We start from the raw sequence: 55291 nt of genomic DNA on the forward strand, positions 1-55291 counted from the left end.
CTCAAGCCGCACGATTGAGCCCTGAAGCTCTCCGTCTCTCCAGAGCGAAAAGCTCATGCCATCCGTGTAAAGCAGGTTGGGCAGGGATTTCAGCCGGTTCCACTGATCCTTGTCATGGCCCTGAAAGCGGCGCGGGTCCGCACCCTTGCCGGGTGCCTTGACCTCGATGAAGCCGGTGAGCGCCTTGCCGAAAGTGACGGCATAGTCAGGCCGCGTCATGATATCGGAAAGACTTGTCTCGCCGATCAGGGAAACAGCATTGTCAGGATAGCCCAGAAGTTCGACCAACCCGCCAATCATCACCTCCAATGGTCCCCGAAGCTGATCCTCCGGCGCACCGCTGACCACCGGGCTCGACAGCTTTTTCGAGACCGTGTGGCCAAAGGTCGAGACAACACTATCCAATGAGTTTGACGGCATCTGATTCCCCTTCGGACATCACCATAGGTAGCAAATTGATGAAAACAATTGCTATTTTTCGTTATGAGGGTGAACTCTCCACCCACTCCCCCATGACGAAAATCAATGTGTGGCGGTGGAAATAGGATAGCGTGCTTCTCAACACAGCCGAGGAGACGCAAGCCCGATGGAACGCACGACGGAAGACCGGGTGAAGGTGCTGCTGCTGTTTCTGGCGGTCGGCGGGCTCATTGTCGGCCTTGCGCTTCAGTTCGTGCTGGGGCGGGCGGATCTGGCGCAGCTCTGTTGGAGCGCCGCCACGCTTCCGGTGCTGGCGGCGCTTGCTCTCGAAATCATCCGCAGCCTTGCCCGCGGCGAGGTGGGGCTGGATGTGGTGGCCGCACTTTCCATGTCGGCGGCGCTTCTGTTCGGCGAGGCGCTGGCGGCCAATATCGTCGCCATCATGTATACGGGCGGCACGTTTCTGGAGGCTTTCGCGGAGGGGCGTGCAAGGCGAGAGATGCGCGATCTTCTGGCGCGGGCTCCCCGCAGCGCCACGCGTTATCATGACGGGAGCTTGCAGGAGATTTCCGTCGATGAAGTCATTCCCGGAGACCGGCTGCTGATCCGTCAGGGCGATGTGGTGCCTGTCGATGGGCATCTGGCAGAGGGAACGGCTTATCTCAACATGGCGGCGCTGACGGGGGAATCCCTGCCAATCTCACTTGAACCCGGAGCCGAGATTTTGAGCGGTTCCACCAATGCGGGCCACGCCTTCGATATGGTGGCAACGGAGGCCGCGAAAGACAGCACCTATGCCGGCATTGTGCGGCTGGTGGAACAGGCCCAGCGCTCCAAGGCACCCATGTCGCGGCTTGCCGATCGCTTCTCCATCGGCTTTCTGGCCGTCACGGTTCTGATAGCCTTCGCCGCCTGGTGGGCAACGGGAGACCCCATTCGCGCCGTCGCCGTACTGGTGGTTGCTACCCCCTGCCCGCTCATTCTCGCGGTTCCGGTGGCGCTGGTGGCAGGCCTTTCGCGCGCGGCGCAGTTCGGCGTTCTCATCAAGGGCGCGAAACCCTTGGAAAGCATGGCGCGTATTCACACGCTGGTGCTGGACAAGACCGGCACGCTGACGGACGGGCGGCCGCAGATTACGCGCATTCACGCAGAGGCCGGCTATAGCGAAGACGATGTTCTGCGGCTGGCCGCTTCGCTGGACCAGCTTTCCAAGCACCCGATGGCGCAGGCGCTGGTGGCAGCCGCTGAGGCACGTGGACTGGTGCTTCACCTGCCCGCGCAGACGGAAGAAGTGCCGGGCGAAGGCGTGGTGGGCATGCTGGAGGGCAAACCGGTTTTCGTGGGCGGCCATGGTTTCGTGACGGCGCGAACGGGGGATGCGACCCTTGCCATTCCGGCCACGGAAGCGGGTTCCGTGCTGGTGGCCGTGGGTGTTGGGCAAAGGCTTGCCGGAACAATTCTGATGGCTGATCCGGTGCGGGCCGATGCAAGGGCGATGCTGCGGGGGCTTCGAGATGAAGGCGTGAAGCGGCTGGTTCTTGCCACCGGCGACCGCGCCGCCGTGGCAGAGCGCATTGCCGGGGACCTCGGGCTCGATGCCATCCATGCGGAGCTTTCGCCCGACCGGAAGGTTCAGATTGTGCTGGAAGAGCGCAAGCGTGGACCCGTGATGATGGTGGGCGATGGTGTGAATGATGCGCCCGCCCTTGCGGTGGCAGATGTGGGCGTGGCCATGGGCGCACGCGGGGCGGCAGCCTCTGCCGAAGCCGCCGATGTGGTGCTGCTCGTGGACCGCATAGACCGGCTGCGCCTGGGCATTGTGATTGCCAAACGCGCCCGCGCCATTGCTCTGCAAAGCGTGATGGTAGGCATAGGCCTTTCCGTTGTCGCCATGCTGGCCGCCGCGTTTGGCTATCTCCAGCCGGTTCAGGGCGCACTATTACAGGAGGCAATTGACGTTGCGACCATTCTCAACGCCTTGCGGGCGTTGAGGATTCCGGTGCCCGTCGAGGGGGCGGTCACTCACCGAGCGACTTGATCAGCGCGTAGGTCGCGCGGATTCTGGCCTCATTCGGATAGTTGCGGTTGGCCAGCACCACGATGCCGAGCTTCTTTTCGGGAAGTATCGCCACATAGCCACCAAAGCCATTGGTGGAGCCCGTCTTGTTGAGGATCACGCCCTCACCCTGCTTTGCAGGCGTGGTCAGCTTCTCAACCGGTTGCGGCTTCAAAATGAAATCCGGGCTGTTGCCTGCCACCATCTGGTCGAGCTTCACCGGCCAGGGATACTCCTCCCAGACCATGGCCTGAGAGAAATAGGCCGTCTGGAGCTGACCGGTTTTCGTGCGGGCAATCGCCTTTTGCAACTCGCCGGAAATGGAGCCTGTGCCGAGTTCCGCATCGAGGAAGGTCAGCATATCACTGGCGGAGGATTTTACGCCGTAGGCTTCGGCATCAGCCAAGCCCTTGCCGACGCGGATGGGCTGATTGGCCTTGTTGTAACCGTAGGCATAGAGCTTCATCTGGCTCTGCGGAACAGTGATGAAGGTGTTCTTCAGCCCCAGTGCCGGGAAAAGCGTACCTTCGGCGGCTTTCGCATAGGGCATGCCCATGGCTTTCGCGCTGATATGGCCCAGCATGCCGATGCTGACATTGGAATAGCTGCGCGCGCCGGGGTTGGCGGGCTTCCAGTCCTTCATCCAGTCCACAAGGCCGTTCACATCGGAAACAGAATCCGGCACCTGCAAGGGCATGCCGCCCGTGTGGTGGGTGGCAAGATCCATCAGTGTCAGATCATCGCCGATCCGGCACGTATCGGCGCAAAGGTGATGCGCAACCTTATCTTCCAGCTTCAGCTTGCCGCGCTGTTCGGCCAAGGCGGCTAACGTGACATTGAACAGCTTGCTGATCGAGCCGAGCTCGAACAGTGTTTCCGACGTTACCTCGCGGCGGTCGGCGCGGGAGGCCAGACCAGTCGCGTAGAATTCGTGGGTGCCGTTGCGGGTAATCCCGACGATAAGGCCGGGAATATCATACTGCTTCACCACCGGCTGGAACGCGGCTGCCGCCTTTGCCTGAAAGTCATCGGCTTGTGCGAAGGAGGCCGAGGCAAAGGCCACGGCAAGGGTTACAGACGCCAGCGGCAGATTTCGCATATGCACATACTCCAATTTACGACAGGAGCAGTGATCAGGTTTATAGGCGAAGTTGTGGCGTATGGGCAAAGAACGGGCCGATTCATCTGCTTTGCCCTACCGTACCTCTAGACCAGAAGAGGTACTATGTTACCGCACGCCGCCTGCTATCGACGGCCTATTACACGGCCCGGATCATCAATATAGCAAATGACCGTCGATGCAACCATAAGGGCAAGGTAAGAGAAGGTCAGTCTCCAGAACGTATCCCAGGACACAACCTCTATACCCCAAAAGCACAGAGTGAGGATAATGCCGAACACAACGGTGGAAAGAACACAAAGGGGGCGAAGGACTTTTATGATACGCGAAATCATTAGCATCTCCATGCGCACTAATATAGCGCAGCGCAGCGTGTTTTTTATACCATAGGATGCAGAGGGAGTGAATAGGTGGCAATGCGAGATCCCATTCAAAAAGGCGGCCCGCAAGCCCCTTGCCCTCAATTCGTCCTGGCGTTTTCGCCAACCGTCAGCGGCCATTCCACGAGGTAATCCTCGAAATCGTCCACATCCACCTCTTCTTCCGAAATGGTGCGGCCTTGCGCGGAGATGCCAGCCTGATGCACCGTTTCGGGATCGCCGGAGACGAGCGGATGCCACCAATAGAGATCCAGCCCGTCGCGCACCAGCCGGTAGCCGCAGGTGGGCGGCAGCCAGTGGATTTCCCGCACGCTCTGGGGGGTCAGCTGAATGCAATCCGGCACCGTGGCCTGACGGTTTTCATAGTCCGAGCAACGACAGCTTTCCCCATCCAGAAGACGGCAGGCGATGTTGGTAAAGGCCACCTCGCCCGTGTCCCAATCCTCCAGCTTGTTGAGGCAACAGAGGCCACAGCCATCGCACAGGCTTTCCCACTGCTCTTGCGTTAACTGATCCAGCGATTTCACTTTCCAGAAAGGATTTTCCATCTTGTCTTTTCTTGGCCACGGCAGGCATAATTTAGCCGATAAGGATCGGTTTGACAGTCGAGTTAAGGGTGCATTCACCATTTGTCGGCCATTGCTGGCGAAAGGCGTTGCCCTTGGCTTTTGGTCCTTCATGAGGAAGGCGTCAAGCAAAACGGTTGCTCAACAGGAATTCCGACGTGCAGGACGATCCCGATCCGAGACAGCCAGATGCGCGAGAAGACAAGCGTCGCCGCAGGCGCCACCTTCTGCTGCGGATCGACAGCTGGATCGATTCCACCGTCTGGAACCTTGGTTTCAAGCTTTCCGAGATCTGGGAAGAGATTACCATCTTCTCCCGCAAATTTCGCGTTCGCGGCTGGAAGCGTGTGATTGTGGAAGTGGCCGATGAGGGCCTGACCTTCGGCACGGCGGGCTTTGTGCTGCTTCTGGCGCTGGCCATGCCCGCCTTCGAGGAAACCAAGGAAGACTGGCGCTCCCGCGGCGATTTTGCCGTGACCTTCCTCGACCGCTACGGCAATGTGGTGGGCCATCGCGGCATCATTCACGAGGATTCCGTTCCGATCGACAAGTTGCCGGACCATCTGGTGAAGGCGGTTTTGGCCACCGAAGACCGGCGTTTCTTCGACCATTTCGGCATCGATTTCTTCGGTCTGGCGCGCGCCATGAGCGAAAACGCCCGCGCAGGCGGGGTGGTTCAGGGCGGTTCTACACTCACGCAGCAGCTGGCCAAGAACCTGTTCCTGACCAATGAACGCTCGCTGGAGCGCAAGATCAAGGAAGCCTTCCTGGCGCTTTGGCTGGAGGCGAACCTTTCCAAGAAGGAGATCCTGCGGCTATATCTGGACCGCGCCTATATGGGTGCCGGTACGTTTGGTGCTGCCGCTGCGGCGCAGTTCTATTTCGGCAAGAGCATTACCGATGTGAATCTTGCGGAAGCGGCCATGCTGGCGGGTCTCTTCAAGGCACCGGCCAAATATGCCCCGCATGTGAACCTGCCTGCCGCCCGCGCCCGTGCAAACGAGGTTCTAACCAATCTGGTGCAGAGCGGCATGATGACCGAAGGTCAGGTGGTCGCTGCTCGCCGCAACCCGGCAAGCGTGATTGACCGCGCCGAGCTTGCTGCCCCCGATTACTTCCTCGACTGGGCGTTTGACGAAGTGCAGCGGCTGGCGGATGAAGGCAAGATCAAGAAGCACTCGCTCATTGTGCGCACCACCATCGACATAGGCCTGCAACAGGCGGCGCAGGAAGCGGTGGAAAGTTCGCTTCGTGAATATGGCGAAAGCTACAAGGTGAAGCAGGGCGCGCTGGTGATGATCGAGAATAGTGGCGATGTGCGCGCCATGGTGGGTGGGCGTGACTATGGCGAAAGCCAGTTCAACCGCGCCACCAAAGCACTGCGCCAGCCGGGTTCATCGTTCAAGCTCTACACTTACGCGTTGGCCATGGAGAATGGCTTCACGCCCGATACCATGATTTCGGATGCGCCGATTACCTGGAACAACTGGTCGCCGCAGAACTATGCCCGCTCCTACAAGGGCCGCGTGACCATGCTTTCCGCTATGGCGCAATCGCTCAACACGGTGCCCGTTCGCCTTGCCAAGGAGAAGCTGGGCGTGAAACCCATCGTCGAACTGGCCAAGGCCATGGGTGTTTCGACACCCTTGCGCAGCGACAAGACCGTGCCGCTTGGCACATCGGAAGTTACGGTGCTGGATCAGGCCACCGGCTATGCGGTGATGCCCGCCGGAGGGTTGGAAGCCCGCCGCCATGCCATTGCGCAGGTCAGCGATTACGAGGGCGAGATCCTTTACGATTTCAACCGCGACGAGCCGGCGGCAAAGCGGATTGTTTCGGAACAGGCGGTTTCCTCCATGAACCGCATCCTGACGCAGATCCCGGTGATTGGTACCGCCAAGCGCGCCGCTCTCGAAGGCGGCATCGTGACCGGCGGCAAGACAGGGACATCCCAGAGCTACCGCGATGCCTGGTTCATCGGGTTTACCGGCAATTACACAACCGCCGTCTGGTTCGGCAATGACGACTTTACCTCGATGAACGACATGACCGGTGGCTCACTTCCGGCCATGACCTTCAAGAAGCTGATGGATTACGCCCATCAGGGCATCGAGCTGAAGCCTATTCCCGGTATCGACAACCCGCTTCCGCGTGGCAACCACGCGCCCGGACTGCCGGTTGCCAGTGCCAAGGAAGCGGCAAACGCCAAGCCGAACGGCATGGCGCAACTCGTGCGGCCCCGTTCGCTTTCTGCCGACAGCACCCGGATCCTGCGACGGATTTCGAAGGATTTGAGCGACGCCGCACCCCTGCCCTCTGCGCAGAAAGTGGTAGAAGCGAGTGTTCGCGGCAGTATCGAGGACAAGCCAAACCAGACGGTGAAGAGACTGCCTTGAGGCTTAAAGCTCCCAAAGTCTTTCCGGCGCATACCGGACAGACTCCGAGTTTCGCATTGGAAGCTTTTTGCCGCGCGTTTGCTGAACGTCGCTTTCTTTCCGCCTCAGAAATTCGGAGAACGCTTTTCGCGGAAAGCGGCCATGCCTTGGCGCTGGGCGGCGCTGCCATAGAGCGCGTGACCAGATGAGGCGGTTCGGTACTTCGCCTGCGCGGCTAATGACCAGACGATAGCCGCTCTCGCCCGGTTCCGGCGCATTGGCGAAGGCGTGATATTCCCCGAAGGGCGTGTGGCTGATGGCATTCGAGGAGCCCGGAAAAGGCGTATCGCCATCATCGAACCGGGCCGTAACAGCGTGGTTCGAGGGCTTGATCACGTCGATCTTCACGCCTTTCAGTGTGAGCCAGGGCGAAACGACCGAAAGCGTGATGACACAAAGTGCCCAGACAGACGGCTGCTGAAGAACCGGCTGCCCCTGATCGTGGATGAGCGAGAGGGTCTGCGCCCAGAAGAGGGCCAGAAGCGTCCAGCCGGCAAAGCGATGTGTCTTCTCAAACAGGTTATGATAGCGGGCGCGCATGGATGTGACGTGTTTCCACCGCAATGCAGACCGCCGAAGTGGAATACCTTGGCGGCACGCCAGCGAATCCACAGCGGTGAGCTGGTGGGAATGCGGGTGGCGAGCCAGAACAGGAAGTTCACCAGGCGCTGCTGGCGGATGAGAATGCCGAGACTGAAGTTGATCAGCGCCATATTCGCCAGGAATTCGAGGTTGGCCACCCCGTTCTGCATCAGGCTTCCATCCCGCCACCATATAACAGCAAGGACGAAGTTGACGATGGCGACCAGCGCATAGAGGCGGTGGTACTCCATGGCCAGCGGATGGCGGGTGATGCGGCGCAGGTTGAAACTGGCCTGCGGTGTTTCAGTAATTTCGAGAGTCATCCGTGCAGCTCCGAAGCCTGTGCTTCGATATGGTCTTTTGCCATGGAGAGAAGCAGGCGCTTGTCGAGCTTGCCGCGGGGGGGGGGTGAGCGGAAGCGAGGGAAGTGGAAGAATGCAGGAACCGCGAATGACCAGCGTGGCCCCGTGCCCAGCGCGCCCAGTGTTTCCCAGGCCGCCATGTCGAAAGCGATCGAGAGGATCTGCCCGACCTTCCGTCCCGGACAGATGCCGAGATCGCCCGGAGCCGTGAACAGGACATTGGCCAGATTGCCATGGGTGACCTGCACGCCGTTCGGTTGTCCCGTCGTGCCAGAGGTGAACAGCAGAATGCAGCGATCCTCTGGCTTCGGGCGAAGGGCCGCATCCGGAACAGCTGTGAGAGCTTCAGCCTCGAGAACATCCTCGATCACCAGAACGTTTACCGTCTCGAAGGATGGGAGCGCTCCGAAGCAATCGCGCATGGTCAGGACGACCGGCGCGCCGGAAACAGCGGCGACACGGGTGAGGATTTCATCCGGTGCTACGCCGACATGCTGCGGCGCATAGGCCGCTCCCAGCTTCATTGCAGCCACGATGCCGACCACCATGGGAAGAGAGCGCTTGAGATAGAGACCGACAACACTGCCGGGACCAACACCTTTCGCCTGCAGTGCCGCCGCCAGCTTGTTCGAGGCGTGATCCAGCTCGCCATATCACAGCAGGTTCATGCGGCTGGTGGGTGAACCGGAATGCGATGGCTTCCAGCACTGTATGGAAACGCGGGGTAACGGGTTCGCCCCAGCCAAAGGACAGGAAGCGCTACCGATCTTGCCGGTTGAGGGAGGCCAGAAGCGACGAGCCAACGAAATCGTTTCTATCAAGAGCGGGCTGCATGCGATCAAACACAACTTTTGCGGATGATGACCGCGACGTAAGATCTGCCATTACCATCTCCTGAGGTCTATTCTTAAAATATACCTTGCTATTTATATTATTATAGATCCCACGATAACCGGATTTTAGAATATTATTCTATCGAGTTAAATATAGATATATTTCTGATATAAGAATTTATACAAAAATTATATCTAAGAGCATATTTTTACATTTGATGTAAGATGTTTTATACAAGCCCTTCAAACCAGGCGATTGCGAAAAAAGTCAGTGAAGATGTGCAAAGGAAATATACCTGAGAACACAAGACACACACCCTATGCGCGCATAAAAATGTATGACTTTTCCTAGTTTGCCGCCCCTCGACTTCGCGAATGGCGGCATCGTGTAGTATTCAACATTCCGTGATCTCTTCGGTATCTCTTCCTGGGCAGCGACCAAAAAGGCGTTTTTTTCACCGGCGATGGGTGGTAGGGTGAAGACCTGACATTCAAAGGTTGACTTCTGCTTGTTCCGCCTCCCTCTCCTTATCGCACTCAGTCTTTTGATCGCCTTCGGCGGCGGCATATGGTCGACGCTTGTCGCGCTGGACGCGACCGTCGGCTTCGGTGCGATCAGGCTTGGCGCGTGGGAAGCCTTTCCGCAGGCGCAGACCATCAATGCCGACCCCTATGCGAAGGCGCACCGGGCCAATGGCGGCAAGCTGCTTCTGGGCAGTGCCGAGGGCCTGAGCTTTACGGCAAGCGTGGATGATGCAGGCGCGCGCCTGGACGGCAACTGCACCTATGTGATTTCCGGCCAGACGCCGCCTACCCGCGCCTGGACGCTTTTCGTGACAGGCGAGGACCGCCTGCCGCCCTCCCCGGATGCCGAGCGGCCGCAGGCGCTGAATTCACGCATCGTGCTGAGACGGGCCGATGGCAGTTTCGAGGTCACCGTTTCGTCCGGCGCTTTTCCCGGCAACTGGCTTTCCACCACGCCCAACCAGCCGTTTCGCCTTGTGCTGACGCTTCTGGATACACCGACGGCGGGAAGCTCAGGCTTGATCGACCTGACCATGCCGAAGCTGTCAAAGACCGGTTGCAGCCATGCTTAGAGTACTCCTGGCGATCCTGACCGGACTGGTGGGCGCTGCCCTGCTACACCTCGTGATCATCTTCTCGCTGCCCAGTTTCAGCGAGCGGGATGCCCATAGCCAGGTGATGAACGAGGGGCCGGAATTTCGCTTTCACATCGTGGGTGCAAAGCCTGATCGGGCAGGCCTTGCCAAGCAGGATCCGTTCCTGGAAATCGCCGTCTGCGCTTTTGACATCACGGATCAACCGGTGCGCCTGACCTCTGCCAATGGCGTGCCCTTCTGGTCCATGGCGACCTTCGACAGTGCCTCCAACGAGACCTTCAGCATCAATGACCGCACGGCCGCAGACCGGACGCTGGATGTGATCGTGGCAACGCCCGTACAGGCAACGGCGTTGCGCAAGGCGCTCGCGTCAACGCAGGTTCAGCCGATCATCGTGGAGACGGCGCAGGTGGAGGGATATGCCGTGCTGCGCGCACTGGTGCCTCAGCAGAGTTTTCGCGAGGCGGCCCTTCAATTCTTGACCAAGGCTGATTGCAGCCCGATGGAATGGGAATAGATCGTTTCTCTTTTTAACGCGCATGACATGACCGGCCTCAGGCGGGAGGTGGCGCATGCTCGCATGTAAAACACAGCTTCAATGTTTGTCGAAGGCCAGCGCCATCTCGTCCATTTTGCGGTGTGTCAGGTCTTCGATGCGCTCGTAACGCACGCCCATGAAGAAGACCAGTTGCGCCGGGCTTTGAGCCAGACCCGAGGGCTGCATGCGCAACGGGGCCTTGCCCTTGTGGGTTTCACGCCATTTCTTCAGTACGACTATCTCTGCCATGCTCGTCTCCATTGAGGGGATGAGACGGATGAAGGACCAGACAGTTTCACCCTGCCCCTAATCGGGGCTGACGCAACCTCTTGCAAGGCATTTGCGCCGTTCTCTGTTCTGCCGGAAAGAGCCATTTGGCCGGTCCGTCCGGCAAAGCTGTTCAGTGTCGGCCTGACATATCCATTGGGCGCCGACACACGTCTTACGCAGGAAATCCGCAGGTGGTTTCCTTCCCCCTTTCGAAATGCCAAGGCCGGGTTCAAACCGGAATTGCATTTTCGATCCCCTCCAACCGAGAGGCGGCTCATGCGGTCTAGTCTCATTTCAGACATAAGATTGTTGACTTTCCGTTAATACACAAGCAGGCGGAAGCATTTGGCCGTCACCTTGTGTGAAACTTTCTCTCCGTAGGTTGCAAAACGCTACATCTGCTCGCACACACGGCATGAGAGACAGATGTGCAACAGTTCGGCACAGTTCTCTAATCTTCACCAGCCATTAACCCCATTGGCCCTACGCTACCTTAACCATGAAGCGGGTGGCGAATGCAGCTTGCGCGCGGCCTTTCCCAGGAACCCGGCGCATGAAGCGCTGCGGCATAAGCTTGAAATGTCTGTTGTTAGTCATGCGTCGGTGGATATGAGCGTGGACCGCTATCGGGAACTTGAGAAGCCGCAGGCTTTGCGTAAAAAGGATGTGGTGCTGATGGCGACGGTCACCAGTTTCGAGGACCTGAAACATCCGACGAAATCGGAGCTGCGCCAGTTCGCCGAGCTTTTCTCGCCGCTCTACACCGCCTCCAGTGAAGAGGCACGGCGGCAGGCGGTTTCGGCCCTTTCGCAGTGCGAGCAAGTGCCTTCCAGCGTCGCCTTCTTCATCGCCAGCCAGCCGATTGCGATTGCAGCGCCGTTTCTGATGGCATCACCCTGCCTCAATGACGACCAGTTGATTGCGATTGCACGCTGCCAGGGTGCGGAACACGCGCGCGCCATTGTGCGCCGCCCTGCCCTTTCGCCAGCCGTGATCGATGCGTTGGTCAGCATGCGCCATGCGCGACTTCCCACGTCCGCGAAACCGGACAAGACACCAGTGGACAAGGCACCGATCGCCGAAAAGCCCGCGACGCCTGCGCCTTCAATGCAGCAACCGCCTTCTACCGAGGCGGCACAAGCGGCACAGCGCGATGAGGCGCTTCGCCAGAAGATCAAGCAGTTGGCGGCCATGCAGGCGCGGCCAACGACGGACAGGCTGGGACTTCGCACGGCAACCGATGTGCAGGAGGCACTTATGGTTCGCTTTGCCCGCAGCCGCGATGCGGATGCCTTCGCCACCTGCCTTGCCGATACACTGAGCGCCAGCCGCTGGTTGGCGGAACGCATCATGATGGATATTTCCGGCCTGCAACTGGCGACAACGCTGAAGGCGCTGGGCATGGATGCGCAGGAAGCCTTCTTCATTCTGGAGCGTCTTTACAACCACCTGAAGGAAGCCGTCGGCGGCGTTTCCCGCGGCGAAATTCTATGGGACAGCCTGCAGGACGACGAATGCATTCGCCGTTTGGAAGCCTGGTGCCGCGCCGACCGCTACACCTATGCGGACAAGGACGATATGGCCGAAACCGAACAGACCACGGCAGCCGCCAACGATGCGGGCGCCCAGCAGGTGATCAAGCTGAAGCGGGCATAACTAATCGGCTGTCAAGGGAATGAGATCGCCGATCTCGTCCACTTCCAGTTCCACCAGCCATAAATCGCTATCGAAGCGGCGCTCGCGGGCAAGTGCATCCTCGATGACAGCGGGCTCCACCCTGTCCAGACGCTTTTCGAACCGGCGCTCGCCAGCCTCTTCCACCATCATTTGCGGTGCGGGAGCATAAAGCGTTTCCCGCCCATCGCGGTGGCGCTGGCGAATGAAAATGGCACCCGCCTCGTCCGCGCCCCGGTGCTCGATGGCCGCAAAACCGCCCTGCCCGAAGACGCGCCGGGTCAAGGCCGCGATGAATATTTCCGATTTCAGTCTCATGGATGCTTTCTATACCACCGACGCGGAATGAGACAATGCGTGGCGCTTTTCGCTTCAGTAAGCGTAAATTCGCACCAATCCGGGGCAATTGAGCGGATGATTTTGAAAAGGCTTAAGAAATACGCGCCTAAGCTTTTGTCACCGGCGAGCGCAATCCATGACGGAGACCCAATGGCGAAGTACAAATATGCCCACCACATGTGCCAGAGCGATGTCGGGGCGTTTGACCAGACCTACAAGCCCGGACAAATCGTGTTCAACAGCGGCATTTATCGCTGCAAGGCCTGCGGCAATGAGATTGCCCTTGCCAAGGGACAAGCTATTCCGACCCATCACCACGAACACATCGTGCTGGGGCCTGTGACCTGGAATCTGCTGGTGTTTGCACAGGAGCATCCGAAGTAGGATCTGAACTATCCACTTGATCACCGGATAGTTTGGACGAAATACTTCAAAGCGCGCCGATGGACTTCAGCTTGCGCAGGACAAGCTCGGAAGGCTCGCCGTTTTCCGGCAGGCGGTAGTGCTTCTGGAAATGTCGGATGGCGGCTTTCGTCTGCGCCCCGGCCACGCCATCCACCGTAACATCCGTATAGGCGATGTTCAGCAACCCGCGCTGGATCTGCATGATAAGATTGGCGTTTTCCCCCGTAGGCAAGGTAGCGGGGGCATGATTGGCAAGACTTTGGGCGCTCGCCGCCTGTTTGGCGGGAGATTGAACCGTGGCCGGAGGCAGGCCGTTGGCTGTCGGAACACGCGGCGTGACCGAGGCCGGTTGCGGCTGCAGCGGTGCCTGATCCGGCTTCGCGGCCTTTGATGCGGCCGGAATATCCGCTGGTGGTCGTGGCATGGCCTGCGCTGCCGGGGTGCCACGTTCTGCGGTGCGAATGGCGGCGGCTACGGGATCCTCACCCTTCAGGCTGCCGGAGGGCCGCTGCACCGGCACCGCAATGGGGCCCTTGATGGAGCCGACCGGCTGTTCCGGAACGGGATGCCCAAGATTGGTGCTCGTATTTGCCTGTGTATTCGCAACGGAAGCCTGCGGCTCGGCGGCATGGATGGCTGCAGCAATCGACATAGGTTGCGCGGCAGGCTGTGTGGCGGGAGGTTGGCTCGCCGGGATTTGAGCGGCCTGAACGGTGGCGGGCTGCTTTGCAGGAGCCGGCGCTTCTGCGCGGATGATCTGGCGCAGATCTTCATCCGTCGCGCGCTGAATGCGGATGGTTGTCACATCGCTATCGTGCGGACGGGCAAGCGGACGATAACCGGCAATGCCGTTCGGGTCCATTGCATCGCGCGTTCTGAAGAAGGGCGCGGGGTGGCCTTCCGGCTGATACCACAGCGCATTGGCCGCCACGAAGCTGGACGCCACGCCGACACTGAGAAGACCCGCCACGCGACGCGGATGCCGGGTGAGCGCACGGCTGAGTGCCGTGAGAGCCTGCACCAGCAGGCCCGGCTGTTTTACCGGCGCCTTTCTGCGATCAGGCGCTTTTCGCTTCCGCGCGGTCATGCGCAATTCCCTGTCTACTCGTTACAGTCGCATTTGCCTTTGCATGCAAACGGGGAGGAAATTCGACGGTTTCTTCTACCGCAGTCCAGGCGGCAGTTTGATCAGATGGCATGTTTTCGGCTATCGACGGACCATTTGCCGGAAGGGTCACCGTTACCACGGTTCCTTCGCCCAGGCGACTTTCAATGGTGAATTGTCCACCGTGCAGGCCAACCAGCCCCTTGACCAGCGAAAGCCCGAGACCCGTGCCTTCGAAGTTGCGGGTATAACCATCCTGCACCTGGACGAAGGGCTGACCCAGCAGCGAAATCTTTTCCGCCGGAATGCCGATGCCCGTATCGCTGACGACGAGCTTGATCTCGTGCCCCTCACGCAGGGCATCAATGGTGACGACGCCGCCCGCTTCGGTGAACTTGATCGCATTACCGGCCAGATTGATGAGGATCTGCTGCACAGCGCGTGGATCGGCCACCAGTTCACCGAGATTGCGGGGCACGCGGGTTGCCAATGTCACGCCGCGATTGCGGGCCTGAAGATCCAGCATGGCGCGGCAGTTTTCCACGACCTCCGCCAGTTCGAAGCTTTCTGTCAGCAGTTCATAGCGCCCCGCCTCGATGCGGCTCATATCCAGCATGGCGTTGACGACGCCGAGCAGATGGTGGCCGGACTGACGGATGAGGCCGACATATTCCCGCTGGCGATCGTTTTCAAGCTTGCCGAAATACTCGCCGATCAGCACATCGGAGAACCCGAGGATGGCGTTGAGCGGCGTGCGCAGTTCATGGCTGACGGCGGCGAGGAAGCGCGACTTCGCCTCATTGGCCGAGTGCGCCTCTGCCGAATGCAGGGCGACCTGTTCGCGAAGCGTCGCGGCATCGCTCTGGTCGCGCATCTGGACATAGACTTGGCTTAGCTCACCATCGCCATTGAAGATGGCCGTCATATCGAGGATGGCGGACAGGAACTGGCGACCGCCCTGCTGATCCAGGCCATGTTCCAGGCGCGCTTCCACGGCAGCACTCTCGGCACCCTGGCGCAGACGATCCAGTGCTTGGGCAACGCCGATGCGATCCGAAACATATACGAGCTCGGCAAGGGTCAAACCGTTGGGTTGAGAACGCGAGGCAGGCAGAAGGTGGCGGTCGCGGCCACCGGTGCGGCTGATCCTGCCCTGCATATCGCAGAGAAAGGAAATGCCCGGTCCACATTCGAAAGCAGAGAATTCCGGCAGGGCTTCTTCGGCAGTGTCATTATAATGCGTGCGATCGCGCATGAGCACGAGGCCCGCCGCCGTGACGCAGACGAGGCAGGCGAGCATTAGCGCCGCCGCCACCGGCAAAGCGAGAGCCGGGGTGAACAGCAGCACGGAAAGCACGGGCAGAACGAAGAGACTGACCAGGCACACCAGCGCCAGAAGCCTGAGCGCGACCACATCGGCTGCGCGCACGTCTTCGCGATCGGCCACCAGATGCAGCCAATGCCGGACCGCACGGTCTACCGCCTGGAGAGCCCTGCCGCCGATGTTTCTGAATACGCGCACACCAATACCTAATCGCGAATCTCGGATAGGCGACCATAGGCTCCGGGGGTTTAAGGAAACTATAAAAGCAGACCCCGAAAACCCCCTTTGAAGCGCCGGAAAAGCAGTTTTGAATGTTTCGGAACGGGGCAATTCCGGTCGTGGTTAACCGAGGGTAAGCATCGGATTTCCCTCAATTTTCGCGGTTTCGTTAACCAGTGGGGCGCTAATGACCTGTGGAAGGCCCGGAAACTGCGAGGCTTTGCCACATTTATGCTTAACACAAACGCCTAAAATGCGCTTCAAATTGGCTGAAATGGTGCCTTCCGACGTGATCACTAAAATTCGAGACAATATTGATCAAAATGCTGGCTTTTACCGCAACGGGACGTTTTTGCCTGCGTTCTAGTGTGTGTGTCAGAACAGATCCGGCGAGAACAAGCCGGTGACAAAGCAAGCGAGCGGATGAACAGCAATGTGGTTCCTCTTCAAGACGAGTGTGGTTTTCGGCATGGGGCTGGTGGTGCTATCCTACTTCAGCACCCACACGCCCGATGCCAAGGAAGCCGGAGCGAACCAGCTCCAGCTGGCCGAGGCCATATCGGCGGCAAGCGGCGCCTATAGCTACATCAGTTCGCTCTGCACCGAAAAACCCGAGGTATGCGAAAAAGGCGGAGAGGCTTTCGTTGCCCTGACCGCCCGCGCCAAGGAAGGCGCCCGCGTTGCCTTCGAATTCCTCGATAAACAGTTGGCGGAAGAGAAAGCAGCGCAGCCAAAACTGGCCGCCAATGCCCCGGCCACCATGGTAACGAACACGGTTGCCAGGCCCGAACTGCAGCCGATGCCGCCAAAACCCGGCAGCGACAGAACTAGCGCTTCCTCCGATGCCGTCGTGACCGGAACCGTGGTTCCCCTGCCGATGAAGCGGCCAGACCGGTAGCCTGACGACCAATCGCAACGAAATTTGACTGATCCCGGCACCGGGCATCCCCGGTGAAGGTTGTTACTGCCCCTGACTTTCAGCATTGCTGACGCCGCAAGAAACCTGTTCCTGCGGCGTTTTTTTCCGTTTCCGTTGCCGGGTGAAGTTCCTATATGGAAAGATCACACGCTTGGCGGAGACAGCATGACCAGCATCGACCAGATCATTGAAGATTTTGCCTTTCTGGACGATTGGGAAGATCGCTATCGCTATGTGATCGAACTCGGCAAGGCGCTGCCGGACTTGCCCGAAGACAAGCGGACCGCAGAAAACAAGGTGAATGGCTGCGCGAGCCAGGTGTGGCTCGTCTCCCATACGCAAGAAGGTACGGATCCTCTCATGACGTTCGAGGGCGATTCCGACGCGCATATCGTGCGCGGCCTGGTGGCAATCGTTCTTGCCGCCTATTCGGGCAAGCGCGCCTCCGAGATCGCCGCGACCGATGTCATCGAAATCTTCAACCGCATCGGCCTCGTAGAAAACCTGTCCACCCAGCGGGCAAACGGACTGCGCTCCATGGTGAAGCGCATTCGCAACGAGGCAGCCCACGCGGCGGCATGACTTTTCAGCGGCTGATAGCGGGGCGGTAATCCTCGGCTCCCCACTGATGACGGCGGGGCTTGGCCGGTGGCGGAGCATAGTGGCGGGCAAGCGCCAGAAGTGCTGTCCGCAGCATCAGCTTTGCCGAACGGGTGGGCCAACCGCGTTCGCGTTCCACCTGCTCCAACCCCTTGTAGAAGCAGCAGACATCCAGCGTGACACCGGCAAGTTCCGGCCCGATGGCGTCGACGGCGCGCCAGAGGCGATCGCGCGCCATCATTGCGCTATCGGATAGATCCTGCTTGCCGCCGCCCTGCCCTGAGCCACGCGTTGCCAGCCGGGGTTCCCAGGTGGATGTGATGCTTGGCTGCAATTGGCCGCGCTCGAAATCCGCAGCCAACCGGTCGCCCGCTTCCACCGCCTCCTGCGGCAGGAACGGTGCGCCGGTACGATCCTTCAACCGACGAAGATGGCCGAGCGGCGATTCCAGCAGATTGCGGGTCACGGTCTGCTTCTCGCCGGCAATCTCCACCTCGATGCGCACCTCCTGCCGGTGCTGGGCGGCAAAGCCTTCCTCTTCCCGTTCAGCCATCGCGCGGCGCAGATAGGCGCGCGCCTCCGGCTGCGCGCGCAGCATGGTTCCAGACCACACGACGAGGCCGCGCGATTGCGCCGCTTCATAGGCCATCGCGGGAAAGCTATGGCTTGCGCCCTGCCCTTGCCTCAGTATCAGCTCATCGGCATTCAGAACCGCGGCAAGCCCATCCGGTGCGGCAAGCAGAGTACGTAGCAACCTGGGCAACTGAACCATTTCAGCCATTGATATCGACCTTCTGCTGATAGGCGAAACGCGCGCCAAGACGGCCGACGATTTCGAGCACGACATCCAGATGGAGATCATCGCGGCTGTTCTCGACCGCCTGGCAGGTTTCTCGCACGGAGGTGCGCGATAGGCCGAAGATTCGGGCGAGCTTGACCTGCGATATTCCGAGCACGACATGGCAGAGATAGAGCGTAATCAGGCGGCTGTTTCGCTCGCGGATCCGATCACGAGACCGGCTGACAATCGGCAGGAGATCCTCGATGCCGAGCACCATATGTTCCATCTGTAGGCAATGTTGTGTCAGACGGGAGCGCGATGGCGATGGTAAACGTGAACGCCCCCCCTTACCCGTATGAAACGTTTGCAACGGATCGTGGCTGAAAAATGCGGAGGTAGAGGCCGAAATTGAATCTTCGAATAACATGAACAACTCCTCGATGTAGGAATTAATTCATAATTTATAACGCCATCCAGCCTCCGCTGAAAAGAGGCTACGGTCATTTTTCTGGGAATTATAGCCTAACCGTCCACAATAGACTTGATTTTCTTCCTATTGCGGATCTCAATCCCCAACCGCAAAGCAGTCACGACGAAGGGGGAAGATTCGACCACTGCACGCAAGCAGACTAGTCGCATTTTCACCCTTTAGAACTGGTAACGGTCATTGCGCAGGTCGCGCAGGCCGAGACATATCACCCGGCGCCCGATGGATCGGGTCCGGGGATAGGACGCTTATACCAAATGTCGATGATAGGAACCTATTGCGTCGGACCGGAGGCCTTCATCTGACGTGGGACGCATACCGGAGAGCGATGCTCCTGCATCGGTCGAGGATTGCGACAAAGTCGGGGAAGGAAATCCGGCCACCCGGAGGACCGGGCGCTTTTGGTCCCTATCGGCGACATTTGGTATTACTTGGCGCGCTTGCGGCGCTGGCCGAGGCCCATTTCCTTGGCAAGGCGCGAACGGGCTTCCGCATAGGCCGGAGCAACCATCGGATAGTCGGCGGGCAGGCCCCACTTCTCGCGATATTCTTCCGGTGTCATGTTGTAATGCGTCATCAGGTGGCGCTTCAGCGACTTGAACTTCTGGCCGTCTTCCAGGCAGATCAGATAGTCATCTTCGATCGACTTGCGGATCGGAACAGGCGGCTTCGGCTTTTCGACAGCAGCCGGCTGCGGAACAGGCGACGTGGTGTTGCTGAGGGCGGAATGCACGTCGGCGATCAGGTTGGAAAGATCACCTACCGGCACGACATGATTGCTGACATAGGCGGCCACGATATCGGCGGTCAATTCCACCAAAAAATCGGGCGCCTTGCCTGCTGCAAGTTCAGTCATCGTAGATCTCCTGTTTTTGTTAGCTCGGCAAGCGGCAAGCCGCCCGCCATTTTCACAGCGATCTCGCCCATGTTTTGCACCTGCTTCAAGATGATCCGAACCCACCCCTAGGCTCGACAGGGACAACCACAGAACGAGATCGGATTACTTGGCATTCCGCAAGACTCAACAAACACTAGAGCGGCCACAACCATGAAACCAGATCTTGGAAGTGGCATATAGCCGGATGAGCGAAGCGGACGTCAATATTCGTACTCTGCATCAATGCGAATAACACCGTTCCGAACAAAGTCCAAATACAATTTGCATGTGTTTATTCTGATCTGGCCCAATAAAGAGGTTATAGTATTTCCTGACCAAAGCGATGCAGCGCAAGCGGCCCCTCTATTTGGAACGGTAACCACGTTATTCAAGAGGTCTGTCGCGCCGCAATTCGTCCATCACTGTTTTTTCATGCAACCTGTAGCCAACCTCATGCGCTGCACGTGCCAGAAGATGTGCCGAAATGGGCGCCGTCAGAATGAAAAACAGGAACCCGGCCAAAGCCCGAAAAAAGATGGACAGCTCGCCTGCGTGAAGGCCTGCCGCCAGCAGCAGAAGACCGGACCCCACCGTGCCCGCCTTGGAAGCGGCATGCATGCGCGTGAACACGTCCGGCAATCGATTGAGACCGATTGCCGCAACCAGAGAAAACAGACTTCCCGCAACAATGATGATTGCAACAGCCAGCAAAAACAAGGAATTGAAGAAGTCTGCCATCAGCGCACCCTTCTCGTGTTAGTATGCGAGGCCGTTTCTGCCCGCGCCCCGTCTGCCTTATCGCCCTCTTCGTCCGCTGTCTGACGCGACAGGATGAAGCGCGCAAAGGCAACGGTTGCCAGAAAGCCGACAAGGCCGAGCGCAATGGCAATGTCGATGTAGAGCGTAAAGCCCGTTTTGACCGCGATGATGGCGATGAAGCCGATGACGATGCCAACCAGCATATCCAGCGCGACAACGCGGTCGGCAAGCGTCGGCCCCTTCACCACCCGATAGACCGTCAGAAGGAAGGCGACACTTAAGATCGCCAGCCCCAGCCATACTGCAAAATTGAACAGGGTTTCTGCCATCATCAGCGGAACGCCTCCATGATCTTGCGCTCGAACCCTTCGGCGATATCCCGCTTGGTGCCTTCGGGATCGGAGCAATCGATCGCGTGCACATACAGCGTGCGGCGATCCTCCGAGACATCCACCGACAGTGTTCCGGGCGTCAAAGTGATGAGGTTGGCGAGCAGCGTGATCTCGAAATCGCGGTCCACCGTCAAAGGAAAGGCGAAGATGCCGGGCTTCAGGTCCATATCCCGCCGCAGGACGAGTGTTGCGACCTTCCAGGCCGACAGCGCCAGTTCCTTGAAGAAGAGGATCGTCAAAGACAGGATGAAGCGTACCCGCCGCAGATAACTGACGCCTTCCGCCTGTTCGCGGATCAACCCGATGGCAAGCGCAGACACCAGAAAGCCGAACAGGAAGTTGACGAAGGTGGCGCTGCCACTGACCGCGATCCACAATATGGCGAGAAGCAGGTTGAGGCCAAGCGCCGTCATTGCGCACCTCCTTGCGGGAAGACCGAACGGACATAGGACTGTGGGTCAAGAAGACCGGTCGCTGCCTGTTGCGACAAGGATAATGGCGCTTCGGGAAACAGGCCGAACAGCACGATGAGGGCTGCCAGCCCCAGGATCGCGACAGCCGCCAGCCGGTCCTGCTGTTGCGGTCTGGTGACGTTAGAGGTAGCGCGTTTGGAAGCGGGGCTTTCAGCAGCAGGACGCCAGTAGGCCAGAAGAAAGGTACGGCCAAGCGCGATGGTGGCCAGAAAGCCGGAAATGAGAATGCCCGCCGCCAGCCACCAGGCGCCGATATCCACCGATGCCTTGACCAGCATGATCTTCGGCCAGAGACCGGAGAAGGGCGGCAAGCCCGCCACCGCCAGGAACAGCGCCAGCGATACGAAGGCAAAGCCGGGCGCTACACTGTAAATGCCGCCGCCTGCCGAGAGCGTCCAGGAACCGGTCAGCGCCTTCACCCGGCCGATTACGAGATAGAGCGCAGTCATGGCCAGAATGGAATGTAGCGCATAGAGCACGGCACCGGACAGGCCGACCATGGTGCCGGTTGCGATGCCCGCCAGCATGTTGCCAATGCCGAGGATGACGGCAAAGCCCGCCATGCGGCGCAAATCGTTCTGGGCCAGCATGCCAAAGCCGGACAGGACCATGGTGAGAACAGCGACAACCGCCAGCACGAAGCTCAACTCTTCCCGCTGCACCGGAAACAGCATGACCATGACGCGCAGCAGCGCGTAGATGCCGATCTTCGTCAGCAGGCCGCCGAAGAGTGCCGACACGGTGATGCGCGGCGTATGATAGGAGGCCGGCAGCCAGAAATTGACCGGGAAGGCCGCCGCCTTCATACCGAAGGCGAGAATGAACAGCGCCGAGAGCGTCATCAGCGGCGCACCGGAAATCTCCCGCGCTTTCAGCGCAATATCCGCCATATTGAGCGTGCCGAAGATGGCATAGAGATAGCCGACCGAGATGAGGAAGAGCGTGGTGCCGATCAGGTTGAGAACGGCGTATTTCAGCGCACCATCGATCTGCTGCTTTTCGGACCCGAGGATCAAAAGGCCGAAGGACGAGATGAGCAGCACTTCAAACCAGACATACAGGTTGAAGACATCGCCTGTCAGGAAGGCGCCGGAAACGCCGGCCATCAGCAGCATCAGGAACGGGAAGAAACCGTAGCGGCGACCGCTATCACTGATATCCGTCAGTGCCGCTATAGCCGCCGCGAGGCCCGCGAGGGCCGAGACGAGTGCCATCAGCGCGCCCAGCACATCCACCGTAAAGGCGATGCCAAAGGGTGGCAGCCAGCGCCCCATCATCATGGTCACCGGCCCGCCGGTGGAAACCTTCAACAACAGCGCTGCATCGATGAGCACCAGAGCCACGAGCGCCGGGATGGCAATGAAGCCGTGACGATCAACGCGGTGGCGCATCATCATCAGAAGAGCGCCTGCGGTGATCATCAGCGCGGGCGGCAGGATAACGAGCCACTCACCAAGGCCCGGAGGGGCCATGACGAAGGCTTGTGACAGATCGACGGGGGTGGAGGATGGAGAAGCCATGGTCCGTCCTCAATAACCGGTGGGTGGCAGGGGTTCGTTCTTCGGTTCGGCCAGACGCATTTCGTCGGTGTTGTCCGTGCCGAGTTCCTGAAAGGCGCGATAGGTCAACACCAGCAGGAAAGCGAAGAAGGAAAAGGAAATCACGATGGCCGTGAGGATGAGGGCCTGCGGCAACGGATTGGCCGTATTGCCCGGCAGCACATCCAGCCTCGCCGCGATGATGGGCGGCACTTCCCGCGTCAGCCTGCCCGAGGTGAACAGCAGCAGATTGACCGCATTGCCGAGCAGCGCAATGCCCAGCAGCACGCGCACCGACTGCTTTGACAGCATGAGATAGATGGCAGCGGAAAACAGGATGCCGACAAGAACCGCGAAGAGTGTTTCCATCACGCATCATCCTTTTCTTCCAGAGCCAGCGCAATGGAGGTGATGGAACCGACGACCACCAGGTAGACGCCGATATCGAAGGACATGACGGTGGCAAGCGGCACTTCCACACCGAAGAGATGCGGATAGATCCACAATCCCGTCATGAAGGGCACGCCAGCGAAAGCCGAAATCAGGCCGGAGACGACGGCCAGCATCAGCCCTGCCCCGGCGATCGACAGCGGATGAAACCACAGCGCCCGGCGCACCGCCGCCACGCCATAGGCGATGCCGTAGATTGCAAAGGCCGATGCCGCGATGAGCCCGCCGATGAAGCCGCCGCCCGGTTCGTTATGGCCGCGCAGCAAAACGAAGATCGAAAACACGATCATCAGCGCCGTCAGGAACGGCGCGACGGTGCGAAAGATCAGCGTATTCATGCGCCTTCTCCTTCCGGTGCATCAGGATCGTTATCGCGCGGTTTGAGGGTGGTGGAACCTGTACGGATGCGGATCAGGGCCAGGATGGCAAGGCCGGTGATCATCACCACCGCGATTTCTCCCAGCGTATCCGTGCCGCGGAAATCGACGATGATGACATTCACCACATTGGCTCCGTGGGCGATGACCTTGGAGTAGGCGTTGAAGAATTCCGTCAGGCTGTTGTTGAACGTGCCTTGCGTCGCCTTCAGCAGCAGCAGCATGAAGCCTAGACCGCAGGCGACGGCGACCGCGCCATCCCCCAGCTTCTGAAGGACTGGGCGATGATCGGATGGCATCAGTCGCAGCCGCGTCATGACCAGCGCCAGGATGACGACGGACAGTGTTTCGACCATGAACTGGGTGAAGGAGAGATCCGGCGCACCAAACAGCAGGAAGAGAACGGCGACGGCGAAGCCCTGAATACCGAGCGCGACGATGGCCGTAAGACGGTTGCTGGCCGTGAGCACGGCGACTACGCCGATGGCGGCGATGGCGAGGAAGACCCATTCATGCAGCATGACATCAACAGGCCATGCCGGCAGCGCCGGAAGCTCGCCATAGACAATGGGCGGCACAAGCAGGGTTACGGCAACCAGAACGAAGGTGGCTGTCACGTAGACATCCATGCGTCCCGGCTGCACGATGCGCGTGACGGCACTGGAGAACTTCACCAGTCCGGCGATGAAGGCATCGAACGCGCGGTCCGGTCCCGGCCCCAGTGCATCGATGAAACGCGACATAAGCACCCGCGCCTGCGCCAGCCGCCAGAAGACGAGAGCGCCGAGCGCCACGGTGATGATGGAGAGCAGAAGCGGCATACCCAGATGCGGCACGGTGGACATCGTCACCTGAACCGGCTTGTCCTCAATGGCGCTGGCCATGGGTGACGAAATGAAGCGATGGGCGGTTGAGGAAAACAGACCCGCGAAAAGCCCCAGACCCGCCAGCACCACCGGGCCAAGCCACAGCAGAACCGGCCCCTCATGCGCATGTTTCGGTGTCTTTACCGGCTTGCCGAGGAAGGGTTTCAGCGCCACGGCGAAAGCAATGGCAAACATCAGCGCATTGCCGATGACGGCAACAGCGGTGAAGAGCATGGCGCGCAGATTGCCGCCTGCCAGCGCATAATAGATCTCTTCCTTGGCAAGAAAGCCAAAGAACAGCGGCAGCCCGCCCATGGACAAGGCAGCGAGCAGCGCCGCGCCAAAGGTAATGGGCATGGCCGAACGAAGACCGCCAAGCCGCGTGACATCGCGCGTGCCCGCCTCGTGATCGACAATACCCGCCACCATGAACAGCGCGCCCTTGAACAGCGAATGCGCCACCAGATAGAGCACTGCGGCGGAAATGGCGTGCTGCGTATCAAAGCCCGTGAGCATGACCAGCAGGCCGAGCGAGGCCATGGTTGTATAGGCGAGCATCAGCTTCAGATCCGTCTGCCGCAGCGACAGGAAGGTGCCGACAATCAGCGTAATACCACCGAAGAAGGGCAGCAGGATTTCCCAGGCGGGTGTTTGCCCCAGAACCGGGTTGAGCCGCAGCAAAAGATAGACGCCCGCCTTCACCATGGTTGCCGAATGCAGATAGGCTGAAACCGGCGTTGGCGCTTCCATGGCATTGGGCAGCCAGGCATGAAAGGGAAACTGCGCCGATTTGGTAAAGCAGCCGCCCAGAATGAGCAGCAGCGCCGCCAGATAGAACGGGCTTTCGCGGACCAGATCACCGCCGTGGATGAGCAGCGAAAGCTGGGTGATGCCGCTGATGTTCCAGAGAAACAGCAGACCGGCCAGGAGTAGAAGACCGCCGCCGCCGGTGATGACCAGTGCCTGCAAGGCCGAACGCCGTGCCGCTTCCCGCGTGTGATCGAAGCCGATCAGCAGGAAGGAGGTGATCGAGGTCAGCTCCCAGTAGACAAACAGCATGAGGAAGCTATCCGACACCACGACGCCCAGCATGGAGCCCATGAACAGCAGGATGAAGGCGAAGAAGCGCCCCTGCTGCGGGTGGCCCTTCATATAACCGCCCGCGTAAAGCACGATCAGCGTGCCGATGCCGGTAATCAGCAGCGCGAAGGTGAGCGATAGCCCATCGATGAACCACGAAAAGGACAGGTTGAGGCTGGGCACCCAGGCATAGCCGCCCGTGACGACCTCACCATTGGCGATCTCCGGCAGATGAGACGCGAAGTAGAGAAAGGAACAGGCGGGCGCCAGCGCCAGAAACCACGCAGCATTGTGTCCGAACTTCCGGGTCAGCGGCGAAGCAACGACGGCGGCCAGGAAGGGAAGCAGGAGACAAAACAGGGTGATCACTGTGTGTGCTTCCTTTCTGAAAATTGCTGCGAAGCATGCGCCGGACGGCACACTATTGACGAGAATCCCGCGGGACGGGTGCAGACTCCTTACGGCAACAAAACAGCTGGCTCAATGATTTTAGGCAAAAAACAGCCGTCTGGCGTCTTTGTGATCGGCCTTTACATTCTTATCTTAGCGAGAAAGAGAAGGAGAAACCCATGAGCGACGTCAAGACGAGGGTCGAAAAGAGCGATGCCGAATGGCGCGAGCAGCTAACGCCTGAGCAGTATCGCATTCTGCGGCAGCAGGGCACGGAACGCGCCTTTACCGGCCCCTACTGGAATTCCAAGGACAAGGGACTTTATCGCTGCGCCGGATGCAACGAGCCTCTGTTTCTATCAGACACGAAGTTTGATTCCGGCTGCGGCTGGCCAAGCTATTTCGAGCCGGTGAAGCCCGATGCCGTGCGTGAACTGCGCGACACCTCGCATGGCATGGTGCGCACCGAAATCCGCTGCGCCTCTTGCGACGGACACCTCGGCCATGTCTTCCCCGATGGCCCGCCACCAACCGGCCTGCGCTACTGCATCAACGGTCACTCGATGGTGTTCGAGCCGGTGTGAACCGGTGTGTGTTCTGCAACTGCCAAGCATTCGCTGTCAGGAAAATTCATTTTCACACCGAGCGCGTATATCCTATGGTTGTGGCAGGAAGGGCGGTAACGGGCCTTTCCCGGAGCCTAGAAAACTCTGTGCCGCAGACGGTCGGTGTCGACCGTCAAAATGACACCCCTCAGCCATAGGTTCGTGGCTGAGGCGGTGGTCTTATGTCTATAAGATCCACTTCCCACCAGTCTCTATGGTCGGGGAGGCCCTGACTATGTCCAGAGCTTCGGCTTAAAGGTCAGGGCGGTCGTTCTGTGGCGATTTTTCTAGCTCCCCGGCCACCAGAGGTTCGCGCCTCCGGTGGTCGCTTCGTCTTGCGAGGTGATTTTGGGGAGATAGAGGGAATGCCGGATTACAATTTCTGGGCCGACCTGCTGGATACGTGGCAGGCTTCATCTGACTGGATCAAGGCGCTGACGATCCTCACGCCGCCTGCGAGCTTGCTTGGCATTCTTGCTCTTCAACTGTGGTATCGTCTTCAGGTCAAAGGCATGGGCCCAGGCATCGGCACAGGCATGGGCACGGGTGCCATTCATCGACAGCCAGCCGCCTATGCACCGGGAGAGACAGTGGGTGATCCTATGCTCGGTGCACTGATTGATGTGCGTAACGATCTCCAGAGCGGGTTACATTCCGGCGGAAATCGCTCTCTTCCCGCGACCACGGCACCCCAGGGCGAGGATGGACAATCAGACCTGAAATCCCGGCTTCGCCGGATCATCACCGATGAATATCATCGCGGCAGCAGCCCGGAAGAGGCGCTGCGGCGGGCGCGAGATATCCTTGACCGGCGGAATGGCGACTAAGGCGTTTCACGATTTTTTCAGAGGCGCGAACCTCTCCTGGAATGCCCCCTCAAACTCTCGGCCCTGCGCCTTGCGTTCCAAGCGCTCAGACCGGATCGCCGCTGCCGGTCCTGAGTTCCATGCAGGTGAGATCCAGCCAGCGGCCAAACTTCACGCCGACCTGCGCAAAGGTTCCGACATGGCGGAAGCCCAGCGCCTCATGCAGACGGATGGAGGCCTTGTTTTCCGCCTCGATACAGCCGACCATCACGTGGATGCCGCCCGCTTTCGCGCGCTCCACCAGTTCCGTCATCAGCAGCCGACCGATGCCCGCGCCGCGATGCTGATTGTGCACATAGACCGAGTGTTCGACCGTGTGGCGGAAGCCTTCGAAGGCGCGCCATTCGCCATAGGCCGCGTAACCGGCCACCTCGCCCACGCGATCTGCCACAAGAACGGGAAAGCCCCTCGCCTTGCGCACCGCATACCACTGGCGCCGGTTTTCGAGATCGACCAGATTATCGTTCCAGATGGCCGTCGTGTTCGCCACCGCATCGTTATAGATGGCGAGGATGGCGGGAAGATCGGCCTCGGTGGCCTCTCGGATGACGGGCGCAGCACTCATGGGATTGTCCACTATGATAAACGTTTCGTCTCGCTTATCAGATGATGTGGGGATAGGTCCAGCACCGCCTCACGCACTTGCGGGCGTGAGGCTGAAGCAGGTGAGCACCGCAGAATAATGCACCATGGCGGCGGAGATGACAAAGCCGTGCCAGATGGCATTCTGGAAACGCAGGCGTTCCCAAACATGGAAGATGACGCCGAGCGAATAGATGACACCGCCGATGACGATGAGCCAAAGCGTGATGGACGGCAAAAGCTGAGACAGGGGCGCCACGACCACGACACCGCTCCAGCCCATGCCGAGATAGAGCAGGATGGCAAGCCGGTCATACCGCCCCGGAAAGACGCATTTCAACGTAATGCCGAGTGCCGCCACCGCCCAGACAAAGATCAGCATGCCGAAGATCAGCGGATCATTCGCGCCCTTTTGCAGGAATGGCGTGTAAGTGGCTGCAATCAGAACGAAAATGGCCGAGTGGTCGAACCGGCGCAAAATCCATTTGGTGCGGGAATGCGGCCAGATATTGTAGGTGAAAGAGACCGAAAGACAGAGCAGCAGGCCAATGCCATAAACCCAGGCGGCCGCCAGTTCGCCATGGCTGGCCCACAGCGTTGCATAGAAAATCAGTGCCGTGACGCCAATCAAAGCCAGCACGATGCCAATGCCGTGCACCACGCCATCGGCCACGATTTCATGAAAATCATATCTGCGCCCAAAGGCAAACAGTTCCGTCATATCGTCCCAACACTCTTCGAACAGAATCGCAATGTGCCGAAGAGCTTACCGAGAGACAACGGATGATTTATGAAAACGCGCATCACTTTGTGTCATGCGCGTTCAAAGATCGTCAGGGAAATGACGGTGGCGTCATTTCGGTACTACTGTTCTTTCATGCAAGTACAGCAGAGCGCTGCATGAGGAACGGAGGCAAGGCGCGCCTCGCTGATTGGCTCGCCGCATCTCACACACGTGCCAAAGGTGCCTGCCTGAATGCGGGCAAGCGCCGCCTCAATGGAAGCCAGTTCCTTCTGGCCTGCTTCACCGAGGCTTTCCAGCACTTCATCATTGTTGCGCTCGATTGCCCGGTCGTCATCATCCGGATTGCAAGGCTGATCGAGATCAGCCTCGATCTTGTGCAGACGGCGATCAAGCTCGTTGCGGCGCGCTTCAAGCACCTGCTGGTAATGATGCGTATCCATTTTGATTCTCCTGATCAGCGGTCTACGAGAACCGAGCATTTGGCGTGGCGCACGACGCGGTCCGCGGTCGCACCGATGAGATAATTGGAGAAGTCCGGCTTGTGCGAGGCAAGCACGATGAGATCTGCGCCGTAAACCTGGGCTGCCGCCAGAATTTCATGGGCCGGAGCTCCGGTGCGCACATCGATGCTGGCTGAAATTCCCGCCTTTTCCCGTAGGTCCTGAAGCTTCGTCATCGCTTCCTGTCGAGCGGACCCCAGAAGATCCGTGGGAACATCGATCGCCAGATAGCTCGGCAGTTCTTCCACCACGTTGACGAGAGCGATCTTGCCGCCCTGATCCAGAAGCGCGACGGCCTTCTTCAGAATTTGCTCGCCACGGTCCAGCTGGGCGATATCGATGGCGACGACAATGGATGCGTACATGTGCGTGATCTCCCGAGATTTGATGAACCCATTCTCCGTCTTGAAAGCGGAAGGCGCCTTGATGGAAATCAAACTCCGGGCAGCCGATCATCGTTCGGTATTGGTGAACAAAGTTTCGTCGGCGAGACATCTTTCTTGAACGCACGCGTGCGCTCATATTCGGAGCATCTTGAACACGGCCCAAGGCTTATCCCATGTCCGATACGACTCTGCCCTTTGCATTGACCCGACCCGCGCATGTGGATGCGGCGCATCTGGTGGTGCGGGATCTGGATCTGGTCAGCGGGTTCTATCAGAAGGCGATTGGCCTTTCGGTGCTTGAGAAGACCCCGAGCGGCGTGGTTCTGGGTGCGCATGGCACACCGCTTCTCACCCTTTCCACCAGTGGGCAAGTCAAGGCCGCGCCGCGCAATGCGGCTGGGCTTTATCACACGGCATTCCTGGTTCCCAACCGCCGGGAACTGGCCTCGTGGTTGGCGCATGCCGCCCATAGCGGTCTCCGCCTTGATGGCGCATCGGACCATCTTGTTAGCGAGGCGATCTATCTCTCCGACCCGGAAGGCAATGGCATCGAGATCTATCGGGATCGCTCGCCATTGGAATGGACCTACCATGCAGACGGGACGGTGGAGATGGCGACCAACCGGCTGGATCTACAGGCCCTCTATGACAGCGCCCCGCAGGAACGTTTCGGCGGCATGGCGGCCAGCACAGCGATTGGCCACATTCACCTGCAGGTCGGCAATATTCCGGAGGCCGATGCCTTCTACCGCGATGTGCTGGGTCTGAAGATCATGGCAAGCGTTCCCGGTGCAAGCTTCTTCTCAACGGGTGGCTATCACCACCATGTGGCGGCCAATATCTGGAACAGCCGGGGTGCGGCGGCGCGACAGGATGCCATGAGCGGCCTTCGCGATTACACCCTGCGTTTTGCCGATGAGACGGCTTTGACAAATGCGCTGGCGGCGCTGGAAAAGCTGGAAATTCCCACCAGCAAAACCGCCTCCGGCTGGACGCTGAAAGACCCGTGGGGGATCGGGCTTAATCTTGCTCACTGAAAGGTGATCCGTTCACCCACCAGCTGGAACCTGTCCCCTGTTTGTGCGTTGAAGGCCATCATTCAGGGGGTTTTTCATGGGAACGACAGTGGCCGGTCAAAGCCGGCAGAATGCCCGCCACAAACGGCAGGTTCTGGAACACGAGGCTGCGCGGCAGGACGAGCTGGCGGTTTACAACAATGACACGACCGAGTTCTCCCCCCTCGGTCGCGAGGCGCTGGAGGTGGCCAAAGCCTGGGCGGTGATCGGCATTTTCCTGATCATCGGCTTTGCTGTCGTGCAGCACCTTTCGCTGATCCTGAAGCCGGTGACACTGGCAATCGTTGTGGGCATGATCCTTGGCATGGTGGCCGAGCGCATGGGCCAATACGGGATTCCGCGCTTTGGCATTGCCTTCATTCTCTCCAGTCTCGTGATGGTGTCGATCTTCCTGATCGTCAATGCGCTCGCTGAACCCGTTGCGACCTTCGTCCAGTCAGGCCCGACGATCGTGGAGCAGGCGCTTGCCCGCATCACGCCCTTTCTCGAACAGCATCACTGGCTGAACATTACGCCAGCGACCTTCGAGACCGGTCCGATGTCCATGGAAAAGCTGATGGAAAACAGCACCAATATTCTGGGCGTCCTGTCCTCCAGCGTCACACCGGCCATCATTCAGGCGCTCATCTTCTTTGCGGGCCTTCTGCTGTTTCTCTATGGTCGGCTGAAACTACGCCGCGCCATCATCATGGCTTTTCCGTCCCGCCGCCAGCGTTTGCTGACGATCCGCATCCTGAACGCGGTCGAGGAGGTTCTGGGCTATTACTTCGCGACAGCCAGCCTCATCTATCTCGGTCTCGGCGTAGTCATGACGCTGATCGCCTATTTCGGCGGCCTCTCCATGCCCATCCTGTGGGGTATTTTCGCCTTTCTCTCCAGCTTCGTGCCCTATCTCGGCATCACGCTGATGACGCTTTCCGTTGCTGTGGCGGGCGTTCTTTCGCATGATACGCTGCTGATCGGGCTTCTTCCGGCCTTTGCTTTCTTCACCATTCACCTGATCATGGAGAACCTGCTGTTTCCGGCGGTCATGGGTCGGCAATGGGAAATCAACCCCTTCCTCGTCTTCATCGCCATCCTGTTCTGGACCTGGATGTGGGGCGCGATTGGAGCGATGCTGGCCCTGCCACTCTCGCTGATCGTGATGACGATTGCGCAGGAACTCTTTCCCGAACGCAAGACGGTGCCGCAACTGCCGGGGTAAACACCCCGGCGCCATCTCAGTTGTAGAGGTAGTATTCGCCCCAGTCCTCACGCGGAACCTTGGAACCGACCTTGTAATCGAAGGACTGGATGGTGAGGCCATCCTCCGCTGTCTTGCATTTGTATTTCAGGCGATACCAATCGCCCGCGCTGCGGAAAACGGCGCCGGGGGCTCTGAGCAGGCCTTCAGTTTCCTCCGTATCGGCAAAGGTATAGGCAATCACCTTGTCTGGCTTGTAACCCTCGCCCTGCTTCGCAATCCGGCTCATGGCTTCGATATCGCAGCGCTGTTCGCGCCGTTCATCCGGGGTCAGGCGATCCAGTTGGCGGATGATGCTGTCATCGAGAGCGTGGGCTGGTAGGCTCGCCGCACCGGTCAGAACCAGTGCCGCGGCAGTCATGGTTTTTATCATGTCGGTTTCCATCCAATATGACTCGGACGGGCCGGAAACTAGGCAAGCGACCCCCGCTTGGCTACCCATCGGACTGCAAAAATGTAAAATGTGATCAGGTTTTGGCGCGGGCGTCGGCTGAAAGCACGCGGGATGCCCGCTTGTTATGACGCGATGTTCCGCCTATCTCTGGGGCACATTCACATTGATGCCGGAGACTGCCCGTTGGCCTATACACGCAAAGCCTTTTCCAACCTTCCTTCAGCGCCTGTTGCACCCAAGAAGCCAAAGACGGACACCCGCCACGGCGTGACGCGCACGGATGACTATGCCTGGTTCCGCGCCGACAACTGGCAGGCGATGTTCAAGGATACATCCATTCTCGACCCGCAGATCCGGGCACATCTGGAGGCGGAGAACGCCTATATGGAGGCGGCGCTGGGCGATACGGCAGAGCTTCAGAAGCAGCTGTTTGCCGAAATGAAGGGTCGCATCAAGGAAGACGACAGCTCCATTCCAGTGAAAGACGGGCCTTATGCCTATGGCACACTGTTTGTGACCGGCGGCGAGCAGCCGCATTATTTTCGGACCCCCCGCGATGGCGGCGAACGGCATGTGATGCTGGATGGCGACAAGGAAGCGGCGGGCAAGGATTACTTCCGTCTGGGTGGTCTTGGGCAAAACAGCGACCACAGCCACGGCATCTGGGGCTATGACGACAAGGGTTCGGAATATTTCACGCTACGGGTGCGCAATCTCGAGACTGGGGAAGATCTTGCCGATGTGGTGGAAAACACATCCGGCGGCGGGGCGTGGGCGCCCGATGGCAAGAGCTTCTTCTATACGCTGCAGGACGAGAACCACCGCCCCTCCAAGGTCTTCCACCACATCATCGGCCAGCCGCAATCTGCCGACCGGCTGGTGTATGAGGAGAAGGATCCCGGCTTCTTCATGGGGGTTGGCGGCTCTCTACTCGATGATTTCATCTTCATCGACATTCACGACCACGAAACTTCCGAATACCGCATCCTGTCCACCAAGGACCTGACAGCCGAGCCAAGACTGGTGGCCGAGCGCGAGGAAGGCATCGAATATTCGATGACCGAGGGCGGCGATGTGTTCTACATCCTGACGAATGACGGCGACGCCAAGGATTTCAAGATCGTGGAAGCGCCGGTTTCGGCACCGGGCAAGGAAAACTGGACCGAGATTGTGCCGCATGAGCCAGGCCGTCTTATTCTGTCCCACGCAGCCTATGCCCGCCATCTCATCTGGCTGGAACGACGCGATGGTCTGCCACGCATTGTGGTGCGAGACCGCAAGACGGGTGAGGAACATGCGATTGCCTTCGACGAAGAGGCCTATTCGCTGGGCCTGCACGGTGCTGCGGAATATGACACCGATGTCATCCGCTTCTCCTATTCTTCCATGACGACGCCGAGCCAGCTGTTCGACTACAACATGGTGACCCGCGAGCGCGTGCTGTTGAAGACACAAGAAGTTCCTTCCGGCCACAACCCGGATGACTATGTCACCCGCCGCGTGATGGCCCCTGCCCATGACGGCGAACTGGTGCCCGTTTCGCTGCTTTACCGCAAGGATACGGTTCTGGATGGCTCGGCGCCCTGCCTGCTCTACGGCTATGGCGCCTATGGCGTTACGATTCCCGCTTCCTTCTCCACCAATGCGCTGTCGCTGGCGGATCGCGGCTTCGTCTATGCCATTGCCCATATTCGCGGTGGCAAGGACAAGGGCTTTGCCTGGTACGAAGACGGCAAGATGAAGAAGAAGCAGAACACCTTCAAGGACTTCATTTCTGCGGCCGATCATCTGGTGAAGGAAGGCTTCACCAGCTTTGACAACATTATTGCCGAAGGTGGTTCGGCTGGCGGCATGCTGATGGGCGCGATTGCCAATATGGCGCCGGAGAAGTTCGCCGGAATCATCGCCGCCGTGCCTTTCGTCGATGTGCTGAACACCATGCTGGACGACACCCTGCCGCTGACGCCGCCGGAATGGCCGGAATGGGGCAACCCGATCGAGTCGGAAGAGGAATATAACTGGATCGCCGCCTATTCCCCTTACGACAATGTGGGTAACAAACCCTACCCGCCGATCCTCGCCATCTCCGGTCTTACCGATCCGCGCGTGACCTATTGGGAGCCGACGAAGTGGATTGCCCGCCTGCGTGCCACCGCGCCGGACGCCGGACCTTATCTCTTGAAAACCAACATGGCGGCAGGCCATGGCGGCAAATCCGGTCGTTTCCAGCGGCTGGAAGAAATCGCCTTCGAATATGCCTTCGCCATCAAGGTTGCAGGCAAGATGTGAGGAGCTTCAGCTTGGAGCAAGGCTACGTGATCAATTTGTCAAAGAAGGAGTAATCAATGCAGAACACCTCTCACGCTGTTATGGCTCAACGTTTCGAGCCCAAAGATAGTGCAGATGATTTCCCGACACCTCCTTGGGCAACACGTGCGTTGATTGAGCACATCATCGGAACTCATAATGTAGAAGGGATGAGTTGCCTGGAGCCTGCGGCTGGTAGAGGTTACATGGCGAATCCATTGAACGAATACTTCGTAAAGGTTGAAGCTGCGGATGCTCATCCCTACGGCTTCTGTCAGGTAAAAGACTTCCTTAAATACCCTTATGAAGCCCAATCACATGATTGGGTCATCACGAACCCACCATTTCGGCTTGCGGAACAGTTCGTGGAACGCGCTCGTTTCGTCGCCCGCCGTGGGTTCGCCATACTTGCTCGAACTGTATTCTTGGAAAGTGTGGGGCGGTACGAAGGTATTTTTCGATCCACCCCACCGACTATCTTTGCTCAGTTCTCAGAACGCGTTCCGATGGTAAAGGGCCGTGTGGATCCTAAAGCATCCACTGCAACTGGTTATGGATGGTTTGTATGGCTTCAAGGTAAAAATCATCCCTCCACGGAATTGAAGTGGATTCCACCATGCCGAAAAGCATTGGAAAGGCCCGGCGATTACCGTAATGCTCAGATTAGCTCGCTGCCTTCTTTATTCCCAGAGATGTAATCCTCAGTCCACCAGGAATACCGACAAGATACCCCTTAGAAATATAGTTGTTTGGGGATTTGGCATGAGACCTAATATTTCTGACGCGCTGCTCCCACAACGATTCGCCTAGACGTTTTTTAGACATCTTCAGGTCGACAGGTGTCAGCGTGATGTACTTCGGAATCAGATATAATAATCTTGCAAAATTAGCCTCACCATTCGGCTCCCCAGCCAAAATCTTAATTACAACCTGGGAAATTTCCGCTTCTGAAGTTCTCTTTGTGCTACTCAAGCCGTTTTCCTCACTAGCTGCTAAAGTATTATGCGCCCTCCCAAATAGGTTGTATATAATTCGGTTTCAATACTGCTACTGAACGCAATGGTCGCAATTTCTAGATTCTATTTAAGATTGCAATCTATAAACCTGATCCACCCCTCAAAATGGCGGATCAGGTGCGAAGCCTAACTGGAATTAACTACTCCGCAGGTGCTGCCTGCAATCTGCGGCCTGCCCGGCGGGATTTATCAAGCCTCCAGCGGACGAGATCCACCACCACGAAGGCCAGCAGGCTGAGCCCCATCAGCGGCAGGGCGAAGCCCAGCGCCACGCCCACGACCAGCACGCCGAGCTTTGCGGGAAAGCCCAGATAAAGCCAGGATTGCGCGAGTGTGCGGGCGGGCGCACCGGCTGGCGGGCGACGTTTCCACCACATGGCATAACCATAGACGATGGAGACCGAGAGTGCCGATCCAATAAGCGCAATGACAATCTGGTTCAGGACACCGAACTTGATGCCCATGTGCAGATCAATGCCCCAGCGGATGAGCTTCGGCACGATGGTGAAGGTGGCGAAATCGGCGCGGCTCGTCACCGTCATGTTGCGTGGATCAACCGCCACCGTATCCACCTGCGTGGGGGTAGAGCGGTCATATTCGCGCACCATCCAGGCCTTGTCCGCCGATTTCGACGGGCGGATTTCCACCAGCGGACTGTCGATGATACCGGAGGATTTGGCCGTGGCCAGAACCTGATCGATCTGCGTTGCCGGATCGGGAACACCCGCGCTGACGGGTGCCGTGCTGGCCTTGCCATGATCGGCATGCGCCGAATGATCCGCATGGGCTGCATGACCGGCGGCGGCGGGCGCGGCGGCGGCTTCCAGCTTCAGCGAAACGGAGGGTGTTTCCCACGCCAGGGACTTGCGCAGAGCGGTGATATTGTCGCCGGCATATTTGGACCAGGTCAGACCGGTTGCCGAGAGGAACAGAAGGCCGATGCCGATCCACAACCCGATGGTGGTGTGAACCCGGCGCAGGCCAGCGGTTTTTCCGTCTCTCGTGCTCGTCTGAACGGAATCTGTCCCACGCCGCCAGAACCACAGCAGGAAACCGCCGATGGTGGCAATCCACAGCCATGAGGCAGCCAGTTCGCTGTAATTGCGCCCGAAATCCCCCAGCAGCATGTTGCGGTGGAAGACATCGATGATCCAGCGAATGGGCAGGACGCCGCTGGTACCATAGACGACGAGATCGCCCTTCACATCCAGCGTGACCGGATCGACGAAGACTGCCCGCGTTTCGGAATCGCCCAGCTTGGGATCGGCAAACATCACACGCGTCGTCTTGCCTTCGGCTGTGGCAGGGCGCACTGCGAACAAGGATTTATCCGCACCATAATAGGCGCGCGCCGCATTGACCTGCGCCTCAAGGCTTTGCGGCTGACCGGAGGCGACGCCGTTCAGATAGCTGCGATAGACATAGTTCTCGAGCTGCGGCGTCAGCACATAGGCCGTGCCGGACAGAGCCGCGACCAGAATGAACGGCCCGACAAACAGGCCGATATAGAAATGCAGGCGGGTGAGAAAGGCGCGAAACTCGCCTCCGGTGGATGATGCAGCAGACTTCTGCGCAATCTTGCTAGGCTGTGCCGAGGTCATGACCGACCTCCAGCAGAAGGAGAGACGCTATCAACGAGACTGGCGCAGAATTGCGCGCGCGGACTAACGCATCCGCCTGACGGGAAAGATGACATGATTTGCTCCATGAGCTTGAAAAGGGACGGGAAAACCCCGCGTTCAAGGCATCATGAAAGCTGCGGCGGCCCTCTGGCGTGCGGCGGATGAAAGGGCTTGGCAGAAAGCGGCGTTTCTGCCTGAGCCTGCCAGACGATGGTCTGCGCCGTGGGTTCATGTGGCGGAAGAATGCGCAGGAAGCTGGCAAGGCCCGGCGCGATACTGCAGGCCAGTTGGCACAGCGCCAGACATTGCGCCTTGCCTTCAGAACGCGCGGGGTCTTCATCCGAACCAAGACCCATATGGGTGGAACAGATGGTGAAATCGCCGTTGAGCGCCTGCACCACCATGCTTTGCTGGAAAAAGGCGCCAATGAACAGCTGGAGCACAAGCGCATAGGAGAGCAGAAGCGCCGTCAGGCTCCTGCCCAGCAAACCAGCCGGTGCTCGTTCATTCGTCCCCATCCATCGGCATTGCCACAAGCCTGCCCAAGTGTCACGGGGGATCAACCGGTTACCCCCGCGACATTTTGCGCAGCCTCAGGCTGCCATCTCGAAGCGCTGCCTGTTTGCCTGACGAACGGCATCCCAGTCAAAAGGCGTCAGATCATCCTTGTACATATTGTCGAGATGCTTCTGATAGAGCCATTGCTTTTCAGCTTCCGTAGTCCAGGGGTCACCTGCTTCCGGATAAAGCTTCAGATAATCGCTGGTGGTGTTGCCCGTCAGCCGGCTGAGATTGTGATCCAGCTCAGCACCTGCCTTCTTGTAGGCTTTCTCTGTTTTGACATCCTGCCAGAAATTGAGGAACAACAATGCGCCTGTGCTGAGAATGCTAAAGGCTGCGCCAAGAGCGGAGACGATTGCGCCGCCGGTTCCCATAAAAAGCGACGCGAAGCGTGACGTCTGGAGAACCGTCGCCGGAACCAGCGTTTTGACGATGCCAAGAGCGCTATCGATCGCGATGCCGACATCTGCACCGATGGCGATGCTGGTGAAGATCTTCTCTGCCGTATCCAGCTTGCCCGCCTTGAGGTTCCGCACAAAGGCAAAGATATCCAGAGGCAGCACGGCCATGCCAACCGCACCGCCGAGCAAGGCGCTTCCCTTGGTGAGAGCCGTGCGCGTGGCCTGTTTGGCAGCATCGGCATATTCGCCAATCGAAAACAGGATCTTTGCGTCGAGCGATGGTTTTATGCTGCTGCCCACCGCATCCATGATTTGGGCGGCCCCGCCCACAGAGCCCAGCACCAGCCAGGACAAGGAAACCTTATCGAACTTGCCGCCACTGAGAACGCCCGTCTGGACCGTGCGGATGATGCTGAGAAACGCCGATCCGTACTTGGCCATGGTTTCCATCTGCTGATCAATGCTGACGGCACCATCAAAGAAGAAGCCCTTGCTGTTCGACGCCAGTTCCTTGGCTATCGCAAAGAGCTGATTTGTCGAACCGCCCGGCTTGCTGAGAGACCAGAGCTGGCCGACAAAGCCCATCAAATTCACCTTGTATCGCGTAACCGCCGCCTCATCGTCTCCGAACAGACCTTTGGCAACCGAGGTGGCATAGGTCTGAAGAATCTCATCGAAACTCTTCTCTGCCTCCCTGGTGACATCGATGATGGGCTTGCGCACGACACTGTTGGGCAGGAGCGTGGCGATCTCATCAGTCATCTTCGCCATGCTGCGCTCCAAACCCTCCGGGCTGAAACGTTGCAGGAGACTGGAATCCCACATCCGGTCTTCGGTGCCGAACACGGTTTTCGCAAGTGCGCTGTTGTCGCTCTGGTCGGTGTCGCGCAACACGCCTTCCGGGTGGCTCGTGCGGGCAAGACCCTTGCCTTCATAGCCGACAGCCAGGGCGGTGAGAGATTGTACATCCTGCAGCGCATAGCCCGATCCGGCGCGATACATGCCGACAAGAAGCTTGTTGGCCGTCAGATTCGCCCCGCGCACCAGGCCGTTCAATGCAGTCGTGACCTCGTTGCGGTAGGCGGATAGCGGATGGTTGTTGAGCAACATGCTGTGCCTGACCCGTTCCAGACTTCCGGCCAGGGTCAGGCCATCCAGGCCGCCATCCAGCCGCCCCACCAGCGGGCGCAATTCCTGCAGAACGAGGCTGGCAAAGCTCGACCGCTTTTCACGGGCCGCCTCGGACGTGCCGAAGATCTGCGTGGCCATGGCTGCAACCGTGGGCAGGAATGCCGCGGTGAACCCATCCTGCGGCACTGTGGGAGAAAGCCCGAGAGCCTTGATTTCCTTCAGCGTTTCCGGATCGACTTTCAGTTTGGCCAACCGATCCATATAACCTTCCGTCTTCAGCGTCAGGCCAAGATCGGCATAGGTGTCTCCATTGATCGTGGGTGTCACCAGGCCGATGTGGTCTTTCTGCGCCTCCGGCACTTCAAACCCAAGGGCCGCGGAATAGACGAGAGACTGGCGAGCGGCCTCAGCATCGGGCAACAGAGGCTCCACCCTGCTGCTGTAGAATTCGTTGTAGGCCTTCTGGATTGCCGCCTGATTCTGCTCGATGACATCCGCCGGAAGCACACTGCCGAAGGCTTTCAGCGCCGTGTTGTAATTGGTCAGGATGGTCTGCTCGTTGACACCGCGCGCAACACCATCCTTGAACAGGCCGCCCTCAACGATCTCACTTCGGAACTGTTGCTTGATATCCGAGCGCAGCTTTTCCACCGCCTCGGTATAGGCCGCATCATGTTTGCCTTCATCATTCTGGAAGCGTTTGCCATCCAGAATCTGACGTGTGCCCTGCAGATACTCGCTCGAGAGCAGGCCCGCCACCGAGGGGTCCTCCAGCAGTGTCTGCATGGCCTGCTCGATATCCTTCCTCACCTCAGGCTCGTTGAGGATGGTTCGCATCTGGCCCGTATTCGGTTGCAGACGTGCCTCGCGATAGGCTTCGAACTGACCTTTGACCTTCACAAGATCGATATAGCGGGCCAACTTCTGTTCGGGGGTGTAGTTCTGCGGGTTCTGATAGACATCCAGGCCATCCGGTGGCCGTGATGCATCCGCATATTTTTGCTCCAGATAGGAGAAGAACTCCTGGTTGATCCGCTCATTGCCGGTGAGACTCCCGATCAGGCGGGACAGGGAGGCGGAAGCCTCGGCATGATCCAGCGGCTGCTCGGCCAGTTTGTTTGGCGGAAGCGCGTCTTTCAGCCCTTGCTCCGTTAACGGATTGAATTTCGCATCATAGCCGACGATCCTGCCCTCAACGCTCGTAACGGTGCGCTGATTGGGATCCGGCTGCAGATCCTTTGGATCGACCGGTTTCTTCTGCTCCGGCTTCTTTGTTCCAGCCATCGGCTTTTTAGCAAAGTCGCGTTTCTGCAGCCCATCGAAAGAGATATATCGGGCTGCCGTCTGCTGCGGTTCAATTTTCTTCTGAGCCGCCTGGACTTCGGAACCGGCATCTTTCTTGATTGTCTCCTCGCCAGTTCTGTTCGCAGTTGTTGCTATCGACCTTTCACCGAGAATGACTCCCATCAATATTCCCCACTATATTCGTTATTAATTTTATATTTTAATTTATATTTATTTGTCCTTTTGCAATCGTCAATGTCTGTTTGCGACATAAATACAATCAAGAACATCATCTGTTTCAGAGTGAACCATGCGCGATTGCAAGTACCGCCATGGCCGCTGGACATAGCCTGGCAGGCAAACGCAGAGCCTCAAAATCATAAGGAATTGGGGATGTGGGGATGTGGGACCGCTACTGCGATTTTGACGTGTGCACGGTGAAAAGGAAGACGGCCCACTGGCATCGCTAATGCGCCAGCTCAAACCAGTGCTCATGCGCCAGCTCAAACCAGTAATGTGCTGGCCAGTAATGTGCCGGGCTTCTCAAAATCTGGACGAGCGGAGCTCCCCCAAGCGTAGCGGGCCAGAACCGGGTAAAAAGTGTGACACGCTGACACTGGGCGATCCTGTCGATCGCCCAGTGGTATCCTATGCCAGATCAGGCACCGCCGGAAGCCGCATAGTATTTGCGGTTGTTTTCCCGCACGGCATTCCAGTCGAACGGCGTGATGTCATGCTTATACATGTTGGCGAAGTGTTGCTCGCGAAGTTTCTTCTTGTCTTCCTCATTCTCCCACGGCGTACCGGAACTTGGGTAGCTCTTGAGATAATTTCGCGTGGTATTGTCCGTGAACCGACTGAGGTTGGCGTCGATCTCCTTGCTGGCCTTTTCGAAGGCGGCGCTGGTTTTGAAGTTCTGATATATCACAAGACCAATAAGAGCCAGACCGTTCAGAGCATTGAAGGCAGCTCCAAGGCCCGCCGTGATCGCGCCACCTGCCCCGAAGAACAGCGATGCAAATCGCGACGCCTGTAGTGTCGCAGCAGGGATGAGCGTGCGCGCCATGGAAATGCCCGCATCCACAGCAACCCCGACGTCCGTGCCGATGATGAGACCATTGAAGATCTTGTCGACGGTATCAAGCTTGCCCGCCTTCAATCCCTGGACGAAGCTGAAGATGTCGACAGGCAACCACGCAATATCCACCGCTGCACCCAGAAGTGAGGCTGTCTTCGGAAGGGCAGAACGTGTCTTTTCCGCAAGCCCCTTCGCCACTTCGTCAAACTGCATGAAGATGAGGCTTTCGCTCAACGGCTTCTGGTACTTGATCTCCTTCATGCTCATGCCAATGTAATCCATCAGATGCGACGTCGCGGTCGCAGTCGTCAGAACCTGGCTTGCAATTCCTTCCGGTGTTGAATTCTGCCCCAGAAGAATTCCGCTGTAGATGGTGCGCTGCGCGCTCAGGAACAATGTGGCTGTTTTTGCCAGAACCTTTTCCTGCTCCGCAATACTGACGCTGCCCGTGAAGGTCGCACCTTTATCCTTCGCATACTGGGATGCAAGGAGATAAACCTTATCCAGGGAACCTCCCGGCTTGATGACCGAATTGATGTTGTAGACCATTCGTACAAGGTTTCCGGAAAAGGTTTCGATGGCCTTAGCGTCATTGCCATACAGCCCCTTGGCGACGGTGTCCGCGTAGGTTTTCAAAACCTCATCGTACTTTTTCTGACCTTCAGAAAGCAAATCGAACACCGGTTTCTGGACATCGGCATTGGGAAGAAGTCTTTGCAGTTCCTCGCTCATCTTGGAGGACATGGGCTTCAGCGTGTCGTAGCCGAACTGCTTCAGCACTTCCGAATCCCATTTCCGTCCTTCGGTGCCGAAGACCTTGATCGCCGTGTCGGCAGGCTTGAAGTCTCGCGGCACCAATGAAGCATCCATGGGGTGAGCACCCTGGGCAATCCCCTTGCCCTCATAGCCGACGGCAAGCGCTGTGAGGGCCTGAACCTGCCTGATATCATAGCCCGATCCCGCACGATACATGCCGTCGAGCAGCTTGTTGCCCGTCAGGTTCGCGCCACGCACAAGACCATTGAGCGCGGTGGTCACTGCCGCCGCGTCCGACGAAAGTGGATTGCTTCTGGCCGATACAGTCCGGGTGATATCGGCAAGCGCCGTGTTGAGGGTGGCATCCGTGAAGCCACCATCCAGTTTGGTCACCAATGGCCGCAGTTGTTCGAGAACCTGGCTGGTAAACTCGGTGCGCTTGGCCTTGGCTGCATCGGAACTGCCATAGACCTGAGTTGCCATGTTGGTAACAGTCGGCAGGAACGACGCCGTAAACCCATCCTGAGGTATTTTCGCGGAAAGCCCCAGCGCCTTCATTTGCGCCGCCGTATCCGCATCCACCTTCACGGCAGACAGGCGATCGACCAGCTTGTCGGTCTTCAACGCAAGGCCGCTGTCAACATAGGTTTTGCCATCAATAGTGGGCGTGACGAGGCCGACATTGTTTCTGAGCGAATCCGGCAGTTGAAGCGAAAGGGCAAACGCGTTGATCATTGCCGTTTGCCCGCCAGCGGCATCCGGCAGCAGTGGCTCGACATTCGACGTGTAGTATTGATTGTAGCTCGCATCAATTGCCGTCTGATGCTGTTCGATATAGGCCGCCGGCAGTACGCTGGCAAATCCCGTCAGGGCCGAATTGTAGTTCGTCAGAACCGTTCTCTCGTTAATGCCGCGGGCAATACCATCCTTGAAGATGCCACCATCAACGATATCCGCCTTGAATTGCGTCTGGATATCGGTCCGCAGCTTTTCGACGGCATCGGTGTAAGCCTTATCATACTTGCTTTCGTCGGTCTGGAAGCGTTTCCCGTTGAGGATTTCACCGGTTGCCTTCAGGTATTCCGAGGTCAGCAGGCCGGAGACCGTGGGATCTTCCAGCAAAGTCTCCATGCCCTGCTGAATGTCCTTCTTCACCTCTGGCTCGACCAGAATGGTCGCCATCTCACCGGTGTTTTCCTGCAGGCGCGCTTCGCTGTAGGCGTCATACTGCGCCTTGAGGTTGACGAGATCGACATAGCGCCCCAGCTTCTGCTCAGCCGTATAGTTCTGCGGATTCTTGTAGACATCCATGCCATCCGGCGGACGGGATGTTTTACCGTATTTGTCGTTCAGATAAGCGAAGAATTCCTGGTTTATCCTTTCCGAACCCGTGATGGTCTTCATCAGCGCCGAGATGGATTTGGAGGACTCGGCCTGGTCAACAGTCTGCTGCTCCAGCTTGTTCGGCGGTATCTGCGCCCTCGCGGCAACCTCGGTTATCGGATTGAAATTCTTGTCATAGCCGATGATGCGCCCACCACCGCCGGTCGAGGTCGTGCCCGCATCCGAAGTTGCGCTCGAAGCGCTGGAGGAGCCGCTGCCAACTCCAGACGTCGAAAGCTTGCTGACAACCACCGGACCGCCTCCCGACGTCGGCGTCCCCGATTGACTTCCAAGGTCTGCGTCCACGGTAAGGGAGGCTGGCTTGGATGTCGTCGACACCTTTGGCGAAGGAGCGGGCTTGGCGCCTGAAGATCCGCGGGAACCAGAACCACTTGAACCAGATCCACTAGAGCCAGATCCGCTGGAACCAGAACCACTAGAGCCAGATCCGCTGGAACCAGATCCACCGGCTGGAGCAATTTTCCTTGGCGCGGAACCGGAAGTCTTCTTTTCCTTACCGGTAGATGCTGTTGAACTATCGTCGCTTATATCGACTTTTTTTGCTTGCGTCGACGCTATACGCATATGCAACCCCTCTTACATATGTAAACGTTCTATTATATATCTAACTATATTTAATTGCCTCTTCAATTGATTGGAACTAAATTTTTCTGTACTTGGGCCAGCATCTGACAAACGATTGATTCAAAATAAAAATTAATTTTCGAGGCCTTCTATTGACCCAATATTGATCGCTTGCGACCAGAAAGGCGCGCTGCAAATGGAGTGCAGCAAAGGGTCTCGTTAAATAAAATTGAGCATAGTATAGGCTGCGGAGACCTGATGCTTGGAAGTGAGTCGACGCTCTGGTCGACGTGGGGTGCACCTTGGAAACGTCAATCTGGCTTCTCATCTCCGTTCTGGTGATGGCTGTGCTCATTATTCTCGGTGCCATCCGCGCGCCAGATGCACCAGGACGCAAGGCGTTTACCCTCTCCATTCTGTTTGCGCTGTCCTGGACGGCGGCAGTTCTTGCGCGTCATTCGTCCAGCGATCTGGAATTCAAAATATGGGCCTGCAAGTTTGCCTGGTTCGGGATTATTGGCACACCGCTTTACTGGTCGCTGAGTTTTCTAACCTATGCGCGTGGACGCGGCGCGGAGAAACGCTGGCAACTGGCTTCGATTGGTTTGATCAGCGCCGCCTTTGGAATACTTGCGCTCACCAATGACTGGCATAACTGGATGTATATCCGGTTGATCGACGAGAGAACGATGCTGTTTGAGCATGGCTGGCTCTATCAGGCGGCGATGTTGTTTGCCTATTCGGCCATGGCCATTGCATTTGTACTTGGGTTGACGCTGACAATCCGCGCGCGCGGCATTCATCGCTGGCAGCTTTGGGCGCTTCTGGCTTCGGCCTTCTTTCCGCTGGTGGGCAATGTGTCCTACACCGCTTACGGCTTTACGATCTTCAATGATGACCCGACGCCGTTCATCTTTGCAGCAACGGGCGCCTTCATGCTGGGTGCACAACTGTTCGGCCAGTTGTTCGTGCTACCGCCCATCGGGCGCGATGCGATCTTCGAGGTTTTGCCGGACCCGGTGATCGTGCTCGATGCGGAAGATCGGATTCTCGAACTCAACCCTGCGGCTGCCACCCTGCCCGGCATGCCACGTCAGGCCATCGGAAGCTCGCTCGCCACCCAACCGGAGTTCGCCCCCATCCTGCAAGCGCCCGCCTCAAGCGATGGAGAGCGCAGCGAAATCAAGCTGGGTGACCAGGGCATTTTCGAGGTATCCGCCCATTCCCTGACGCCCTGGGGGCGGCGCGGTGGACGCATGATCGTGATGCGCGATATTTCACTGCGAAAGGCGGCGGAGGAGCGCATGGCCGCGCTTTCGCGCGATCTGGAAATGCGACTGCATGAAAATGTGGAACTGCAGAACCTCCTGAGGGAGGAGGCATCGCGCGATCACCTGACGGGACTGTATAATCGCCGCCACGCACAGGACATTCTGCCAGCCCTGCTTCAAGGCGCCTCGGCACGCGATCGCGTCGCGGTGACCGTGGTCGATATCGATCACTTCAAACTTTTCAACGATCGTTATGGCCATCAGACAGGCGATACGGTGCTGAAACTGTTTGCCAAAATGCTGACGGAGGAACTGGGTGACAATGGCCAGGCGTTTCGCTGGGGCGGAGAAGAGTTTCTGGTCATCCTGCCGGATTGCGACCGCAACGAGGCCCTTGTCCATGCTGCCCGCTGGCAGCAACGCCTTTGCGCAACGTACATTCCCGGCGTGAACGATCTGGCGCTGACCTTCTCCGGAGGCCTGTTTGTGGCACGCGGCGACCAGGTTTCCCTTGAAGAGGCCGTCAAGGCTGCCGATACCGCACTTTATGCAGCAAAGGCTGCGGGCAGAAACCGAATGGTAACTTTTGGCGAATATGCCGGTCTGCAGCAGCCAGAGAAGAAAAGCATCGCGCTACCCAGATGAGGGGCTGCAGCGAAGCACCACCCAGCAAGCTTCAATTGAAGTCAACTCTCCAAACATGCTCCGCGCACGCCACGCAAGCTTCGCGCAAGCTTCGCGTATTAAGAAGTGGTTAACTTAGGTAACCATATTTCAGGTCAACGCGATGCAGATCGACAGCGGAATGAATGGCTACGGTTATTCAGCTCGCCCCTACAAGGCAGAGCGGAAGGCCGAGGAAGCCCTCCCCCAAACGACGGAAACGAGCCGGATTTCCTTGAGCGGCATCACCGGCAGCAGCACGTTGCTTTCCTCTTCGCTGGCGAATGCACTTTGGGCAGTTGAGGGCGCGAAGACCGGCGACGAGCCGCCGAAGGCACAGGCAGCACCGCTGATCCAGACCGGCACGCACACGGTTTCTCAGATCGAAGATATCTATTCCGAATTCTGATCTCTTGGAGATCTGAAATATTCGATGCCCGAACCATGGCGGCGTGGTTCGGGCATTTTTGTTTCGCATATGGCAAGCTACCTCACATATGCCGTTCAAGCCGCGCGCGCCACTTCCACCGTGACATGAGAGAGCGTCGTCAGATCGCGAAGACGCTCCTTGTAGGACATCGGCTCTTCCGGCTCCTGCGCGACGATCGAGAGGATTGCCGCGTGATGACCCGGCCCCACTTGCCACAAATGCAGGTCGGCAATGCGGTTTCCGTCCGTTTCCAACCGCTCGCGAATTTCCTCGGCCAGTTCGGCCTTTTCCGGCACGGCATCGAGCAGGACGCGCGAGGTATCGCGCATCAGCCCATAGGACCAGCGGGCAATCACCAGACCGCCGACAATTCCCATCAACGGATCGAGCCAGATCCAGCCATAGGCACGACCGAACAGAAGCGCACCGATGGCGAGAACGGATGTCAGGGCGTCGGCCAGAACATGCAGATAGGCGGCACGCAGATTATTGTCTCCCACATGGCAGGGATGCGCATGGCTGCCGTGGTGGCCGTGATGACCATCATGTCCGTGTTCGCCGTGGTGATGATGATGATCGTGATGATGGCCCCCGTCGTGGTCGTGATGGTGGCTGTGCCCATGATGATGCGGTTCATCACGCAGCAGCCATGCGCTGAGGAGATTGACGGCAAGCCCGACAATGGCGACCAGAATGGCCTGGGTGAATTCGATTTCCACCGGATTGGCGAGCCTTATGATGCTTTCGGCGGCAATCAAAAGCGCAATCAGCGCCAGCACGATGGCGCTGGCGAAAGCGGCAAGATCCCCCAGCTTGCCGGTGCCGAACGTGTAGCGGCTGTTGCGCGCCTCACGCCGCGCATACCAATAGGCAAGTGCCGCAATCAGCATGGCACCGGCGTGCGTAGACATGTGCCAGCCATCGGCCAGCAGCGCCATCGAGCCATACCAGGTTCCGGCAAGAATTTCCGCGACCATCATGCTGGCTGTCAGTGCGATAACCCACCAGACCTTGCGCTCGTTACGGGCGTGGTTCTCTCCCAGAAACACATGCTCGTGCTTGGCGTCTTCGAAGTGAACAGCCATATCCTGCCTCCCATCTGTTATTCGCCGCGCATATAGGTGCGCAGCGCCTCTGCCAGTTCGCTGGCTGCCTGACGGCGTTCCGCATCCGTTTCGGCCTGCACCACGTGCTCGCTCAGATGCTCCTGCATCAGTTCCACTGTCAGGCCGGACAAAGCGCCACGTATGGAGGCGAGAAGCTGAAGCACATCCCCGCAGGGCTGCTCGCTGTCCAGCGCCCGCTCAACCGCCTCCATCTGACCTTTCAGCCGACGGATGCGGGCAATCAGTTTGTCCTTGCTGCGATGGGTGTGCGACATGATCATACCTATAAGATAGGGGACTACCCTATCACTCAGATGCGACCTTGGCGAGATCTGACATTGAATTCTGCGCTAACTAGCATAAATTCCTCGAGAGACTAGAGGTTTTTAATGATGATGTATTCTATCGGTGATTTATCGAAACGCACGGGCGTCAAGGTTCCCACCATTCGCTATTACGAGCAGATGGGCCTGATGCCGGAGGGCGAACGCACGCAGGGCAATCAGCGCCGCTACAGCCGCGATGAACTGGAGCGGCTCGCCTTCATCCGCCACGCGCGTGATCTCGGCTTTGAGATTGCCATGATCCGCGAGCTGATTGCTCTGAGCGAGCATCCAAAGGCGCCGTGCGAAGGGGCAGACCGGATTGCAGCGGCGCATCTCGATGATGTGCGCGACAAGATCGCCCGGCTGAAAAAGCTTGAAAGCGAGCTGGAGCGCATTGTTTCACATTGCAGCGGCGGGCATACAGTGGAAGAATGCTATGTCATTCGCTCGCTATCGGATCACGGTTTATGTGATCATGAGCATTGAGGAAGCGAAAGCCGCTTGACTCTGAAACGATTATATCGCACTGATCAGCCATGATGATCGTACACGCACCCATCGCTGCCATGTATTTTTGGGCCTACCGGTAACGGGCGGCTCGACAGATCACAATGTCAACAAGCCGCCGTCAGGCGGCTTTGTTGTAAGAAAACGGCACCTGACGGCACCACAACAACAAGAGGATGCCGCAATGACCGAAGATACCGAAATCTCCATCGTTCGCCCCGCCGTCGTCAACATCCGTGTTGCCAAGCCGCGTGATCTACCCGAACTCAACCAGATGATTGCGCTTCTGGCGGCCCATCACGGTGATGCGGCGGCCATGACACCCGACAAGCTGCAGCGCGATCTCTTCGGCCCGATGCCGTGGATCCAGGCGCTGGTGGCCGATACGGGCGAAGAACTGATCGGCTACGCTATTCTGGTGCCGCTTTACCGCGCACAGGAAGGCAAGCGCGGCATGGATCTGCACCACCTCTTCGTGCGTGATGGTCATCGCGGCCACGGCATCGGCCAGCACCTTGTCAGCCGCGCGCGCGATTGCGCCATTGCGCAGGGCTGCGATTACCTTTCCGTTTCGGCCGCGACCGGCAATTTCGCCGCCCATCGCTTCTACGAGCAGATGGACTTCGTGCCGCGCCCGGTGACAGGCATGCGCTATATGCAGGCCTTGGCGTAATTTTCAGCCCATGGTCCTCTGATGACCAAAGCCTTTGTTTGCATCGGATTATCCGAAAACCGGGGGCCGCCGCGGCTTACTCCTGCTTCGGCACGGCCTTCAGATAGGCGGCGATGGCCTGGATATCCTGCTTGGGCAGATGGGCGATGTTCTGCTGCACTTCCGCCATGGAGCCGCCGACGCTATCGAATTCCGGCGTAAAGCCGGTTTCGAGATAGCTGACGATCTCCTCCTCGCTCCATTTGCCCATGGTGGTGGAGCCGGGCGTGATGTTGGGGATCTTGCCCAGCCCTTCCGGGTTCGGGCCGCCTGCCAGCCATTTGCCGGTTTCCAGGCCGCCCAGCGCATTACGCGGTGTATGGCATTCGCCGCAATGGCCCGGACCTTCCACGAGATATTGCCCGCGCTTTACCTGATCGCTGGCATTGGCGATCTGAACCCGTGGGCTTTCATCCAGGAACAGAAGCTTCCAGCCGCCAAGCGACATGCGAATGTTGAACGGAAAACCGAGGTCATGCGCAGGTGCGACATTGGCGCTGGCGGGCAAGGTCTTGATATAACCGAAAAGGTCGTTGATGTCCTTTGGCGTCATGCGCGCATAGGAACTGTAGGGGAATGACGGATAAAGATGTTCGCCGTCCGGGCCAACACCACGCGTCATGGCATCGCCGAACTGCGCCAGCGTCCAGTTGCCGATACCCGCTTTCGGGTTAGGCGAAATGTTGGGAACGTTGAAGGTGCCAAATGGCGTCGGCAGCGCGTGACCGCCGGACAGAACCTTGAGATCCTCGCCCTTGGCACCCGTTGCAGCATGACAGCTGACACAGCCGCCCGCCCAGAACAGTTTTTCGCCATTGGCGACATCCGGACTGCCCAGGTTGGCCCAATATTCGGCCGGATGCGGCTTTGGCTTGGTAAGAGCATAGGCCACGGCACCCCCCCCTGCCACCACGACCAGACAGCCGAGAATTATCTTTGTCAGGGTGGATGCCATGAACGCTCTCTCAATTTCCGACGACTGGCTTGCAAAAAGCCGAGCAAGCTGGCCATGGCCTGAAGATAAGGATCAGGCCATGGCGAATTACCTCAATCAGCGCTTCAGACGGTAGGTCTGGTGGCAGGCGCTGCATTCGCCGCCGAGCGTCTTGAGGGCAGCACCAACAGCGGCCTGATCAGCCGGCGCAGAAGCCAGAATGGTTTCCGCGTCCTTGGCAAGCTTCAGCGACTTGGCCTTGAAGTCATCCATGTTCTGCCAGATGGCCGGAGCGGCAGTGGTGTTCTGTCCGGTTTCCGAGCCTGCCGGGAAGTGGTTCGGGAAATCCTTGGAGGTGGTGGCAATCGTCGACAGAGCCTTCTTCACCGTCTCCGCATCATAGGGCTTCTCGCCCTTGGCAATTGCACCGAGCGCGCCGATGGAAGCGCCGATCTGCTTCATCTGTGCCTGGCGGACGGCCTGCGGCTCATCGGCTGCAATGGCTGTAGCGGCGCCAAGACAGATGGCCATGGTAGCGGCAATGGCTGTGCGGAACTTCATAAATTTTCCCTCTCGCTTGTGACGCGACAGGCCATCCCCGAAGCGTCTCGACAACAGCCGCAGATTACACGCCAGCACGTTGAAAGGAAGGCGTTTTTCGGCACACACAAAGTTGTGAACCGCTGCGCTGAAATGTAGCGAAAGCTCAGGTTTTGTCTATCTTCGGGCCGTTCATGGGACACGAAAAAGCCCGGCGGAGCGATGGCTCCCGCCGGGCTTGAACCTGCGATGGTTCGTGCTTACTTGGAAGCCGCTTCGTACATTTCCAGCACGTAATCCCAGTTGATCAGGCTATCGACAAAGGCTTCCAGATACTTCGGACGCGCATTGCGATAGTCGATGTAGTAGGAGTGTTCCCAGACGTCGACGCCGAGGATCGGGGACGCACCGTGAACCAGCGGGTTTTCGCCGTTCGGGGTCTTGGAGATGACGAGCTTGCCATCCTTCAGCGACAGCCATGCCCAGCCGGAGCCGAACTGCGTGGTGCCGGCAGCGATGAAATCTGCCTTGAACTTGTCGTAGCCGCCGAGATCGCTGTCGATTGCAGCCTGCAGCTTGCCCGGCAGCTTGTTGCCGCCGCCATCCTTCTTCATCCACTTCCAGAAATGGATGTGGTTGTAGTGCTGGGCAGCGTTGTTGAAGAGACCGGCATTGGTGCCGAAGGACTTCTTGACGACTTCCTCAACCGAGAGGTCTGCCAGACCGGCTTCAGCAGCCAGCTTGTTGCCGTTGTCGACATAGGCCTTGTGGTGCTTGTCGTGGTGGTATTCCAGCGTCTCCTTCGACATGAAGGGCTGCAGGGCTTCGTAGTCGTAAGGGAGTTCAGGAAGTTCGAAGGCCATAATCTTACTCCTTTTTCGGCAGAACCTTTGGATATCAGGTTGAGCGGGAACATAGGTTCCCGCGCGGCCATAGGCAACCGGCCAGAGGGGAAAATTCGGCACATCCGGCATTTGACTCAAGCAAAGTTTTGCTCCCTCCTCGGGCTGAGACACACCGGAAAATTTTCAGGAGATTCTTATGACAATACCAAACGTCGTCTTCGCAACCGGCCTCCTGCTGTGCGCTTCGGTTCTGTCCGCACATGCGTCCTCGGACGATGCCTGGGGTGAATTTGCAAAGGAGGTGGAGGCGGCCTGCGGCAAGGCAGCTTCCCGGCTCATCGAGAAACCGGTGAGCGTGGTGGATCCCTTTGGCAGCGAAAGCTATGGCCTTGCCCTCGTCAGCGGCAAGGCGAAGGGCGCCAAACAGACCATTTCCACCATATGCGTCTTCGACAAGAAGACGAAGAAGGCCGAAGTGGGTTCGGAGCTTTCTGCCGATCATGTAAAGGTTACGCCGAAGCGGGAGTGACCGGGCGTGTTTGATCGGGTCAAGGCATGAAAGTAGAGTGCGAGACGACTCGTGGTAATCTTGCCTATGGATAGGAGCACCGCGGATGATACGTCTTCTGGCCTATCGAGGATATTCAGCCTTTTGTGGAGAGAACTCCGCTTTCTCCTGGATTGCAGCAGTTGACGCGGACGCGGACGGCATAGAGATAGATGTTCGCCAGAGCAGAGACGGCGTCTTCGTGTGTGCACATGACCCAGATCTGAGGCTACAGTATGTCGCGTTCAATCGTCCTCGATTGAACGATAACGTACATGCGGCAAGATAAGATCGAAAGCGCGGCTCTACTGGATCCAATAAGGTGCGCCGCGCTTTAGATGATCAATGACCCACTGGCCGCGCGCAGCACGCTGGAGGACGGAAGCGCCGCGCAGGCGCCCCCGAATTCCTGCTCAAGCGGCGGCCTTCTTGCCCGACTTTGCCCAGTCCATGTAAAGTTCCAGCGCCTTGGCTGCGATGGGGCCTTCCTGGAACTGCCGGTCGTCCAGCCGGTTGATCGGCACAATCTTGGAATAATTGCCGGAGGTGAAGATCTCGTCGGCGGCCTTGAAATCCTCCACCGTCAGCGTGCATTCGCGCACATCGTGACCGGCGGCGCGCAACAGGCCGATAACGCGCGAACGGGTGATGCCCGAGAGAAACGTGCCGTTGGCAACCGGCGTCATGATGACACCATCCTTGACCATGAAGATGTTCGAAGATGCCGTTTCCGCCACGTTCCCGTTCATGTCCCGCATCAGGGCATTGTCGAAACCGCGGTTCTTCGCCTCGATGATGGCGCGGCCGCTATTGGGATAAAGGCTGCCGGTCTTGGCGGATGTCATGGCGACTTCCGGGTTCGGGCGGCGGAACGGCGATACCGTCAGCGAACTCGGTTGGGCGGTGTGCATGGCCGCTTCGAACAGGCAGAGCGCGAAGCGGGTCGATTCCGGATCGGCAGCGACGACGGAGAAGGGCGAACCGTGCTCGGCCCAATACATGGGCTTGATGTAGATGGCGGTCTTGCCATCGAATTTCTTCACGCCTTCCAGCGCCAGATGTTCGATTTCCTCCGGCGTCTTGGTAGGCTTCATGCCCATGTTGATGGCGGAACGGTTGACGCGCTGGCAATGCAGATCGAGATCCGGCGAGATGCCATCGAACCAGCGCGCGCCGTCAAACACCGTGGAGCCCAGCCACATGGCATGCGATGTCGGGCCGATAAGCGGCGGGTTGCCGCTGATCCATTCGCCATCGACGAAGGTCCAGGTGGTGCTGCGGGGCGCTGTGTTGACGGACATTTTTCTTCTCCTCGGATACCGTTTTCACGCCACTGAATGCCCGCAAGACGGGAGGGTCAAGAATTTTTTGTCGCCGATTTTCCGATCGAAAGAAAATTGCGCCAAAGCGGAAAATCCGGACATATCCCGCTTCCATCCGTCAGGCGCACACATAGACCTATCAGCAGGAGTGATCGATCACCGCTATGGTTGGCGCTGATGCTGTTGCGGTTGTGGCAGGAGCGGAGAATCCTGCCCTGAGCTTTGGCCTGACATTCTTGGCGAGTTGAACTGGCGGTCGATCATCGGGATGCTCATGACAATGGCGATGAGAGCCACAAGCAACAGGAACCAGGTAATACGCATCGGCCTCGTTTCTCATTCATCGGGTAAGCACCATTGCACACTTATGAGGCACAAATTCGGTGTGTGCCATGCGTTGCGTCAAATGCCATCCGTCCCGACGTCGAAGTTGGCGGTTGCTGCTTGACCTCGCGCTTCTCGAACCCAAGTAGAGCAAGGCTCCATTTCGCCTGAACAGGCTTCAGGTTTCACCAACATGTTTGACGAGGTACATATGATTCCGACCGTTACCGCCAATGGCGCCAATATCCCGGCGCTGGGCTTCGGCACTTTCCGCATGCCGGGCGAAGATGTCACGCGCGTGGTTCCCAAGGCGATCGAGCTTGGCTTCCGCCACATCGATACGGCACAGATCTACGGCAACGAGGCCGAAGTGGGCGCCGCCATTCAGCAATCCGGCGTGGCCCGCGGCGATATCTTCCTGACCACCAAGGTCTGGGTGGACAAATTTGCGCCCGATGCCTTTGCGCATTCAGTGGATGAAAGCCTGAAGAAGCTGAAGACTGACTATGTGGATCTTCTTCTGCTGCATTGGCCGCAAAGCGATGTGCCGCTGGCGAGCCGCATGGAGAGCCTCAACGCCGTGAAAAAGGCTGGCAAGGTCCGCAACATCGGTATTTCCAACTTCAACATCGCCATGATGGAGGAAGCGGCAGAGCTTTCGGATGCGCCAATTGCCACCAACCAGGTGGAACTCCACCCCTATCTCGACCAATCGAAACTGCTGGATGCGGCTCGAAAGCATGGCATTTCGCTGACCGCCTATTATCTGATGGCGGATGGCCGCGTGCCAAAGGACGAGGTTCTGCAGGATATCGGCTCGCGCCATGGCAAGACGGCGGCACAGGTGGCGCTCCGCTGGGCGGTGCAGCAGGCGGACGTTATTGCGCTGTCCAAGACGGCGACCGTGGAGCGCCTTCAGGAGAATTTCGACATCTTCGACTTCGATCTGACTGAAGCGGAAATGGGCGAGATCGCGAAACTGGCGAGACCCGATGGCCGCATCGTGAACCCCGGCCATCTTCGCCCGCCGCACTGGGATTGAGCGGGTAAGCGGCCGATCTTACTTCACATAGTGATAGCGGCACTGAATGATTTGCAGGCGCTGGTCCTCTCCGGTGCCTGCGACATTGTAAACGATGCGATGGTCGGCGGTGATGCGGCGCGACCAGAAGCCGGACAGGCTACCTTTAAGTGGTTCCGGCTTGCCCAAACCTGCAAAGGGCGACCGCTTCATGTCCTTGATCAGTTGATGGATGCGTAGAACCACCGCCTGATCACTCTCAACCCAGAACTCATAATCAGCCCAGGCATTTTCCGTCCAGACCAATTTCATTCGGCAGTCGGATCCCGCTCGACCACCCGGCCCTCAGCCAATTGCTCCATGCTCTCACGCAGACGATCCGCGTTCGCAGGGTTGGAGAGAAGATGCAGCGTTTCCTGCATGCTCTCAAATTCGCCTTCCGCGATGACGACCACAGATTCCGCTCCCTGACGCGTCACCAGAA

Annotated in this window: 56 protein-coding genes (2 of these 56 cut by a window edge); 20 read left to right on the forward strand and 36 right to left on the reverse strand. The window is 58.4% G+C overall.

Going from position 1 to position 55291, the window contains the following annotated elements; genetic code table 11:
- On the reverse strand, positions 1-420 hold the start of the coding sequence (locus E8M78_RS12460; RefSeq protein ID WP_137135335.1) for a type ISP restriction/modification enzyme. It extends 2919 nt beyond the left edge of the window; the window shows 420 of its 3339 coding nt (coding positions 1-420); the start codon lies at positions 418-420; its stop codon lies off the left edge, out of view.
- A gap of 166 nt (positions 421-586) precedes the next feature.
- Between E8M78_RS12460 and E8M78_RS12465 the strand changes: the two genes are divergently transcribed.
- Entirely contained in the window at positions 587-2458 is a 1872-nt protein-coding gene (locus E8M78_RS12465) for a heavy metal translocating P-type ATPase (RefSeq protein ID WP_137135336.1), read from the forward strand.
- Here the strand turns inward: E8M78_RS12465 and ampC are convergent.
- The gene (ampC, locus tag E8M78_RS12470) at positions 2439-3575 is read right to left on the reverse strand and encodes a class C beta-lactamase (RefSeq protein ID WP_137135337.1); all 1137 of its coding nucleotides are present in this window, start codon (positions 3573-3575) and stop codon (positions 2439-2441) included. The genes E8M78_RS12465 and ampC overlap by 20 nt on opposite strands.
- A 481-nt stretch (positions 3576-4056) precedes the next feature.
- On the reverse strand, positions 4057-4524 hold the full coding sequence (locus E8M78_RS12475) for a YcgN family cysteine cluster protein (RefSeq protein WP_137135338.1): 468 nt from the start codon (positions 4522-4524) through the stop codon (positions 4057-4059).
- A 176-nt stretch (positions 4525-4700) separates the two neighbouring features.
- Here E8M78_RS12475 and E8M78_RS12480 point away from each other — a divergent pair, with 176 nt between their 5' ends.
- The gene (locus tag E8M78_RS12480) at positions 4701-6938 is read left to right on the forward strand and encodes a PBP1A family penicillin-binding protein (RefSeq protein ID WP_137135339.1); all 2238 of its coding nucleotides are present in this window, start codon (positions 4701-4703) and stop codon (positions 6936-6938) included.
- Between the two features lie 3 nt (positions 6939-6941).
- On the opposite strand, the gene E8M78_RS23305 is transcribed toward E8M78_RS12480, so the two are convergent.
- Together E8M78_RS23305 and E8M78_RS12495 are read right to left on the reverse strand one after the other, a co-directional pair.
- Positions 6942-7517, reverse strand: a complete 576-nt coding sequence (locus E8M78_RS23305; protein ID WP_170973410.1) for a hypothetical protein — start codon at positions 7515-7517, stop codon at positions 6942-6944.
- Between the two features lie 361 nt (positions 7518-7878).
- Positions 7879-8565 carry an AMP-binding protein gene (locus E8M78_RS12495; protein WP_137135341.1) on the reverse strand — a complete coding sequence of 229 codons (687 nt, stop codon included), beginning with the start codon at positions 8563-8565 and terminating at the stop codon, positions 7879-7881.
- A gap of 698 nt (positions 8566-9263) precedes the next feature.
- Here E8M78_RS12495 and E8M78_RS12500 point away from each other — a divergent pair.
- A complete protein-coding gene (locus tag E8M78_RS12500) occupies positions 9264-9851 on the forward strand; it encodes a DUF1214 domain-containing protein (protein WP_137135342.1) in 588 nt (195 codons plus the stop codon).
- Positions 9844-10392 (forward strand): hypothetical protein, encoded by a 549-nt coding sequence (locus tag E8M78_RS12505; protein WP_062552866.1) that lies wholly within the window; start codon positions 9844-9846, stop codon positions 10390-10392. Before E8M78_RS12500 ends, E8M78_RS12505 begins: the two co-directional genes overlap by 8 nt.
- Before the next feature lie 78 nt (positions 10393-10470).
- On the opposite strand, the gene E8M78_RS12510 is transcribed toward E8M78_RS12505, so the two are convergent.
- Entirely contained in the window at positions 10471-10662 is a 192-nt protein-coding gene (locus E8M78_RS12510) for a hypothetical protein (RefSeq protein WP_170973411.1), read from the reverse strand.
- A 600-nt stretch (positions 10663-11262) separates the two neighbouring features.
- On the opposite strand from E8M78_RS12510, the gene E8M78_RS12515 reads away from it, so the two are divergent.
- Complete coding sequence (locus E8M78_RS12515) at positions 11263-12339, forward strand: DUF2336 domain-containing protein (protein WP_246658306.1); 1077 nt, start codon at positions 11263-11265, stop codon at positions 12337-12339.
- Here E8M78_RS12515 and E8M78_RS12520 read toward each other — a convergent pair whose 3' ends face one another.
- Positions 12340-12675 (reverse strand): DUF1491 family protein, encoded by a 336-nt coding sequence (locus tag E8M78_RS12520; RefSeq protein WP_137135343.1) that lies wholly within the window; start codon positions 12673-12675, stop codon positions 12340-12342.
- Between the two features lie 171 nt (positions 12676-12846).
- On the opposite strand from E8M78_RS12520, the gene E8M78_RS12525 reads away from it, so the two are divergent.
- Positions 12847-13080, forward strand: a complete 234-nt coding sequence (locus E8M78_RS12525) for a hypothetical protein (RefSeq protein ID WP_137135344.1) — start codon at positions 12847-12849, stop codon at positions 13078-13080.
- A 46-nt stretch (positions 13081-13126) separates the two neighbouring features.
- Here the strand turns inward: E8M78_RS12525 and E8M78_RS12530 are convergent, their stop codons facing one another.
- Together E8M78_RS12530 and E8M78_RS12535 are read right to left on the reverse strand one after the other, a co-directional pair.
- Positions 13127-14188: a peptidoglycan-binding domain-containing protein gene (locus E8M78_RS12530; protein WP_137135345.1), complete on the reverse strand. Its 1062-nt coding sequence runs from the start codon at positions 14186-14188 to the stop codon at positions 13127-13129.
- On the reverse strand, positions 14160-15728 hold the full coding sequence (locus E8M78_RS12535) for a HAMP domain-containing sensor histidine kinase (protein WP_137135346.1): 1569 nt from the start codon (positions 15726-15728) through the stop codon (positions 14160-14162). Before E8M78_RS12535 ends, E8M78_RS12530 begins: the two co-directional genes overlap by 29 nt.
- 454 nt (positions 15729-16182) lie before the next feature.
- On the opposite strand from E8M78_RS12535, the gene E8M78_RS12540 reads away from it, so the two are divergent.
- Both E8M78_RS12540 and E8M78_RS12545 read left to right on the forward strand, forming a co-directional pair.
- A complete protein-coding gene (locus E8M78_RS12540) occupies positions 16183-16647 on the forward strand; it encodes a DUF5330 domain-containing protein (RefSeq protein ID WP_137135347.1) in 465 nt (154 codons plus the stop codon).
- A gap of 186 nt (positions 16648-16833) precedes the next feature.
- On the forward strand, positions 16834-17250 hold the full coding sequence (locus tag E8M78_RS12545) for a SufE family protein (protein ID WP_137135348.1): 417 nt from the start codon (positions 16834-16836) through the stop codon (positions 17248-17250).
- Between the two features lie 4 nt (positions 17251-17254).
- Here the strand turns inward: E8M78_RS12545 and E8M78_RS12550 are convergent, their stop codons facing one another.
- From E8M78_RS12550 to E8M78_RS12595, 10 genes are all read right to left on the reverse strand, one after another.
- Complete coding sequence (locus tag E8M78_RS12550) at positions 17255-18049, reverse strand: DUF6456 domain-containing protein (RefSeq protein ID WP_137135349.1); 795 nt, start codon at positions 18047-18049, stop codon at positions 17255-17257.
- Positions 18042-18476: a hypothetical protein gene (locus E8M78_RS12555; RefSeq protein ID WP_137135350.1), complete on the reverse strand. Its 435-nt coding sequence runs from the start codon at positions 18474-18476 to the stop codon at positions 18042-18044. The genes E8M78_RS12550 and E8M78_RS12555 overlap by 8 nt, the downstream gene beginning before the upstream one ends.
- Before the next feature lie 487 nt (positions 18477-18963).
- A complete protein-coding gene (locus E8M78_RS12560; protein WP_062552876.1) occupies positions 18964-19392 on the reverse strand; it encodes a MucR family transcriptional regulator in 429 nt (142 codons plus the stop codon).
- A gap of 405 nt (positions 19393-19797) precedes the next feature.
- Positions 19798-20151: a monovalent cation/H(+) antiporter subunit G gene (gene mnhG / locus E8M78_RS12565; RefSeq protein ID WP_137135351.1), complete on the reverse strand. Its 354-nt coding sequence runs from the start codon at positions 20149-20151 to the stop codon at positions 19798-19800.
- On the reverse strand, positions 20151-20504 hold the full coding sequence (locus tag E8M78_RS12570; RefSeq protein ID WP_137135352.1) for a cation:proton antiporter: 354 nt from the start codon (positions 20502-20504) through the stop codon (positions 20151-20153). The genes mnhG and E8M78_RS12570 overlap by 1 nt, the downstream gene beginning before the upstream one ends.
- Complete coding sequence (locus tag E8M78_RS12575) at positions 20504-20977, reverse strand: Na+/H+ antiporter subunit E (protein WP_137135353.1); 474 nt, start codon at positions 20975-20977, stop codon at positions 20504-20506. Before E8M78_RS12575 ends, E8M78_RS12570 begins: the two co-directional genes overlap by 1 nt.
- The gene (locus tag E8M78_RS12580) at positions 20974-22557 is read right to left on the reverse strand and encodes a Na+/H+ antiporter subunit D (protein WP_137135354.1); all 1584 of its coding nucleotides are present in this window, start codon (positions 22555-22557) and stop codon (positions 20974-20976) included. Before E8M78_RS12580 ends, E8M78_RS12575 begins: the two co-directional genes overlap by 4 nt.
- Positions 22558-22566: 9 nt before the next feature.
- Complete coding sequence (locus tag E8M78_RS12585) at positions 22567-22944, reverse strand: Na+/H+ antiporter subunit C (RefSeq protein ID WP_137135355.1); 378 nt, start codon at positions 22942-22944, stop codon at positions 22567-22569.
- Positions 22944-23363, reverse strand: a complete 420-nt coding sequence (locus E8M78_RS12590) for a Na+/H+ antiporter subunit B (protein WP_062552882.1) — start codon at positions 23361-23363, stop codon at positions 22944-22946. The genes E8M78_RS12585 and E8M78_RS12590 overlap by 1 nt, the downstream gene beginning before the upstream one ends.
- Complete coding sequence (locus E8M78_RS12595; protein ID WP_137135356.1) at positions 23360-25717, reverse strand: putative monovalent cation/H+ antiporter subunit A; 2358 nt, start codon at positions 25715-25717, stop codon at positions 23360-23362. Before E8M78_RS12595 ends, E8M78_RS12590 begins: the two co-directional genes overlap by 4 nt.
- Positions 25718-25917: 200 nt before the next feature.
- On the opposite strand from E8M78_RS12595, the gene msrB reads away from it, so the two are divergent.
- Complete coding sequence (gene msrB, locus E8M78_RS12600; RefSeq protein WP_137135357.1) at positions 25918-26322, forward strand: peptide-methionine (R)-S-oxide reductase MsrB; 405 nt, start codon at positions 25918-25920, stop codon at positions 26320-26322.
- A 386-nt stretch (positions 26323-26708) separates the two neighbouring features.
- Positions 26709-27170 (forward strand): protein kinase, encoded by a 462-nt coding sequence (locus tag E8M78_RS12605; protein ID WP_137135358.1) that lies wholly within the window; start codon positions 26709-26711, stop codon positions 27168-27170.
- 85 nt (positions 27171-27255) lie between these two features.
- Here the strand turns inward: E8M78_RS12605 and E8M78_RS12610 are convergent, their stop codons facing one another.
- The 4 genes from E8M78_RS12610 to E8M78_RS12625 form a co-directional block, all read right to left on the reverse strand.
- Entirely contained in the window at positions 27256-27774 is a 519-nt protein-coding gene (locus E8M78_RS12610) for a GNAT family N-acetyltransferase (protein WP_137135359.1), read from the reverse strand.
- A 69-nt stretch (positions 27775-27843) separates the two neighbouring features.
- Positions 27844-28512, reverse strand: a complete 669-nt coding sequence (locus tag E8M78_RS12615) for a hemolysin III family protein (protein ID WP_137135360.1) — start codon at positions 28510-28512, stop codon at positions 27844-27846.
- Between the two features lie 143 nt (positions 28513-28655).
- Positions 28656-28976 carry a TraR/DksA family transcriptional regulator gene (locus tag E8M78_RS12620; protein ID WP_137135361.1) on the reverse strand — a complete coding sequence of 107 codons (321 nt, stop codon included), beginning with the start codon at positions 28974-28976 and terminating at the stop codon, positions 28656-28658.
- Positions 28977-28990: 14 nt separating this feature from the next.
- Complete coding sequence (locus tag E8M78_RS12625) at positions 28991-29401, reverse strand: universal stress protein (RefSeq protein ID WP_137135362.1); 411 nt, start codon at positions 29399-29401, stop codon at positions 28991-28993.
- A 194-nt stretch (positions 29402-29595) separates the two neighbouring features.
- On the opposite strand from E8M78_RS12625, the gene E8M78_RS12630 reads away from it, so the two are divergent.
- Entirely contained in the window at positions 29596-30459 is an 864-nt protein-coding gene (locus E8M78_RS12630) for a VOC family protein (protein WP_137135363.1), read from the forward strand.
- A gap of 76 nt (positions 30460-30535) precedes the next feature.
- Complete coding sequence (locus E8M78_RS12635) at positions 30536-31702, forward strand: AI-2E family transporter (protein ID WP_137135364.1); 1167 nt, start codon at positions 30536-30538, stop codon at positions 31700-31702.
- A 16-nt stretch (positions 31703-31718) separates the two neighbouring features.
- Here the strand turns inward: E8M78_RS12635 and E8M78_RS12640 are convergent, their stop codons facing one another.
- A complete protein-coding gene (locus E8M78_RS12640) occupies positions 31719-32114 on the reverse strand; it encodes a DUF930 domain-containing protein (protein WP_137135365.1) in 396 nt (131 codons plus the stop codon).
- A gap of 204 nt (positions 32115-32318) precedes the next feature.
- Here E8M78_RS12640 and E8M78_RS12645 point away from each other — a divergent pair, with 204 nt between their 5' ends.
- Together E8M78_RS12645 and E8M78_RS12650 are read left to right on the forward strand one after the other, a co-directional pair.
- The gene (locus E8M78_RS12645; RefSeq protein WP_246658307.1) at positions 32319-34424 is read left to right on the forward strand and encodes a S9 family peptidase; all 2106 of its coding nucleotides are present in this window, start codon (positions 32319-32321) and stop codon (positions 34422-34424) included.
- A gap of 56 nt (positions 34425-34480) precedes the next feature.
- Complete coding sequence (locus E8M78_RS12650) at positions 34481-35140, forward strand: SAM-dependent methyltransferase (RefSeq protein ID WP_137135366.1); 660 nt, start codon at positions 34481-34483, stop codon at positions 35138-35140.
- Positions 35141-35598: 458 nt separating this feature from the next.
- Here the strand turns inward: E8M78_RS12650 and E8M78_RS12655 are convergent, their stop codons facing one another.
- The 4 genes from E8M78_RS12655 to E8M78_RS12670 all read right to left on the reverse strand — a co-directional run bounded on the left by E8M78_RS12655 (position 35599) and on the right by E8M78_RS12670 (position 43926).
- Entirely contained in the window at positions 35599-37059 is a 1461-nt protein-coding gene (locus tag E8M78_RS12655) for a PepSY-associated TM helix domain-containing protein (protein ID WP_137135367.1), read from the reverse strand.
- A 146-nt stretch (positions 37060-37205) separates the two neighbouring features.
- On the reverse strand, positions 37206-37598 hold the full coding sequence (locus E8M78_RS12660; RefSeq protein WP_137135368.1) for a hypothetical protein: 393 nt from the start codon (positions 37596-37598) through the stop codon (positions 37206-37208).
- A gap of 75 nt (positions 37599-37673) precedes the next feature.
- Positions 37674-40640: a hypothetical protein gene (locus tag E8M78_RS12665; RefSeq protein WP_137135369.1), complete on the reverse strand. Its 2967-nt coding sequence runs from the start codon at positions 40638-40640 to the stop codon at positions 37674-37676.
- Positions 40641-41115: 475 nt separating this feature from the next.
- Positions 41116-43926, reverse strand: coding sequence for a hypothetical protein (locus E8M78_RS12670; protein WP_170973413.1), 2811 nt, complete (start codon positions 43924-43926; stop codon positions 41116-41118).
- Positions 43927-44561: 635 nt separating this feature from the next.
- Here E8M78_RS12670 and E8M78_RS12675 point away from each other — a divergent pair.
- Positions 44562-46175, forward strand: coding sequence for a diguanylate cyclase (locus E8M78_RS12675; protein ID WP_137135371.1), 1614 nt, complete (start codon positions 44562-44564; stop codon positions 46173-46175).
- Positions 46176-46317: 142 nt separating this feature from the next.
- Positions 46318-46602: a hypothetical protein gene (locus E8M78_RS12680; protein WP_137135372.1), complete on the forward strand. Its 285-nt coding sequence runs from the start codon at positions 46318-46320 to the stop codon at positions 46600-46602.
- A 95-nt stretch (positions 46603-46697) separates the two neighbouring features.
- On the opposite strand, the gene dmeF is transcribed toward E8M78_RS12680, so the two are convergent.
- Positions 46698-47708 carry a CDF family Co(II)/Ni(II) efflux transporter DmeF gene (dmeF, locus tag E8M78_RS12685; protein ID WP_137135373.1) on the reverse strand — a complete coding sequence of 337 codons (1011 nt, stop codon included), beginning with the start codon at positions 47706-47708 and terminating at the stop codon, positions 46698-46700.
- A gap of 17 nt (positions 47709-47725) precedes the next feature.
- A complete protein-coding gene (dmeR, locus tag E8M78_RS12690; protein ID WP_137135374.1) occupies positions 47726-48004 on the reverse strand; it encodes a Ni(II)/Co(II)-sensing transcriptional repressor DmeR in 279 nt (92 codons plus the stop codon).
- A 120-nt stretch (positions 48005-48124) separates the two neighbouring features.
- Here dmeR and E8M78_RS12695 point away from each other — a divergent pair, with 120 nt between their 5' ends.
- Positions 48125-48541, forward strand: a complete 417-nt coding sequence (locus E8M78_RS12695) for a helix-turn-helix domain-containing protein (RefSeq protein WP_137135908.1) — start codon at positions 48125-48127, stop codon at positions 48539-48541.
- A gap of 205 nt (positions 48542-48746) precedes the next feature.
- A complete protein-coding gene (locus tag E8M78_RS12700) occupies positions 48747-49235 on the forward strand; it encodes a GNAT family N-acetyltransferase (protein ID WP_137135375.1) in 489 nt (162 codons plus the stop codon).
- A gap of 76 nt (positions 49236-49311) precedes the next feature.
- Here E8M78_RS12700 and E8M78_RS12705 read toward each other — a convergent pair whose 3' ends face one another.
- The 3 genes from E8M78_RS12705 to E8M78_RS12715 form a co-directional block, all read right to left on the reverse strand.
- Complete coding sequence (locus E8M78_RS12705; RefSeq protein ID WP_137135376.1) at positions 49312-50229, reverse strand: cytochrome c; 918 nt, start codon at positions 50227-50229, stop codon at positions 49312-49314.
- Positions 50230-50325: 96 nt separating this feature from the next.
- Positions 50326-50739, reverse strand: coding sequence for a cytochrome c (locus tag E8M78_RS12710; RefSeq protein WP_246658333.1), 414 nt, complete (start codon positions 50737-50739; stop codon positions 50326-50328).
- Between the two features lie 269 nt (positions 50740-51008).
- Complete coding sequence (locus E8M78_RS12715; protein ID WP_137135378.1) at positions 51009-51611, reverse strand: superoxide dismutase; 603 nt, start codon at positions 51609-51611, stop codon at positions 51009-51011.
- Between the two features lie 178 nt (positions 51612-51789).
- On the opposite strand from E8M78_RS12715, the gene E8M78_RS12720 reads away from it, so the two are divergent.
- Positions 51790-52122, forward strand: a complete 333-nt coding sequence (locus tag E8M78_RS12720) for a hypothetical protein (protein WP_137135379.1) — start codon at positions 51790-51792, stop codon at positions 52120-52122.
- A gap of 431 nt (positions 52123-52553) precedes the next feature.
- On the opposite strand, the gene E8M78_RS12730 is transcribed toward E8M78_RS12720, so the two are convergent.
- Positions 52554-53441, reverse strand: a complete 888-nt coding sequence (locus tag E8M78_RS12730) for a branched-chain amino acid aminotransferase (protein WP_137135381.1) — start codon at positions 53439-53441, stop codon at positions 52554-52556.
- 559 nt (positions 53442-54000) lie between these two features.
- Here E8M78_RS12730 and E8M78_RS12735 point away from each other — a divergent pair.
- Positions 54001-54828, forward strand: a complete 828-nt coding sequence (locus tag E8M78_RS12735; RefSeq protein WP_137135909.1) for an aldo/keto reductase — start codon at positions 54001-54003, stop codon at positions 54826-54828.
- Positions 54829-54846: 18 nt separating this feature from the next.
- Here the strand turns inward: E8M78_RS12735 and E8M78_RS12740 are convergent, their stop codons facing one another.
- Together E8M78_RS12740 and E8M78_RS12745 are read right to left on the reverse strand one after the other, a co-directional pair.
- Positions 54847-55119: a Txe/YoeB family addiction module toxin gene (locus E8M78_RS12740; protein WP_137135382.1), complete on the reverse strand. Its 273-nt coding sequence runs from the start codon at positions 55117-55119 to the stop codon at positions 54847-54849.
- Positions 55116-55291 carry the 3' portion of a type II toxin-antitoxin system prevent-host-death family antitoxin gene (locus tag E8M78_RS12745; RefSeq protein WP_137135383.1) on the reverse strand. Its footprint extends 79 nt past the window's final position, so 176 of the gene's 255 nt are visible here — the last part of the coding sequence; its start codon lies beyond the right edge, outside the window; it ends in the stop codon at positions 55116-55118. The genes E8M78_RS12740 and E8M78_RS12745 overlap by 4 nt, the downstream gene beginning before the upstream one ends.

Source organism: Rhizobium sp. FKY42, assembly GCF_005222835.1.
Classification (GTDB): Bacteria; Pseudomonadota; Alphaproteobacteria; order Rhizobiales; family Rhizobiaceae; genus Neorhizobium.

Excerpts from the sequence above, each read along its gene's own strand:
- E8M78_RS12465 (WP_137135336.1), top strand. The coding sequence starts at position 587 with ATGGAACGCACGACGGAAGACCGGGTGAAGGTGCTGCTGCTGTTTCTG.
- ampC (WP_137135337.1), bottom strand. The coding sequence starts at position 3,575 with ATGCGAAATCTGCCGCTGGCGTCTGTAACCCTTGCCGTGGCCTTTGCC.
- E8M78_RS12475 (WP_137135338.1), bottom strand. The coding sequence starts at position 4,524 with ATGGAAAATCCTTTCTGGAAAGTGAAATCGCTGGATCAGTTAACGCAA.
- E8M78_RS23305 (WP_170973410.1), bottom strand. The coding sequence starts at position 7,517 with ATGCGCGCCCGCTATCATAACCTGTTTGAGAAGACACATCGCTTTGCC.
- E8M78_RS12505 (WP_062552866.1), top strand. The coding sequence starts at position 9,844 with ATGCTTAGAGTACTCCTGGCGATCCTGACCGGACTGGTGGGCGCTGCC.
- E8M78_RS12510 (WP_170973411.1), bottom strand. The coding sequence starts at position 10,662 with ATGGCAGAGATAGTCGTACTGAAGAAATGGCGTGAAACCCACAAGGGC.
- E8M78_RS12515 (WP_246658306.1), top strand. The coding sequence starts at position 11,263 with ATGTCTGTTGTTAGTCATGCGTCGGTGGATATGAGCGTGGACCGCTAT.
- E8M78_RS12520 (WP_137135343.1), bottom strand. The coding sequence starts at position 12,675 with ATGAGACTGAAATCGGAAATATTCATCGCGGCCTTGACCCGGCGCGTC.
- E8M78_RS12525 (WP_137135344.1), top strand. The coding sequence starts at position 12,847 with ATGGCGAAGTACAAATATGCCCACCACATGTGCCAGAGCGATGTCGGG.
- E8M78_RS12530 (WP_137135345.1), bottom strand. The coding sequence starts at position 14,188 with ATGACCGCGCGGAAGCGAAAAGCGCCTGATCGCAGAAAGGCGCCGGTA.
- E8M78_RS12540 (WP_137135347.1), top strand. The coding sequence starts at position 16,183 with ATGTGGTTCCTCTTCAAGACGAGTGTGGTTTTCGGCATGGGGCTGGTG.
- E8M78_RS12545 (WP_137135348.1), top strand. The coding sequence starts at position 16,834 with ATGACCAGCATCGACCAGATCATTGAAGATTTTGCCTTTCTGGACGAT.
- E8M78_RS12550 (WP_137135349.1), bottom strand. The coding sequence starts at position 18,049 with ATGGCTGAAATGGTTCAGTTGCCCAGGTTGCTACGTACTCTGCTTGCC.
- E8M78_RS12555 (WP_137135350.1), bottom strand. The coding sequence starts at position 18,476 with ATGTTATTCGAAGATTCAATTTCGGCCTCTACCTCCGCATTTTTCAGC.
- E8M78_RS12560 (WP_062552876.1), bottom strand. The coding sequence starts at position 19,392 with ATGACTGAACTTGCAGCAGGCAAGGCGCCCGATTTTTTGGTGGAATTG.
- mnhG (WP_137135351.1), bottom strand. The coding sequence starts at position 20,151 with ATGGCAGACTTCTTCAATTCCTTGTTTTTGCTGGCTGTTGCAATCATC.
- E8M78_RS12570 (WP_137135352.1), bottom strand. The coding sequence starts at position 20,504 with ATGATGGCAGAAACCCTGTTCAATTTTGCAGTATGGCTGGGGCTGGCG.
- E8M78_RS12575 (WP_137135353.1), bottom strand. The coding sequence starts at position 20,977 with ATGACGGCGCTTGGCCTCAACCTGCTTCTCGCCATATTGTGGATCGCG.
- E8M78_RS12580 (WP_137135354.1), bottom strand. The coding sequence starts at position 22,557 with ATGGCTTCTCCATCCTCCACCCCCGTCGATCTGTCACAAGCCTTCGTC.
- E8M78_RS12585 (WP_137135355.1), bottom strand. The coding sequence starts at position 22,944 with ATGGAAACACTCTTCGCGGTTCTTGTCGGCATCCTGTTTTCCGCTGCC.
- E8M78_RS12590 (WP_062552882.1), bottom strand. The coding sequence starts at position 23,363 with ATGAATACGCTGATCTTTCGCACCGTCGCGCCGTTCCTGACGGCGCTG.
- msrB (WP_137135357.1), top strand. The coding sequence starts at position 25,918 with ATGAGCGACGTCAAGACGAGGGTCGAAAAGAGCGATGCCGAATGGCGC.
- E8M78_RS12605 (WP_137135358.1), top strand. The coding sequence starts at position 26,709 with ATGCCGGATTACAATTTCTGGGCCGACCTGCTGGATACGTGGCAGGCT.
- E8M78_RS12610 (WP_137135359.1), bottom strand. The coding sequence starts at position 27,774 with ATGAGTGCTGCGCCCGTCATCCGAGAGGCCACCGAGGCCGATCTTCCC.
- E8M78_RS12615 (WP_137135360.1), bottom strand. The coding sequence starts at position 28,512 with ATGACGGAACTGTTTGCCTTTGGGCGCAGATATGATTTTCATGAAATC.
- E8M78_RS12620 (WP_137135361.1), bottom strand. The coding sequence starts at position 28,976 with ATGGATACGCATCATTACCAGCAGGTGCTTGAAGCGCGCCGCAACGAG.
- E8M78_RS12625 (WP_137135362.1), bottom strand. The coding sequence starts at position 29,401 with ATGTACGCATCCATTGTCGTCGCCATCGATATCGCCCAGCTGGACCGT.
- E8M78_RS12630 (WP_137135363.1), top strand. The coding sequence starts at position 29,596 with ATGTCCGATACGACTCTGCCCTTTGCATTGACCCGACCCGCGCATGTG.
- E8M78_RS12635 (WP_137135364.1), top strand. The coding sequence starts at position 30,536 with ATGGGAACGACAGTGGCCGGTCAAAGCCGGCAGAATGCCCGCCACAAA.
- E8M78_RS12640 (WP_137135365.1), bottom strand. The coding sequence starts at position 32,114 with ATGATAAAAACCATGACTGCCGCGGCACTGGTTCTGACCGGTGCGGCG.
- E8M78_RS12650 (WP_137135366.1), top strand. The coding sequence starts at position 34,481 with ATGCAGAACACCTCTCACGCTGTTATGGCTCAACGTTTCGAGCCCAAA.
- E8M78_RS12655 (WP_137135367.1), bottom strand. The coding sequence starts at position 37,059 with ATGACCTCGGCACAGCCTAGCAAGATTGCGCAGAAGTCTGCTGCATCA.
- E8M78_RS12660 (WP_137135368.1), bottom strand. The coding sequence starts at position 37,598 with ATGGGGACGAATGAACGAGCACCGGCTGGTTTGCTGGGCAGGAGCCTG.
- E8M78_RS12665 (WP_137135369.1), bottom strand. The coding sequence starts at position 40,640 with ATGGGAGTCATTCTCGGTGAAAGGTCGATAGCAACAACTGCGAACAGA.
- E8M78_RS12680 (WP_137135372.1), top strand. The coding sequence starts at position 46,318 with ATGCAGATCGACAGCGGAATGAATGGCTACGGTTATTCAGCTCGCCCC.
- dmeF (WP_137135373.1), bottom strand. The coding sequence starts at position 47,708 with ATGGCTGTTCACTTCGAAGACGCCAAGCACGAGCATGTGTTTCTGGGA.
- dmeR (WP_137135374.1), bottom strand. The coding sequence starts at position 48,004 with ATGTCGCACACCCATCGCAGCAAGGACAAACTGATTGCCCGCATCCGT.
- E8M78_RS12695 (WP_137135908.1), top strand. The coding sequence starts at position 48,125 with ATGTATTCTATCGGTGATTTATCGAAACGCACGGGCGTCAAGGTTCCC.
- E8M78_RS12700 (WP_137135375.1), top strand. The coding sequence starts at position 48,747 with ATGACCGAAGATACCGAAATCTCCATCGTTCGCCCCGCCGTCGTCAAC.
- E8M78_RS12705 (WP_137135376.1), bottom strand. The coding sequence starts at position 50,229 with ATGGCATCCACCCTGACAAAGATAATTCTCGGCTGTCTGGTCGTGGTG.
- E8M78_RS12710 (WP_246658333.1), bottom strand. The coding sequence starts at position 50,739 with ATGGCCATCTGTCTTGGCGCCGCTACAGCCATTGCAGCCGATGAGCCG.
- E8M78_RS12715 (WP_137135378.1), bottom strand. The coding sequence starts at position 51,611 with ATGGCCTTCGAACTTCCTGAACTCCCTTACGACTACGAAGCCCTGCAG.
- E8M78_RS12720 (WP_137135379.1), top strand. The coding sequence starts at position 51,790 with ATGACAATACCAAACGTCGTCTTCGCAACCGGCCTCCTGCTGTGCGCT.
- E8M78_RS12730 (WP_137135381.1), bottom strand. The coding sequence starts at position 53,441 with ATGTCCGTCAACACAGCGCCCCGCAGCACCACCTGGACCTTCGTCGAT.
- E8M78_RS12740 (WP_137135382.1), bottom strand. The coding sequence starts at position 55,119 with ATGAAATTGGTCTGGACGGAAAATGCCTGGGCTGATTATGAGTTCTGG.